The sequence below is a fragment of the Paenarthrobacter sp. RAF54_2 genome (genome assembly GCF_052113945.1).
In the GTDB taxonomy this organism is placed as follows: domain Bacteria; phylum Actinomycetota; class Actinomycetes; order Actinomycetales; family Micrococcaceae; genus Arthrobacter.
The window spans coordinates 1-57,671 of sequence record NZ_JBFRDV010000026.1; the positions used below are offsets into that span (position 1 = coordinate 1).

At 62.6% G+C, this 57,671-nt stretch carries 49 protein-coding genes (1 of these 49 running past the window's edge); 31 read left to right on the plus strand and 18 right to left on the minus strand.

The window, feature by feature from the left end; all coding sequences use genetic code 11:
- Positions 1-143 precede the first annotated feature (143 nt).
- Together AB4Y87_RS21320 and AB4Y87_RS21325 are read left to right on the plus strand one after the other, a co-directional pair.
- Positions 144-590 carry a hypothetical protein gene (locus tag AB4Y87_RS21320; protein ID WP_442006257.1) on the plus strand — a complete coding sequence of 149 codons (447 nt, stop codon included), beginning with the start codon at positions 144-146 and terminating at the stop codon, positions 588-590.
- A complete protein-coding gene (locus AB4Y87_RS21325; protein ID WP_442006258.1) occupies positions 554-1,597 on the plus strand; it encodes an IS3 family transposase in 1,044 nt (347 codons plus the stop codon). The genes AB4Y87_RS21320 and AB4Y87_RS21325 overlap by 37 nt, the downstream gene beginning before the upstream one ends.
- Here the strand turns inward: AB4Y87_RS21325 and AB4Y87_RS21330 are convergent.
- Positions 1,557-2,984 carry an NAD(P)H-quinone dehydrogenase gene (locus AB4Y87_RS21330; protein ID WP_442006259.1) on the minus strand — a complete coding sequence of 476 codons (1,428 nt, stop codon included), beginning with the start codon at positions 2,982-2,984 and terminating at the stop codon, positions 1,557-1,559. The two genes, AB4Y87_RS21325 and AB4Y87_RS21330, sit on opposite strands and share 41 nt — an antisense overlap.
- A 131-nt stretch (positions 2,985-3,115) precedes the next feature.
- Between AB4Y87_RS21330 and AB4Y87_RS21335 the strand changes: the two genes are divergently transcribed.
- The 4 genes from AB4Y87_RS21335 (at position 3,116) to AB4Y87_RS21350 (ending at position 9,564) form a co-directional block, all read left to right on the plus strand.
- Positions 3,116-3,916 (plus strand): purine-nucleoside phosphorylase, encoded by an 801-nt coding sequence (locus AB4Y87_RS21335; protein ID WP_416418752.1) that lies wholly within the window; start codon positions 3,116-3,118, stop codon positions 3,914-3,916.
- Between the two features lie 451 nt (positions 3,917-4,367).
- Positions 4,368-5,969 (plus strand): glycoside hydrolase family 68 protein, encoded by a 1,602-nt coding sequence (locus AB4Y87_RS21340; protein WP_442006260.1) that lies wholly within the window; start codon positions 4,368-4,370, stop codon positions 5,967-5,969.
- 93 nt (positions 5,970-6,062) lie between these two features.
- Positions 6,063-7,718, plus strand: a complete 1,656-nt coding sequence (locus AB4Y87_RS21345; protein WP_442006261.1) for a glycoside hydrolase family 32 protein — start codon at positions 6,063-6,065, stop codon at positions 7,716-7,718.
- A 100-nt stretch (positions 7,719-7,818) separates the two neighbouring features.
- The gene (locus AB4Y87_RS21350) at positions 7,819-9,564 is read left to right on the plus strand and encodes a phospho-sugar mutase (protein WP_442006262.1); all 1,746 of its coding nucleotides are present in this window, start codon (positions 7,819-7,821) and stop codon (positions 9,562-9,564) included.
- A 21-nt stretch (positions 9,565-9,585) separates the two neighbouring features.
- Here the strand turns inward: AB4Y87_RS21350 and nirD are convergent, their stop codons facing one another.
- Positions 9,586-9,954 (minus strand): nitrite reductase small subunit NirD, encoded by a 369-nt coding sequence (gene nirD, locus AB4Y87_RS21355; RefSeq protein ID WP_442006263.1) that lies wholly within the window; start codon positions 9,952-9,954, stop codon positions 9,586-9,588.
- A gap of 282 nt (positions 9,955-10,236) precedes the next feature.
- Between nirD and nirB the strand changes: the two genes are divergently transcribed.
- The 8 genes from nirB to AB4Y87_RS21395 all read left to right on the plus strand — a co-directional run bounded on the left by nirB (position 10,237) and on the right by AB4Y87_RS21395 (position 21,193).
- Positions 10,237-12,882: a nitrite reductase large subunit NirB gene (nirB, locus tag AB4Y87_RS21360; protein ID WP_442006264.1), complete on the plus strand. Its 2,646-nt coding sequence runs from the start codon at positions 10,237-10,239 to the stop codon at positions 12,880-12,882.
- Positions 12,883-12,890: 8 nt separating this feature from the next.
- Complete coding sequence (cobA, locus tag AB4Y87_RS21365) at positions 12,891-13,925, plus strand: uroporphyrinogen-III C-methyltransferase (protein WP_442006265.1); 1,035 nt, start codon at positions 12,891-12,893, stop codon at positions 13,923-13,925.
- Between the two features lie 10 nt (positions 13,926-13,935).
- The gene (locus AB4Y87_RS21370; protein ID WP_442006266.1) at positions 13,936-15,093 is read left to right on the plus strand and encodes a uroporphyrinogen-III synthase; all 1,158 of its coding nucleotides are present in this window, start codon (positions 13,936-13,938) and stop codon (positions 15,091-15,093) included.
- 124 nt (positions 15,094-15,217) lie between these two features.
- Entirely contained in the window at positions 15,218-16,249 is a 1,032-nt protein-coding gene (locus AB4Y87_RS21375; protein ID WP_442006267.1) for a LacI family DNA-binding transcriptional regulator, read from the plus strand.
- A gap of 140 nt (positions 16,250-16,389) precedes the next feature.
- On the plus strand, positions 16,390-17,685 hold the full coding sequence (locus AB4Y87_RS21380) for a sugar ABC transporter substrate-binding protein (RefSeq protein ID WP_442006268.1): 1,296 nt from the start codon (positions 16,390-16,392) through the stop codon (positions 17,683-17,685).
- A gap of 87 nt (positions 17,686-17,772) precedes the next feature.
- Complete coding sequence (locus AB4Y87_RS21385) at positions 17,773-18,735, plus strand: carbohydrate ABC transporter permease (RefSeq protein ID WP_442006269.1); 963 nt, start codon at positions 17,773-17,775, stop codon at positions 18,733-18,735.
- Position 18,736: 1 nt separating this feature from the next.
- On the plus strand, positions 18,737-19,624 hold the full coding sequence (locus AB4Y87_RS21390) for a carbohydrate ABC transporter permease (protein ID WP_442006270.1): 888 nt from the start codon (positions 18,737-18,739) through the stop codon (positions 19,622-19,624).
- Positions 19,625-19,660: 36 nt separating this feature from the next.
- Positions 19,661-21,193 (plus strand): glycoside hydrolase family 32 protein, encoded by a 1,533-nt coding sequence (locus AB4Y87_RS21395; protein ID WP_442006271.1) that lies wholly within the window; start codon positions 19,661-19,663, stop codon positions 21,191-21,193.
- Between the two features lie 76 nt (positions 21,194-21,269).
- Here AB4Y87_RS21395 and AB4Y87_RS21400 read toward each other — a convergent pair whose 3' ends face one another.
- Positions 21,270-22,718, minus strand: coding sequence for a sugar porter family MFS transporter (locus AB4Y87_RS21400; protein WP_442006272.1), 1,449 nt, complete (start codon positions 22,716-22,718; stop codon positions 21,270-21,272).
- A 135-nt stretch (positions 22,719-22,853) separates the two neighbouring features.
- Between AB4Y87_RS21400 and AB4Y87_RS21405 the strand changes: the two genes are divergently transcribed.
- Positions 22,854-23,870, plus strand: coding sequence for a LacI family DNA-binding transcriptional regulator (locus AB4Y87_RS21405; protein WP_442006273.1), 1,017 nt, complete (start codon positions 22,854-22,856; stop codon positions 23,868-23,870).
- 51 nt (positions 23,871-23,921) lie between these two features.
- On the opposite strand, the gene AB4Y87_RS21410 is transcribed toward AB4Y87_RS21405, so the two are convergent.
- The 5 genes from AB4Y87_RS21410 to AB4Y87_RS21430 are packed head-to-tail and all read right to left on the minus strand — an operon-like array spanning position 23,922 to position 27,400.
- Positions 23,922-24,242 (minus strand): carboxymuconolactone decarboxylase family protein, encoded by a 321-nt coding sequence (locus AB4Y87_RS21410; RefSeq protein WP_442006274.1) that lies wholly within the window; start codon positions 24,240-24,242, stop codon positions 23,922-23,924.
- The gene (locus tag AB4Y87_RS21415; RefSeq protein ID WP_442006275.1) at positions 24,239-24,829 is read right to left on the minus strand and encodes a flavodoxin; all 591 of its coding nucleotides are present in this window, start codon (positions 24,827-24,829) and stop codon (positions 24,239-24,241) included. The genes AB4Y87_RS21410 and AB4Y87_RS21415 overlap by 4 nt, the downstream gene beginning before the upstream one ends.
- Positions 24,735-25,592, minus strand: coding sequence for an aldo/keto reductase (locus tag AB4Y87_RS21420; RefSeq protein ID WP_442006276.1), 858 nt, complete (start codon positions 25,590-25,592; stop codon positions 24,735-24,737). The genes AB4Y87_RS21415 and AB4Y87_RS21420 overlap by 95 nt, the downstream gene beginning before the upstream one ends.
- A gap of 27 nt (positions 25,593-25,619) precedes the next feature.
- Positions 25,620-26,030, minus strand: coding sequence for a (R)-mandelonitrile lyase (locus tag AB4Y87_RS21425; protein WP_442006277.1), 411 nt, complete (start codon positions 26,028-26,030; stop codon positions 25,620-25,622).
- Positions 26,027-27,400, minus strand: a complete 1,374-nt coding sequence (locus AB4Y87_RS21430; protein WP_442006278.1) for an MFS transporter — start codon at positions 27,398-27,400, stop codon at positions 26,027-26,029. The genes AB4Y87_RS21425 and AB4Y87_RS21430 overlap by 4 nt, the downstream gene beginning before the upstream one ends.
- A 129-nt stretch (positions 27,401-27,529) precedes the next feature.
- Between AB4Y87_RS21430 and AB4Y87_RS21435 the strand changes: the two genes are divergently transcribed.
- Positions 27,530-28,429, plus strand: coding sequence for a helix-turn-helix transcriptional regulator (locus tag AB4Y87_RS21435; protein WP_442006279.1), 900 nt, complete (start codon positions 27,530-27,532; stop codon positions 28,427-28,429).
- A gap of 27 nt (positions 28,430-28,456) precedes the next feature.
- A complete protein-coding gene (locus tag AB4Y87_RS21440) occupies positions 28,457-29,656 on the plus strand; it encodes an MFS transporter (protein ID WP_442006280.1) in 1,200 nt (399 codons plus the stop codon).
- Between the two features lie 159 nt (positions 29,657-29,815).
- On the opposite strand, the gene AB4Y87_RS21445 is transcribed toward AB4Y87_RS21440, so the two are convergent.
- Positions 29,816-30,412: a dihydrofolate reductase family protein gene (locus AB4Y87_RS21445; protein ID WP_442006281.1), complete on the minus strand. Its 597-nt coding sequence runs from the start codon at positions 30,410-30,412 to the stop codon at positions 29,816-29,818.
- 101 nt (positions 30,413-30,513) lie between these two features.
- Here AB4Y87_RS21445 and AB4Y87_RS21450 point away from each other — a divergent pair, with 101 nt between their 5' ends.
- The 11 genes from AB4Y87_RS21450 to AB4Y87_RS21500 all read left to right on the plus strand — a co-directional run bounded on the left by AB4Y87_RS21450 (position 30,514) and on the right by AB4Y87_RS21500 (position 42,322).
- Positions 30,514-30,939, plus strand: a complete 426-nt coding sequence (locus AB4Y87_RS21450) for a hypothetical protein (protein ID WP_442006282.1) — start codon at positions 30,514-30,516, stop codon at positions 30,937-30,939.
- A 148-nt stretch (positions 30,940-31,087) separates the two neighbouring features.
- Positions 31,088-33,784, plus strand: coding sequence for a GMC oxidoreductase (locus AB4Y87_RS21455; protein ID WP_442006283.1), 2,697 nt, complete (start codon positions 31,088-31,090; stop codon positions 33,782-33,784).
- Positions 33,781-35,802 (plus strand): hypothetical protein, encoded by a 2,022-nt coding sequence (locus AB4Y87_RS21460; RefSeq protein WP_442006284.1) that lies wholly within the window; start codon positions 33,781-33,783, stop codon positions 35,800-35,802. Before AB4Y87_RS21455 ends, AB4Y87_RS21460 begins: the two co-directional genes overlap by 4 nt.
- A complete protein-coding gene (locus tag AB4Y87_RS21465) occupies positions 35,799-36,887 on the plus strand; it encodes an esterase (RefSeq protein WP_442006285.1) in 1,089 nt (362 codons plus the stop codon). The genes AB4Y87_RS21460 and AB4Y87_RS21465 overlap by 4 nt, the downstream gene beginning before the upstream one ends.
- On the plus strand, positions 36,884-37,885 hold the full coding sequence (locus AB4Y87_RS21470; protein ID WP_442006286.1) for an acetoacetate decarboxylase family protein: 1,002 nt from the start codon (positions 36,884-36,886) through the stop codon (positions 37,883-37,885). The genes AB4Y87_RS21465 and AB4Y87_RS21470 overlap by 4 nt, the downstream gene beginning before the upstream one ends.
- Positions 37,882-38,364 carry a hypothetical protein gene (locus AB4Y87_RS21475; protein ID WP_431119171.1) on the plus strand — a complete coding sequence of 161 codons (483 nt, stop codon included), beginning with the start codon at positions 37,882-37,884 and terminating at the stop codon, positions 38,362-38,364. The genes AB4Y87_RS21470 and AB4Y87_RS21475 overlap by 4 nt, the downstream gene beginning before the upstream one ends.
- Entirely contained in the window at positions 38,361-38,843 is a 483-nt protein-coding gene (locus AB4Y87_RS21480; protein WP_442006287.1) for a hypothetical protein, read from the plus strand. Before AB4Y87_RS21475 ends, AB4Y87_RS21480 begins: the two co-directional genes overlap by 4 nt.
- On the plus strand, positions 38,840-40,201 hold the full coding sequence (locus tag AB4Y87_RS21485; RefSeq protein ID WP_442006288.1) for a patatin-like phospholipase family protein: 1,362 nt from the start codon (positions 38,840-38,842) through the stop codon (positions 40,199-40,201). Before AB4Y87_RS21480 ends, AB4Y87_RS21485 begins: the two co-directional genes overlap by 4 nt.
- A gap of 160 nt (positions 40,202-40,361) precedes the next feature.
- Positions 40,362-41,222, plus strand: a complete 861-nt coding sequence (locus AB4Y87_RS21490; protein WP_442006289.1) for an FAD-dependent oxidoreductase — start codon at positions 40,362-40,364, stop codon at positions 41,220-41,222.
- A gap of 127 nt (positions 41,223-41,349) precedes the next feature.
- The gene (gene deoC / locus AB4Y87_RS21495; protein ID WP_442006290.1) at positions 41,350-42,042 is read left to right on the plus strand and encodes a deoxyribose-phosphate aldolase; all 693 of its coding nucleotides are present in this window, start codon (positions 41,350-41,352) and stop codon (positions 42,040-42,042) included.
- A 52-nt stretch (positions 42,043-42,094) separates the two neighbouring features.
- Entirely contained in the window at positions 42,095-42,322 is a 228-nt protein-coding gene (locus AB4Y87_RS21500) for a hypothetical protein (RefSeq protein WP_442006291.1), read from the plus strand.
- Between the two features lie 61 nt (positions 42,323-42,383).
- On the opposite strand, the gene AB4Y87_RS21505 is transcribed toward AB4Y87_RS21500, so the two are convergent.
- The 7 genes from AB4Y87_RS21505 to mfd all read right to left on the minus strand — a co-directional run bounded on the left by AB4Y87_RS21505 (position 42,384) and on the right by mfd (position 54,131).
- Complete coding sequence (locus AB4Y87_RS21505; protein ID WP_442006292.1) at positions 42,384-43,193, minus strand: PIG-L deacetylase family protein; 810 nt, start codon at positions 43,191-43,193, stop codon at positions 42,384-42,386.
- Positions 43,183-44,325, minus strand: coding sequence for a glycosyltransferase family 4 protein (locus tag AB4Y87_RS21510; RefSeq protein WP_442006293.1), 1,143 nt, complete (start codon positions 44,323-44,325; stop codon positions 43,183-43,185). The genes AB4Y87_RS21505 and AB4Y87_RS21510 overlap by 11 nt, the downstream gene beginning before the upstream one ends.
- A gap of 5 nt (positions 44,326-44,330) precedes the next feature.
- Complete coding sequence (locus AB4Y87_RS21515; protein WP_442006294.1) at positions 44,331-47,315, minus strand: hypothetical protein; 2,985 nt, start codon at positions 47,313-47,315, stop codon at positions 44,331-44,333.
- Between the two features lie 35 nt (positions 47,316-47,350).
- Positions 47,351-48,763 (minus strand): glycosyltransferase family 4 protein, encoded by a 1,413-nt coding sequence (locus AB4Y87_RS21520; RefSeq protein WP_442006295.1) that lies wholly within the window; start codon positions 48,761-48,763, stop codon positions 47,351-47,353.
- A gap of 14 nt (positions 48,764-48,777) precedes the next feature.
- Positions 48,778-49,590 carry a glycosyltransferase gene (locus AB4Y87_RS21525; protein ID WP_442006296.1) on the minus strand — a complete coding sequence of 271 codons (813 nt, stop codon included), beginning with the start codon at positions 49,588-49,590 and terminating at the stop codon, positions 48,778-48,780.
- 94 nt (positions 49,591-49,684) lie between these two features.
- The gene (locus AB4Y87_RS21530) at positions 49,685-50,494 is read right to left on the minus strand and encodes a metal-dependent hydrolase (RefSeq protein WP_442006297.1); all 810 of its coding nucleotides are present in this window, start codon (positions 50,492-50,494) and stop codon (positions 49,685-49,687) included.
- Positions 50,495-50,498: 4 nt separating this feature from the next.
- Positions 50,499-54,131 carry a transcription-repair coupling factor gene (gene mfd, locus AB4Y87_RS21535; protein WP_442006298.1) on the minus strand — a complete coding sequence of 1,211 codons (3,633 nt, stop codon included), beginning with the start codon at positions 54,129-54,131 and terminating at the stop codon, positions 50,499-50,501.
- A 194-nt stretch (positions 54,132-54,325) separates the two neighbouring features.
- Here mfd and AB4Y87_RS21540 point away from each other — a divergent pair, with 194 nt between their 5' ends.
- The 3 genes from AB4Y87_RS21540 (at position 54,326) to nhaA (ending at position 56,503) form a co-directional block, all read left to right on the plus strand.
- Positions 54,326-54,823: a DUF2505 domain-containing protein gene (locus AB4Y87_RS21540; protein ID WP_431119148.1), complete on the plus strand. Its 498-nt coding sequence runs from the start codon at positions 54,326-54,328 to the stop codon at positions 54,821-54,823.
- A gap of 1 nt (position 54,824) precedes the next feature.
- Entirely contained in the window at positions 54,825-55,046 is a 222-nt protein-coding gene (locus tag AB4Y87_RS21545; protein ID WP_442006299.1) for an SCO4848 family membrane protein, read from the plus strand.
- Between the two features lie 158 nt (positions 55,047-55,204).
- Complete coding sequence (gene nhaA, locus AB4Y87_RS21550; RefSeq protein ID WP_442006300.1) at positions 55,205-56,503, plus strand: Na+/H+ antiporter NhaA; 1,299 nt, start codon at positions 55,205-55,207, stop codon at positions 56,501-56,503.
- Positions 56,504-56,535: 32 nt separating this feature from the next.
- Here nhaA and sufU read toward each other — a convergent pair whose 3' ends face one another.
- Entirely contained in the window at positions 56,536-56,988 is a 453-nt protein-coding gene (gene sufU, locus AB4Y87_RS21555) for a Fe-S cluster assembly sulfur transfer protein SufU (RefSeq protein WP_442006301.1), read from the minus strand.
- Positions 56,989-57,047: 59 nt separating this feature from the next.
- A protein-coding gene (locus tag AB4Y87_RS21560; protein ID WP_442006302.1) for a cysteine desulfurase crosses the window boundary here: on the minus strand, positions 57,048-57,671 show its final stretch. Its footprint extends 705 nt past the window's final position; the window shows 624 of its 1,329 coding nt (coding positions 706-1,329); the start codon falls outside the window, past its right edge — the gene reads right to left on this strand; it ends in the stop codon at positions 57,048-57,050.

Here is a 57,671-nt window from a genome sequence, read left to right on the forward strand (position 1 = left end):
CCGTGTGTGTCAGGCTGTTGTGTGACAGGTTTGCTGTTCCCACCAGGTGATACACGCGGCAGGGAAAGCCGTGTGTGTCAGGCTGTTGTGTGACAGGTTTGCTGTTCCCACCAGGTGATACACGCGGCAGGGAAAGGTCCGTCATGGATTTTATTGTTCCTCCCCGTCGTTCGAAGCGGAGCCACTTCACTCTCGATCAAAAGCACGCGATTCTGGATGAGTACGACAAGTGCCTCGAGCGTGGTTCCCGGATTGCGTTCTGCCGGGCCGTGGGCATCGGTGATAACACCATTCGCCTCTGGGTCCAACAGCGCGAGACTGGGGAGCTCAGATCCCGCAGCAAGCAAGGCAGAGAGGATCATCGATTGCGCGAACACGATAAGAGACTGCTCAAACAGGTCCTGAAAGAGAACGAGGTCCTCAAAGCCAAGCTGGCCCGATCCGAGGCCGCGGTGGACATCCTGGGAAAAGCTTCCGCGCTCTTGGACGCCATGGCCAAGAGCGCAGCGGCAACGGATCCGGAACTGAAGGAACCCGAGCCCCAGCGCCCGGAATGGTTGACGTCAAAGCCTGGAAAGACGTCACCCTGAGCTTCGCCGGGAAGCTCGTGGCTGCTGGCTGGTCAGCGGTGAAGGCCTGCGCTTTAGTGGGTCTGCACCGCACCACCTGGTACCGGCACCTGAACCCGCCGGTCCGGGCAGGGATCAGTGTCCCTCAAGCCGACCGGGCCTACCCAAACCGGATCACACCGGCCGAATCCGAGGAGTTCATGGAACTGCTCAACTCCCAGGACTACGGGAACCTGTCAGTCACCCAGGCCTACTACCGGATGCTCGATAAAGGCCACTGTTCATTCTCGATCGCCGCAGCCCACCGGATCGTGGCCAGCCATGGACAAAACGGAGACCGCCGCGCCCAACGCGGCGGAACCGGCCCCGCCCGGGTCAAGCCAGTCCTTGAAGCCACGGCTCCCAACCAACTCTGGAGCTGGGACATCACGATGCTCCACGGCCCCGGAAAACACACCTACAAGCTCTACACAATCATGGACGTATTCTCGCGCAGGGTCGTCGGCCATCGCGTCGAGTACACCGAATCCGCAGCCCTGGCCGCAACGTTAATCCGGAAAGCGGTGGCCGATAACGAGCGCTGCCCTGCAGTGCTCCACGCCGACAACGGCGGCCCCATGCGGGCAGGAACCACCCTGGACCTCGCAAGGGCCCTGGGCATCACCCTGTCCTACTCCCGGCCACGGGTCTCCGACGACAACCCCTACTCGGAATCCCTGTTCAAGACCGTCAAATACTGCCTGGACTTTCCACAACGCTTCCAGGACCTCCAGCACGCACGCGACTACATGGCGGCGTTCTTCACGGACTACAACACCAACCACCGCCACAGCGGCCTGAACTACTACACCCCAGACACCGTCCACTACGGACTGGTCGAGCAAGCACGCCGGCAACGGCAAACAACACTCGATGCCTGCTACGCCCGCAACCCACACCGCTACCGCCGCAGGCCCACCGCACCCGGAGTCCCTCCCCGGGCCGGCATCAACCACAAACAACCCACCCCGCTGTCACAAACAGCTTGATATATACCGTCCAGATGGACCCAGTCAGTGACGGGTACACCGTGAAAGCACTGGCGACGTCGTCAACGTGCAGTTTCTGCGTGACGGCCACGGAGATCGGGAAGATGAGTTCGGAAGCGTTCGGTCCGACCACCACGCCCCCAATCACGGTGCCGGATCCCTTGCGGGCGATGATCTTGACGAAGCCATCCTTGGTGTTGCGCATCTTGGCGCGGGCATTGCTCAGCAGCGAGAGCATCACGACGTCGCCCTGGTACTTGCCGGAGGCGAGATCGGCCTCGGAAACACCCACGGAGGCGATTTCCGGGGACGTGAAGATGTTCGACGCCACCTGGTTGAGCTTGAGCGGCTTCACGCCATCACCCATGAAGTGTGCAACCGCGATGCGGCCCTGCATGGCGGCCACGGACGCCAGCGCGAACACTCCCGTGCAGTCGCCGGCTGCGTAAATGTTGGGGGCAGTTGTGCGCGAAACACCATCCACCTTGATGTGTCCGGACTCCGTCAAGGTCACTCCGGCTTCCTCAAGCCCGATTCCGGCCGTGTTGGGGATGGAACCAACGCACACCAGGCAATGCGAGCCGGTGACCACCGATCCATCGCCCAAGGTGACCTTCACGCCGTCGTCCGTCCGCTCAACCGCGTTGGCCCGCGACCGGGACAACACGCGCACGCCGCGGCGCTCGAACACGCCTTCCAGCAGTTTGGCGGCGTCCGTGTCCTCACCGGGGAGGACCTGGTCGCGGCTGGAAATCAGGGTGACCTTGGAGCCGAGGCCGTTGTAAGCGGAGGCGAATTCGGCACCGGTGACGCCGGAACCCACAACGATCAGTTCTTCGGGCAGCTCGTCCAGGTTGTAGATCTGGGCCCAGTTGAGGATGCGTTCGCCGTCGGGCTTGGCAGTGGGGAGCTCGCGCGGGTGCGCGCCCACCGCCAGCAGGATGGCATCGGCGTCGATGGTGCGGACGCCTTCAAGGGTCAGCACCTCAATCGTGTTGTTGTCCAGCAATTTGCCGGAACCGATCACGATCTCCACGCCGAGGCGCTCCAGCCCCGCGCGGATGTCGTGCGACTGTCCACGGGCCAGATCCAGGACGCGGTTGTTGATGTGCTTCAGGTCGGCGCGGGGCTTGGAGCCGCCGCCGTCGCCGTCGAACTTGACGCCCAACTCGTCCGCCTCACCAACGCGGGTCATGAGGTCGGCGGTGGCAATAAGGGTTTTGGAAGGCACGACGTCGGTCAGCACGGCAGAGCCGCCAAGGCCGGCCCGCTCGATGATGGTGACTTTTGCGCCGAGGGAAGCGGCCACCATGGCGGCTTCATATCCTCCGGGACCACCCCCCAGAATCGCGATACGGGGGGAACTGAAGTCAACTTGGGTGGTCACAATCCTCAATTCTCGCTCATTGCACGGCAGGCTGCCAGTCAGCCAAGCCTCACCCCCGGGTGTCGAAAAGGCGTCCCTATCAAATTGCCGCACACGCAAGGTAGCTTGTACCAGTGAGTAACACTGAGCTGATGAACACAGACCCTTTCGAAGCTGCCCGGGCCGCCGCGGACTTCATTGCCGCAGAGACTGGCGTTGAGTCCCACGATGTAGCCCTGGTGCTCGGTTCCGGTTGGGCCGAAGCTGCGGATCTCATTGGTGAAACTACGGCCACGCTGAATGCCTCCGAGGTTCCCGGCTTCCACCAACCTTCAGTTGTGGGCCATGTGGGAACCATTCGCTCCGTCCTGACCAAGGAAGGCAAGCGCGCCCTGGTCCTGGGAGCCAGGACACACTACTACGAAGGCAAGGGTGTCCGCTCCGTCGTCCACGGCGTTCGCACCGCCGCTGCCGCAGGTTGCAAGACGCTGGTCCTCACCAATGGCTGCGGTGGCCTTAATGAGGATTGGACCCCGGGCACGCCTGTACTCATCAGCGACCACATCAACCTGACCGCCACGTCCCCGCTTGAGGGCGCAACGTTCGTGGACCTCACGGACCTCTACTCCTCACGTGTCCGGCAACTGGCCCGCGAAGTGGACCCGTCACTGCAGGAAGGTGTCTACGCCCAGTTCAGCGGTCCTCACTACGAGACACCGGCCGAGGTCCAGTACGCCAAGCGGATCGGTGCGGACCTCGTGGGAATGTCTACGGCGTTGGAAGCCATCGCCGGACGCCATGCAGGCATGGAGGTCTTCGGCATTTCGTTGGTCACCAACCTCGCGGCGGGTATCAGCCCGGTTCCACTGAGCCACGCCGAAGTCCTCGAGGCCGGCCAAGCGGCAGGCAAGCGTATCTCCACGCTGTTGGCGGAAATCATCGCGAAGCTCTGAAGGCCAACCTCCAACAATCCCCTCCATTACCGCCAGTAGGCCTCCATCGTCTGTGTGACTTGAACCAATTCAAAAGTAAACACACAGCAAATTCTCAGATTAAATCTGATTTATAACGAAACATTTGATTCCGTCGCGGAGTTGTGGCACGCGCACGCGTTGAGAAATGTAAGCGCTTGCACACAGATGTCTGACAACCCGTTTTGGCCTTCGAAACGTGCTTTGATTTGTCGCGCGAAGCCCGTCTAGCGTGGGAGTCGTTCCGGTAAGTCGACGTATCGGAGCCGCCGCGGCGAGAACTCCACAAGGGATCGCCGCACCTCGAAACGATGGCGTCCCTCGAAGACGCCTTCAGCGGATCGAGAGGACGCCGAAGTGGCGAGCCCCTTCACAGGGGACCAGGGCATGCGCCCCACTCCACGAAGTCCAACACTCCGCGAGAAGAGCAAGCATGAACACGCACTCAACCCTTCAACGGCCACGCCGCCGTCTGCGACAGGCAGCCGCCCTCGCAGCCGCAGCCAGCGTGGCCGGCAGCATCCTGCTGGTGACGCCGGCTGCGCAGGCCAACCTGCCGGCTGACCCGCCGTCGAGCACCATGCCGGCACCCACGCCCGGCTTCCCACTGCCCTCTGTCCACACGCAGGAGGCGTACGACCCCGCCGCCGACTTCACGTCCAAATGGACCCGTGCGGACGCCAAGCAGATCATGGCACAGAGCAACACCAACGTTGCTCCGGGCCAGAACTCAATGAGCCCCGACGTCACCATGCCGGAAATCCCCAAGGACTTCCCCGCCATGAACGACGACGTCTGGGTTTGGGACACCTGGTCCCTGACGGACGAGAACGCGAACCAGATCAGCTACAAGGGCTGGGACGTCATCTTCTCCCTGGTAGCTGACCGGCACGCCGGCTACGGTTTCGACCAGCGCCACTGGAACGCCCGGATCGGGTACTTCTTCCGCAAGACCAACGCTGATCCTGCCAAGGACAAGTGGAACTACGGCGGACACCTGTTCCTGGACAACACGTCCATCGGCAACACCGAGTGGTCCGGCTCCACCCGCCTCATGCAGGGCAACAAGATCAACGTCTTCTACACGGCCACCACGTTCTACGACGTTGCTGAGCGCAACGCAGGCGGCGGCGGCATCGCTCCGGATGCTGTCATCGCCAAGGCACTGGGCAACATCCACGCCAACCAGGACGGCGTGACCTTCGACGGCTTCGAGCACACCAAACTGCTGGAGCCGGACGGAAAGATGTACCAGAACAAGGCCCAGAACCCGGGCTTCGCATTCCGTGACCCGTACACCTTCGCGGACCCCGCCCACCCGGGCAAGACCTTCATGGTCTTCGAAGGCAACACCGGCGGCACGCGCGGCGATTACAAGTGCAAGCAGGAAGACCTCGGCTACCAAGCGGGCGATCCCCACGCCGAGAGCCTGAACCAGGTCAACACCACCACAGGTGCCTGGTACCAGACCGCCAACGTGGGCCTGGCTGTGGCCGACAACAAGGACCTCACCAAGTGGAGCTTCCTGCCCCCGATCCTGTCCGCCAACTGCGTCAACGACCAAACTGAGCGTCCGCAGATCTTCATCCAGAACGAAAACGGCAAGAACAAGTACTACCTGTTCACCATCAGCCACCAGTTCACCTACGCCGATGGCATGCGTGGCCCGGACGGCGTCTACGGCTTCGTGGGCAACGGCGTTCGCTCCGACTTCCAGCCGGTGAACAACAGCGGCCTGGCCCTTGGCTCCCCCACGGACCTGAACATGCCGGCCAACGCGCCGGAGGGTCCGGACCCGCGCCAGAACGGCCGTCAGTTCCAGGCTTACTCGCACTACGTACAGCCCGGTGGCCTCGTCCAGTCGTTTATCGACAACGTGGGCGGCGTCCGCGGCGGCTCCCTGTCCCCCACCGTGAAGATGAACTTCCAGGGTGGCGTGACGCAGGTTGACCGCAGCTTCGGCAAGAACGGCCTTGGTCCGTTCGGCTACCTGCCCACCAACGTCCGCGTTGGCGGCGAAGGACTCTACAAGTAGGCCGCAACACCCCCGGCCGTTAGGCCACGGCAGGGGTGCAGGCTCCACAAGGGCCGGCACCCCTGCCACTCCCCAACCCCAGGATCTCTCCCCATGACTTACCCCAATCCCCGCCTGTCCCGCCGTAACCTGCTGGCCGCAAGTGCCGCCGTCGTGGTCGCCTTTTCCGCCGCCGCCTGCACTGCTCCGGCAACGGAAAGCCCTGGCCTGGCAACGGAAAGCCCGACGTCGGTCCCCACCCCGGGCGGGCACCGGCCATCCGCTTCGGATCCGTGGCGGCCTGCAGCCCACCTGACTGCTGAAAAGAACTGGCTCAACGATCCCAACGGCCTCGTCTACCACGACGGGACCTACCACGCCTTCTACCAGTACAACCCGCGCGGGAACTCGTGGGGCAATATGTCCTGGGGCCACTCCACCAGCAAGGACCTGGTGCACTGGGAACAGCAGCCTGTTGCCATGGAGGCCAGCCCGCAGGAGGAAATCTTCTCCGGTTCGATCGTGCTGGATAAGAACAACGCGTCCGGACTGGGGTCCGCGCAGAACCCGCCCATGGTGGCCCTCTACACCAGCGCCTACGGAAAGAACGGCGCGCTCCCACAAGGTGCGCAGGCCCAATCCATAGCCTTCAGCCTGGACAACGGAAGCACCTGGCAGAAGTACAAGGGCAACCCTGTCCTGAACCTGGCGCCGACCAACAACAACTTCCGCGACCCCAAGATCACTTGGTACGAGCCCGGCCGATACTGGGTGATGACCACTGTCGTGGCGGACGCGCAGGTAGTGAAGATGTTCAAATCCACGGACCTTCTCCACTGGGACTTCCTCAGTGATTTCTCCGGAGTCGGCGCCCAGGGCGGACTCTGGGAGGTGCCGGAACTCATCCAGATGGACGTAGAGGACTCCACCGCGAAGAAGTGGGTCATGCTGCTGAGCATCAACCCCGGTGGCATCGCGGGTGGCTCGGGCATGCAGTACTTCGTCGGCGAATTCGACGGCACCCGTTTCACGGCCGAGAACGCCGCGCCCGCGGATGCACCGCTCACGGAATCCCAGTGGCTGGACCATGGCGCCGACTACTATGCGGCAAACTCCATCTCGGGAGCGCCCGGCGGCAAGCCCGTGCTCCTTGGCTGGATGGGCAATTGGGACTACGCCCAACACGTTCCCACCACGCCCTGGCGCGGATCCATGGCAATCCCCCGCGAACTCACCCTGGTCCGGGGCCAGAAGCGGCTCGAACTGCGATCGGCCATTGCCGGCGTGGCGAGGGAATCACTCGAACACGCCGGAGGTGAGGTGAAGAGCAAAAACCTCACCGTCGGGCCGGACGTGCAGGATCTTGGCAGTGATTTCGCCAGTCGTACGCAGCTCATTGAGCTCGAAATGGACCTTACCTCTGCGCGGGAAGCAGGGATTCTCCTTCGTCGATCCGCTGACGGCAGCGCTAATCTGCGTATCTCCTACAACAAGGAAAAGCGCACCGTAAGGGTTGACCGTTCGAAGGCCGGGACCAGCAACTTCTCCGAGAAATTCAGCCCCTATCACGAGGTTTCGCTGCCCTCCTCCGGCAGCGACAGCAAGGTCCGCCTCCGCATCCTCCTGGATTCCTCGTCCGTGGAGGTCTTCGCCCAGGATGGGGCGGCAGTCATTTCGGACATCTTCTTCCCGGACTGGGACAACACGGGGTCTTCTGTGTTCAGCATGGATGGGAACACGGACTTCACCGTCCGATCCCGCCCCCTCTAAAGCAACGCGGGGTCAGATGTGGCCCATTGCGACTGGATTTATGGGCCATATCTGACCCCGCGTTGCCTTTGACGTGGGCAATGAGGATAGTTTTGTCCCTATGACATCAAGCGATGCCGCCCTTAACCAGCTGCTCACCGACGCCCGCGAATGGGCTTCCCACGATCCGGACCCCACGACGTCGGCCGCTCTYCTTGAGCTCACCGACCTCGCCAGCGGCGGTGATGCAGGAGCAGTCCAGGAATTGGGCGACAGCTTTAACGGCACCCTGCAGTTTGGCACCGCCGGCCTTCGAGCGGCTCTCGGCCCGGGCCCCAACCGGATGAACAGGGTGGTGGTGCGCCGTGCAGCGGCCGGCTTGGCTGCTTTCCTGACCGAAGTGGTCGCTGCAGCTGCGCCGGGTACCCGGCCCCGCGCCGTCGTCGGCTTTGACGCCAGGTATAACTCGGACATTTTCGCGGAAGAGACGGCTGCGATCTTCACGGCGGCGGGGATCGAAACCTTCCTGATGCCGGCAGCGCTCCCGACGCCGTTGCTCGCCTATGCGGTCAGGGCGCTGGATTGCGATGGCGGCGTGATGGTCACCGCGAGCCACAATCCGCCGCAGGACAACGGCTACAAGGTTTATCTTGGCCGGCACGCCGTGACTGAGAGCGGCAGGGGTTCACAGATCGTTGCCCCGTACGATGCCCGGATTGCGGAAAAGATTGAGGCYGTGGGCACCCTGGCGTCGATCGACCTGGCCGCGGCTGGCTGGACAGTACTTCCCAGCTCCATTGCCACGGACTACCAAGCGGCGATGGCAGGTCTGGTGGATGCAGAGCACTTCCCCTCGCGGGACCTGAAGATCGTCCTCACCCCCATGCATGGTGTGGGCGGCGAAACGGCCGTATCCGTGCTGAACGCAGCGGGCTTCACGGACGTCACCCTCGTCGCTGAGCAGGCAGAACCTGACCCCGATTTCCCCACCGTCGCATTTCCCAATCCGGAAGAGCCCGGCGCCTTGGACCTGGCACTTGCGGCCGCGGCGGACCTGGGTGCCGACATCGTCCTGGCCAACGATCCCGACGCCGATCGGGCTGCAGTTGCTGCTGTTGACCCCGCAACCGGAGCCTGGCGGATGCTTCGCGGGGACGAAGTTGGTGCGCTGCTGGGCGCACACATCGTTGCGCGCATGGCTGCCGGCGCCGGTGAAGAACCCCGGGCAGGCGTCTTCGCCAACTCGATCGTGTCCTCACGGCTGTTGTCACGCATTGCGGCTGCAGCAGGCTACGCACATGAGGAAACACTCACGGGCTTCAAGTGGATTTCGCGCGTTCCGGGACTCACCTATGGGTACGAGGAAGCGCTGGGATACTGCGTGGCGCCGGATCTGGTCCGGGACAAGGATGGCATCTCAGCGGCAGTTCTGATCGCGGAATTAACGGCAACCGCAAAGGCCGAGGGCAAGACGATCTTCGACACCTTGGATGAGTTGTACCTGGTGCACGGGCTTCACGCGAGTGACCAGTTGAGCATCCGAGTGGCTGACCTGGGGCTCCTGGACGCCATGATGAACCGCTTGCGGGTCAACCCGCCGGAAGCCTTCGGAGGCTCCGCCGTCGAGATTTTCACCGATCTTGCCGAAGGCAGCGAATCCTTGCCGCCCACGGACGGGCTTTTGTACCTCACGCGGGATCAGAGTCGCGTGATCATCCGTCCCAGCGGCACGGAACCAAAGCTCAAGTGTTACCTGGAGGTCATCCAGGCTGTGGAGTCGGCAGCAGAGCTTCCCGCTGCACGCCAAGCAGCGCGGACATCCCTGGACGATGTCCTTCGGGATGTCCGCGAAGCGTTGGGCTTGTAGCCGCCGGAGTGTGGCGGGTTCTTAGAGTTCGACCTCGATGTAGCCATCCACAAGGCGGGTGGCAAAGGTTGCGAGCTTGAGGTCCGGATCGGTGAAGCACTCCCCGGTTTCGAGGTCGTAAACCTCTTTGTGCAGCGGCGACGCAATGGTCGGCCGGCTGCCGCGGGACCCGATAATGCCGCGGGCCATAACGTTGGCCAGGGTGGCCGGGTCCTGCTGTGCGACGGCGAAGACTTCGCCGGGTGCGATGCGGAACAACGCTACCTGCCGGCCCTCGATGAGTGCCGCTTCGCCCCAGGCCACTTCGAGTTCGTCCACCAGGCACACACGGTGCCATTCGCCAACGGCGGTAGTAGTCAGTTCGTCGGCACGGTCCAGAATTACGGTCATTTCAGCCCCTCTCACTGTGTCCGGGCGCTGGCAATTTCCACCTTCACTCCCCCGGACCGGGCCACGCTTGCGGCCACTCTTCAAAGCTAGGGCGCGGGTGTTTCATCGGGGGTCCGCATTTGTGTCCGGTGCGTAAAAGAGACCTCACACCCCGCGAAATGCGTTCGTGATGCAGAAGTTAAGATCACGAAACAAAGGGGAAACTGAAGCGAAACTGCCCGTCCCTAGGCTGGAAGCACAAGTTGCGGAGATCCGTCTGCAACATCTGCGAAAGGCCCACCAGTGACCGGACACACTTCAAGTACAGAGAACCCGCGCCGCATCGTTGTCGTCGGAGGCGGCCCTGCGGCCCACCGTTTCGCCGACGCAATGTACAACCGCGGTCTTGAAGGCTGGCAGGTTACGGTGCTCACCGAAGAAGCCCACCTCCCCTACGACCGCGTTGCGTTGAGCAAGGCATTGACGGAAATGGACGTTGACCTCACGTTGGGCGAGGCGTCCATGTGGGACCACGAGGCATTGACGCTGAAAACCGGCGAGCGCGCCGTCAAGATCGATGTCGCCGCCAAGAGCGTCATCACGGCCGCAGGGAACAAGTACGAATACGACCACCTGGTGGTCGCTTCTGGTTCAAACGCTGCCCGCCTGCCCATTCCCGGCAACGAGCTCACTCACGTTTACCGCACGCTCGAGGACGTCTGGGCCATTAACAAGGCCATCGCCGAGCTCACGGAAAAGCTTGGCCGCAAGGTCAACGCGGTCACGATTGGTGGAGGCCTCCTCGGCCTTGAGTCCGCGGCCGGCACGGAGCAGCTGGGCGCCAACCCGATCGTCATCGACGGCTCGCAGTGGCTTATGGCCACCCAGCTGGATGAAGGCGCCGGCCAGGCGATGGGCCGCCTGATTAAGGCCAAGGGCTTCGAAGTGCACAGCGGCGTCTTCCCTTCCGAGGTGTTGTCCGACGACGACGGCCAGGTCACCGGAGTCCTCATGGCCGACGGCCGCACCATCGAGGCAGATATGGTGATCGTCGCCATCGGCGTACGGCCCCGGGATGAACTCTTCCGCGCCGCAGAGGGTGAAGAGCAGCTCTTCTCGCTTGGCCAGCGTGGCGGCGTGGTGATCAACGATTTCTGTGCCACCGAGGTGGACGGTATTTGGGCCATCGGTGAAGTGGCCAACTTCGAGGGGATGTGCCTGGGCCTCGTTGCCCCGGCAAACACCATGGCCGAGATCGTGGCGGACCGCCTGCATGGCGGCGAGGCCACGTTCCCGGGATTCGATACGGCCACCAAGCTGAAGTTGTCCGGCGTGGATGTTGCGAGCTTCGGTGACGCCTTCGCCCGCACCGAGCACTCGCTCGAAATCGTCTATGCGGACCCCGCCCGCGGCGTCTACCAGAAGATCGTCACCACTGACGATGCCAAGACCCTCCTGGGCGGCATCTTCGTCGGCGACGCTTCCCCTTACATGAGCCTGCGCCCGCTGCTGGGACGCGAACTGCCCGCCGAACCCGGCGCCTTCCTGAGCGCTGCCGGTGGCGGCGAGGCACCGGAAACCGAACTTCCGGATGATGCAATCCTGTGCTCCTGCAACAACGTGTCCGCCGGAACCATTCGCGACACCGTCAACGGTTGCGGTGCCTGCGAGGGCAACGCTCCGGTCCAGGAACTCGGCGAGCTAAAGGGCTGCACGCGTGCCGGCACCCAGTGTGGTTCCTGTGTCCCCATGTTGAAGAAGCTCCTCGAAGGCGAACTGAAGAAGTCCGGCATCGAGGTTTCCAAGGCCCTCTGCGAGCACATCAGCCTGTCCCGCCAGGAGTTGTTCGATGCCATCCGCGTCCTGGAACTGACCTCCTTCGAGGAGATCATGGCCAAGTACGGCACTGGTGCCGGTTGCGATATCTGCAAGCCGACCATCGCCTCCATCCTGGCCAGCCAGCATTCCGCTTACGTGCTGGATGCGGGCCGTGGTTCCCTGCAGGACACCAACGACCGCGCTTTGGCGAACATGCAGAAGGACGGCACGTACTCGGTGGTTCCGCGTATTGCCGGTGGTGAAATCACCCCGAAGGGACTCGGTGTCATTGCAGCGGTCGCCGAAAAGTACAACCTTTACACCAAGATCACCGGTGGCCAGCGCATCGATATGTTCGGTGCCCGCCTGGAGCAGCTGCCGGACATCTGGAAGGAACTGGTTGACGCCGGCTTCGAGTCCGGCCAGGCGTACGGCAAGAGCCTGCGCACGGTGAAGTCCTGCGTCGGGTCCACGTGGTGCCGTTTCGGCGTCCAGGATTCCGTGGCCATGGCCATCGCCCTGGAACTGCGTTACCGGGGCCTGCGCAGCCCGCACAAGCTGAAGATGGGTGTCTCTGGTTGCGCCCGCGAGTGTGCCGAGGCCCGAGGCAAGGACGTTGGCGTCATTGCCACCGCTGATGGCTGGAACCTGTACGTGGGCGGCAACGGTGGAGCCACACCGGCACACGCCCAGTTGCTCGCCAAGGACCTGGATGACGAAACACTGCTGAAGTACATCGACCGCTACCTCATGTACTACATCCGCACCGCCGACCGCCTGCAGCGCACTGCGCGGTGGCAGGAAGAGCTCGACGGCGGCATCAAGCACGTTGAGGAAGTAGTGGTACACGACTCCCTGGGTATCGCCGAAGAGCTTGAAGCCGCCATGGCCAAGCACATCGACACCTACGAGGACGAGTGGGCTGAGACCTTGAAGGACCCGGAGCGCCTCCGCCGTTTCCGTTCCTTCGTCAACGCCCCCAACCAGAAGGACGAGTCCATCTCCTTCGTTCCGGAGCGCGGCCAGATCCGTCCCGCGACGAACGAGGAAAAGGGCGGCGTGCTCATCGCCTCCACCATCCCGGTCCGCCGCGAAACTGTCGGCGCAGAACGCGTCGGCGCAGAGAACTAGGGGTACCCATGCAGCTCACCATTGATCTCACAGGCCGCGAGGTCCTCGTCACGGGATCCGAAAAGGCCGCCCGCCAAGCGGTTCGCCGCTACCAGGCTGCCGGGGCCAAGGTGTTCCGTCTCAGCACGCCTGCCGGCGCACCCGGCGACGGTCCGCTGCCGGAGCGTCCGTTCCTGGTAGCAGTGGTGGACGACGGCGACACGGGCTGGGAGCCGTTGGTGGAACGCTGCGGCGGCGCCGGGATTCCGGTTGCCTTCGAGCCCGCACCAGGCAACGAGGGTCATGTAACCCTGGTGGGAGGCGGACCTGGCGCCTTGGATCTCCTCACGGTTGGTGCGGTGGACGCCCTGCGCGATGCCGACGTCGTCTTTTACGATCGCCTGGCCCCGTACCAGGAGCTGGCCGACTTGACTTCCGGCGAGTTGGTGGACGTCGGAAAGCAGCCCGGGCACCACAAAGTCACCCAGCGTGACATTGAGAAACTCATGGTGGAAGCCGCCCTCCTGGGCAAGAATGTGGTCCGGCTCAAGGGCGGCGATCCATACGTCTTCGGCCGCGGCGGCGAAGAAGTGGCCGCCTGTGTTGCCGCCGGCGTTCCGGTCCGCGTGATTTCCGGCGTCACCAGCGCTATCTCCGTTCCGGCCGCAGCCGGGATTCCGGTAACGCACCGCGAGGTCAGTCACATGTTCACCGTGGTTTCCGGACACGCTCCCCTGACGGAGAAGGAACACACGCACCTGGCAGGACTCGGCGGAACGATCGTTGTCCTCATGGGCATCGGAACCCTCCCGCAGCTTGCCGCCGGCCTGCGCCGCGCGGGCATGGAATCCGACATGCCGATGGCCGTGGTGGAACGCGGGTACCGCCCGGGCCAGCGCACCACCATCGCCGATCTGGGTACGATCGAAACGGCAGCCACCGGCTGCAGCAACCCGGCCGTGCTGGTCATAGGCGAGGTGGTCCGGGTGGCTGAAGCCAACCGTAATCATGCCGAAGCATCCGCTGAACTGAGCCGACTCGCGGCTTCTCTCCTTGAAGCCTGAAAGTAAATCAATGACTGTTGCACGTGCCTTTGAAATCCAAGACGTCACAACCGCCACGGACGTTTCAGAAGCTACCGAAGCGCCGCTGGACGGGTTCCGCATAGGCGTCACCTCGCATCGCCGTTCCAGGGACCTCATCGAGGCCCTGGAACGCCGTGGTGCGAGCGTGCTCCATGCTCCGGCCTTGAAGATCGCGCCCGTGCAGGAGGACATGGTCCTCATCGAGGACACCCGCACCATCATTGCCGCCAAGCCTGATATCTGCATCGCCACCACGGCCTACGGCATGCGCCGCTGGTGCGAAGCAGCGGACTCCTTCGGCATCGGCGAGCAACTCCTGGAAACACTCTCGGCCTGCCGCATGTTCGTTCGGGGACCCAAAGCCCGCGGTGCCGTCCGCGCGGCCGGACTTGCCGACGTCGGAATCAGCAGTGACGAAACCACAGCGACACTCGTGGACATGCTCCTGGTGGAAGGCGTCCGGGGCAAGACCGTTGCTGTGCAGCTGCACGGCTACACCGACGTGCGCCAGCTGGAGCGGCTGCGGATGTCCGGCGCCAGGGTCCTGACGGTGACGCCCTACCGTTGGGTCAAGCCCGACGGCGAGGACAAACTGCCGCGCCTGATCGAGGCCGTGTGCAACGGCAACCTTGATGTCCTGACCTTCACCAGCGCCCCGGCAGTGGACGCAATGTGGAGCACCGCGCACGAGATGGGTCTGTACCGCCAGCTCATCGAAGCGCTCAAAGGTCCCGTGACGGTTGCCGCCGTCGGGCCCGTCACCGCACAGCCACTGGTCGACGCCGGCCTGACGCCACTCATTCCCGACCGTTACCGCATGGGTGCACTGATTCGCTTGGTGACCGAGCACCTGTCCCTGAACCATGTGCGCCGCCTGGAAACCAAGAGCGCCACCATCGAACTCCGCGGGCGCTGCCTGCGGATCAACGGCGAAGTAGTAGAACTCGCTCCGGCGCCCTTGCTCTTGCTCCGGGCCCTGCTCGGCGCCGGTGGTGCGGTGCTGTCCCGTGAAGCGCTCTCGGACCTCCTGGACCTCCGCGGTTCCGTGCATGCCCTGGACATGACCGTCAGCCGGCTGCGTTCCTCGCTTCCGGACGGCAAGCTCGTGGAAACCGTCGTGAAGCGCGGGTACCGGCTGCGGGCTTAGGTTCGTCCCCCAAAAAAGCACCGCGACGTCCAGGACGTTGCGGTGCTTTTTTGCTTGACAGTTGCAAAACGTTTTAGGTAATGTGATCCAAACAACATCCAAAACGTTTTGCAAAGGACTGTCGATGACGACGAGGGTAGGTATCCGCGAAGTGGCGAAGGCTGCCGGCGTTTCAATCACCACGGTGTCCCATGCACTCAACGACGCCACCAGCGATCGCGTGAACCGCAAAACGCAAGAACACGTACGGGCAGTGGCCAAGGACCTGGGCTACGCCCCCAATCGCCTGGCGAGCGGACTGCGGAACCAGCGTTCGCAGATCATCGGCCTCGTCAGTGATCAAATCACCACCACACCCTTTGCCGGGGCCATGATCCGCGGCGCCCAGGAAACCGCCTATCAGCGGGGCTACCTGCTGATGGTGCTCAATTCGGGGCTCGACAACGATCTTGAGAAACACGAGATCCAAACCCTCCAGCAGCACCAGGTGGACGGGATCATTTACGCCCGTATGTACCACCAGGGCGTCACGGTTCCGGAAGAACTCTACGAAGTCCCTACCGTGCTGYTGGACGCGGCCTCCGCTGACAGTTCAATCTCCTCAGTGGTCCCGGATGAAATCGCCGCCGCAGAAAGTGCAGTGGAAATCCTTGCTGCTGCAGGGCATACGAGGATCGGGATGATCAACAATATCGACGACATCCCGGCCACGCACGGACGGCTGGAGGGCTACCGAAACGCCCTCATTCGCAACGGGCTGCCGGAAGATCCCCGACTCGTCGCCTCTGCGCTCTCGGACACTGTGGGCGGCAGGCAAGCAGCGGCACAACTGCTGTCCTTACCTGATCGCCCCACTGCCCTGTTCTGCTTCAACGACCGCATGGCCATGGGCGCCTACCAATCAGCTTCCGCAGCAGGCCTCCGCATCCCGGAAGACCTCTCTGTGGTGGGAATGGACAACCTCGAACTCATCGCAGACTCGTTGTGGCCGGGGCTGACCACGGTTGCCCTTCCGCACTACGAGATGGGGTGCTGGGCCGTTACCCGGCTTCTGGACGACATTGAAAAGCCCGGCACGCCGCCGGGGCAGAAAAAACTCATCTGCCCTGTCATAGAGCGGGGCTCGGTGGCACCACCCACTGACATAAGCCACTAACCCACGCGAAAGACCACGTCAAAACACGACGTCACAACACCGGATTCCACAAAGAAAGGGACGCAGCCGTTGCAGCGGCTGCGCCCCGAAGGACCCGGGTCAATCATCCACACCCCAAAACAGCAGAAAGATTGAGAATCATGAACACACGATTCACACGGATCCTGGCAACCAGCATAGCTGCGGCGGCCCTCGTCGGCAGCCTGGGCGCCTGCAGCAAGGGCAGCTCCTCGTCCACAAGCGACAGCCCCAAAGAGATCACCATGTGGACGCACGCCGCCGGAAACCCGGAGGAACTGGCGGCAACCCAGGCGATCGTGGACTCCTATAACAAAAGCAGCGGCGCGAAGGCGCAAATCAAGGTGCAGGCTTTCCCGCAGGAGTCCTACAACGATTCCGTCGTTGGGGCCGCGTCAGCCGGAAAACTTCCCTGCATCGTGGACATTGACGGACCCAACGTTCCCAACTGGGCATGGGCCAAGTACCTGGCGCCGCTGAAGCTGTCCGCGGACCTTTCCAAGAACCTCCCCAGCACCGTTGCCAAGTGGCAGGGCGATACCTATGCGGTTGGGTACGGCGACGTCGCCTTGTCCATGTTTGCCCGCAAATCCGATCTCGCTGCGGCGGGCGTCCGGGTCGCCACCCTTGAGAAGCCATGGACAAAGGACGAGTTCCAGGACGCGTTGACCAAACTCAAGGCACTGGGTAAATGGGATTACCCGTTGGACATGGGTACTGCCGGAACGGGCGAATGGCTGCCCTATGCGTACTCGCCGTTCCTGCAGTCCTTCGGCGGAGACCTGATCAACCGCCAGGATTACCAGTCGGCTGACGGAGCCCTTAATGGCGACAAAGCTGTGGAATGGGCCAAATGGTTCCGCGGACTGGCGGATCAGGGCTTCATGGCGACGAAGAGCGGGAAAGACTCCACCCAGGACTTCCTGAACAACAAGAGCGGCCTCCTCTACACCGGTTCCTGGGCTGGGGACAAGGCCCGGGCCGCCCTCGGAGATGAGCTCGTCGTCATGCCCAGCGTGGACCTGGGCAACGGTCCCAAGATCGGCGGAGCTTCCTGGCAGTGGGGCGTCACCAGCGGCTGCAACAACATGGATGCCGCGATGGACTACCTGTCCTATTCCTTGAAGCCGGAAAACGTGGCTTCCGTCATCAAGGCAACGGGAGGCATCCCCGCCACCAATGAAGCCGCCGCCCTGATTCCAGCGTTCGCCGAGGGCGGTGCCAACCGTATCTTCATGGAGTTCTCCCGCGAGTACGCGGTATTGCGGCCTGAAACCCCGGCTTACCCGTTCATCGCCACCGAATACGGCAAGGCTGTCCAGGACATTCTGGCCGGTGCGGATCCCAAGGCGGCCCTGGACAAGGCGGTCAAGGCGATCGACGCCAACATCAAGTCCAACGGCGGCTACAAGAACTAGCCGGCGAGCCGAACGGAACGGCGACGGCGGCACTCACCTGCCGTCGTCGTCGGACCTCCCGGCCCCAGCTGTCAACGGAGAACCCCCATGACAACCACCCGAATTCCCCCTACTTCTGGCCGCCGCTTGGCGGCCCCCGCCCCCGCCGCACCGCCCAGCAAACCCCATCGCCGCCCGCGCTACGTGCGCGAGCAGATCGCCGGCTGGGGAATGATCGCCCCCGCCGCAGCCCTACTCCTGCTCTTTGTCTTCCTCCCGGCGATCCTGGGCTTCGGCCTGGCATTCACCAACGCCCGCCTTGTGTCACCGCGGCCTGTTGAGTTTGTGGGTGCGGACAATTTCGTCCGGCTCTTCACAGATCCCACGTTCTGGCGGGCACTGCTGAACGTCAGCTACTTCGCGGTTGTGGTGGTGCCCGTCCAGGCCGGCCTTGCCCTGGCGATGGCGCTGCTGATCAACAAGAAGTTCCGCGGGGTGAACTTCTTCCGCACCCTGTACTTCCTTCCTGTGGTGACGTCCATGGTGGTGGTGTCCCTGCTGTGGCTGTTCATGTACCGCAAGGACGGCCTGATCAATGAGTTCCTGTCCGCGGCCAGCTTCGGCCTGATCGATGGCCCGGACTGGCTCAATGATCCGGCCACGTCCATGCCGGCCATCATCATCCTGTCGATCTGGCAGGCCGCCGGCTTCCACATGATCATCTGGCTCGCCGGCCTCCAGAGCATCTCCGGGGAACTGTACGAGGCAGCCCAGCTTGACGGGGCAAGCCGCTGGCACCAGTTCCGCTACGTGACCTGGCCGGGCCTCAAGCACACCCGCACCCTGATCCTGGTGACCATCACCATCCAGGCACTCGGGCTCTTCGACCAGGTCAGCGTCATGACCCAGGGCGGCCCGCTCGATTCCACCACCACCATCATTTTCGAGGCGGTGCGCTCGGGCTTCAAGCAGCAGGAAACATCCTATGCCTCGGCCATCTCCCTCGTATTCTTCGTCCTGGTGCTGCTGATCTCCGCAGTGCAGCGCTACCTGACCCGAGAGAAGGACTGACATGAAAGAGACACTCACATCCAAGGGTCTCAGCAGTGCAGGGACCATGGTCGTACGGATCCTGTTTGGCGTGGTCGCCGCCTTCCCCCTCCTGTTCATGGTGGTGTCTTCGCTCAAGCCGGACCAGCAGATCTTCGGGGACATGTCCTCGGTGGCAGCCTTCCTGCCCATCGGCAATGTCTCGTTTGACAACTACGCCGCTGTGTTTGACCGTGTGCCGGCCGCCCGCTTCCTGATCAACTCCATCGGGGTTTCTGCAGTCACGGTGGTGTTGGGGATCTTCATCAACAGCCTCTGCGCCTTCGCCTTGTCCCGGATGCAGGTCCGCGGCAAGCGCATAGTGTTCACGGCGATCCTGGCCACGCTGATCGTGCCCTTCCAGACGCTGGCGCTGCCGCTGGTGTGGTGGGTGAACCAGTTGCCGTTCTTTGAGCTCAACGGGTTCAGCCTTGAGATCTCCAAGGGCTGGCTGGACACTTACCAGGTCCAGATCATCCCCTTCATCGCCAATGCGTTCTCCATCTACCTGTATCACCAGTACTTTGAGTCGATCCCGAAGGAGCTCGATGAGGCCGCAAGGATTGACGGCGCTGGCTGGTTCAAGATCTACCGCCTGGTGGTGATGCCCCTGGCAGGCCCGGCGACAGCCACGGTGGCGATCTTGACGTTCCTGCCCGCATGGAACTCCTATCTGTGGCCGCTCATGGTGGTCCAGTCCGAGGAGCTCCGACCCGTCATGATCGGCATCCAGTACTTCTTCCAGCTCAACGTCTCTTGGGGCGAAGTCATGGCTTATGCGTCCCTCATCACGGTCCCGGTGGTGGTGCTCTTCATCGCCTTCCAGCGCTCCTTCATCAACAGCATCGCCTCCAGCGGCGTCAAGGGCTGACGCGGCTTGCCCCTCATGCGAAAGGGAAATGCTCCCATGAATACAACCGCCGACCTCGACTGCCGCTACCGGCCCAAGTGGCACTATTCCGCGCAGCGCAACTGGCTCAACGACCCCAACGGGCTCCTCTACTCCAATGGCGTCTACCACCTCTTCTACCAGCACAACCCGGAGGGCGATACGTGGGGCAACATGTCCTGGGGCCACGCCACCTCGGTGGACCTGCTGCATTGGGAAGAGCAGCCCGTGGCCATCCCCTGCGACGACGAAGAAGCCATCTATTCCGGCTCCGCTGTGGTGGATGTCCGTAACACGAGCGGTTTCGGCACCCTCGACAACCCGCCCCTCGTGGCCATCTATACGAGTGCTTACACCTCCGGCTCGCCCATGGCCGGCCTCCAGGCGCAGTCCCTGGCCTACAGCACGGACGACGGCACCACTTGGACCAAGTATTCGGGGAACCCAGTGCTGGACAGGGTCTCCCCGGACTTCCGGGATCCGAAGGTCTTTTGGTACGACGGCGACGCCGGCAGCTACTGGGTTATGGTCGCCGTCGAAGCAGCCCGACGCGAAGTCGTGCTGTACAGCTCACCGGACCTGCTGTCCTGGGAATACCTCAGCACCTTCGGCCCGGCGAACGCCACCGGAGGCGTGTGGGAATGCCCGGACCTGTTTGAACTTCCGGTGGACGGCGACGTCTCCAACACCCGGTGGGTTCTGGTGGTGAACCTCAGCCCGGGCGGTATCGCCGGCGGCTCCGGCGGTCAATACTTCGTTGGAAAGTTCGACGGCGTGACGTTCCATTCCGAAACTACCGTCACCGAAGGCCTCCAGTACGATGACACCCGGATGGCCGAGTACGGCTGGCTCGACTTGGGCCGGGACTACTACGCCGCTGTATCCTTCAGCAACGTACCCGACGGACGCCGGCTCATGATCGGCTGGATGAACAACTGGCAGTACGCGGCTGCCACACCCTCCGACGGCTGGCGCAGCGCCATGTCGCTCGTTCGCGAAGTGAAGCTGGTTTCCCACGGCGGGCGTCCCGTGTTGATACAGGATGCCATTGACCCTTTCGAAGGCCATGGAACGGAGATGGCACTGGGCCGGCAACGCCTGGAACCCGGACTGACGTGGCTTCCCCAAGACGTATCCGGGGAAGTGCTGAGGATCGATGCCGAGTTCGAGCCCGGGCATGCCGGAAGGGTGGGCATCGTGCTGCGGGCCGACCCGCAGCGAGGGGCTGCGCCGGGTGTCTTTTCCACAGGCGCAGAGCGCACAGTCCTGGCCTATGACCCGGCAACGTCGGAACTCAGCCTGGACCGCACAGAATCCGGCAACGTCGGATTCCACGAGGCGTTTCCGTCAGTGGATCGCGTTACTGTGCCGTTGGAAGATGGCCGGATACGGCTTCGGATCTTCCTTGACCGCTGTTCCGTCGAGGTCTTCGCTCAGGATGGCACGGCAACCATCACCGATCAGATCTTTCCGGCGGACTCGAGTACCGCCCTTGCCCTCTTCGCAGAAGGTGAGGGGGCCACGCTGGTGAGCTTCGCCGTCGTGCACTAACTAGACGTTCGCAAAAACCGCCAGAAGGGAGCGACGCCTTGAGCGCCGCTCCCTTCTGAGGGTTTTGGGATAGTGACTAGTTCTTGTGCACCAGGTAGATGGCGCCGGTGGTCACGTCCTCTTCGAGAGCCTCCAGCGTACGTCCACGGGTTTCGGGGACCTGGGTGTAGATAAACACCAAGGCGAAGATGCCCACAACACCAAAGAGGAAGAACGTTCCCGTGATCCCCATCCCGGCAACAAGTGTGGGGAAGAAGAGACCCAGCAGGGCGTTGGCGATCCACAGGCAGAACACGGACAGGCCAATGGCGAAGCCGCGGACGTGCAGCGGGAAGATCTCGGACAGCATCACCCACACAGCAATGTTCAGGAATGTCTGCATCGATCCCACGAACGCCACCACCAGGAACAGGATCACGAAAGGCCTGGCCGCATTGCCCACCGGAAGGGCGATCGACGCGATACCGATGAGGAAGTGGCAAACCGTAGTCAGGGTGAAACCCAGGAGCAGCGTTGTGCGGCGGTTGACGCGCTGCATCAGCGTCAGCGCAATGACACCGCCGACGACGGCGATCACACCGGGCGCGATGTTGGCGACGAGCGCGGCATTGGAAGTGAATCCCGCCTCAACGAGTACGGACTGGCCGTAATACATGATCGAGTTGATGCCCGTCAGCTGCTGGGCAACGCCCAGCCCAATGCCTACAAGAATGATGCGCAGGATCCACTTGTCCTTCAGCGCGCCCCATGAGGTAGCCCTCGACGCCCTTTCTTCGTCCGCCAGGTGCTTCACGTCTGCCATTTCTGCCTCGGCGCGGTCCTCCGAGCGAATGGTCTTGAGCACTGCCAAGGCTTCCGGGTTCCTACCCTTGGAGATGAGCCAGCGTGGAGATTCCGGCATCCGCAGCATGCCAAAGAACAGTGCGATGGCGGGCAGTGCGGCAACAGCGAGCATGATGCGCCAGACTCCGCCGACTTCGCCCCAGACATTGCCGATGATGGCGTTGACAACGAACGCAGCCAACTGGCCGATGACAATCATGAGTTCGTTCCGCCCAGCCAGGGAACCACGGATTTCGTAGGGGGCCAGCTCGGCCAGGAAGACGGGCACCACAGTGGAAGCACCGCCAACGGCCAGGCCCAGGATGACGCGCCCGATGACCATTACCTCAAAGCTTGGCGCCGAGACACAGGCCAGCGTACCCATGAGGAACAGCACGGCCAGGAGGATGATCGTCTTCCTGCGGCCCCAGCTATCCGAGAGGCGCCCGCCGCCGACTGCTCCGGCAGCTGCCCCAAACAACAGTGAACTGGTGACGATCCCTTCCGTCAGCGGTGTCAGTCCGAGGTCGGCTGTCATTGGCCTCAGCGCGCCATTGATGACACCAGTGTCGTAGCCGAACAGCAGGCCCCCGAACGTAGCGACCAGGGCAACAAGGCCCAGTCGCTTACGATGCGGGCCATTGGTTAGCGGAGGAAGGGCAGCATTGCCGGTTCCTTTGCTCTGCGTTTGCGTAGCAGACATCAGGACTCCTTTGTCGGTGTGTTGCAGGCCATAGTGGCCTGTCCTGAAGTACAGACTAACGCGCGAAAGGCTTAAATGTAAGGTCAAACTAACAAATGACAAATTTTCATTCTTTTCCCCGTGGGAGGATGAACTATGGCTCCTGATTCTCAGCACCGCCCCGCCACGCAAAGCGACGTCGCGCGCGAAGTGGGCGTTTCCCGGACCTTGGTGTCTTTCGCCTTCCGCGGCGCACCAGGTGTCAGCCACGATACGAAGCAGGCCATCTTCGAGGCCGCCAAGCGTCTCGGGTACCGGCCCAATGCGGTAGCGGCCGACCTTGCACGCAAGCACCGTTCCGCCGTCGGGCTTTATCTGCTGGACATCCGCAACGAGATTTACGCTGACGTCCTTAGCGGCGTCCGCACCGCGCTACCACAAGACAGTAACCGGCTCATCTTAAGCGTTTCGCGGTCCGTGGACGGCGTGGATCCGGGCGCACTGGAGTCCCTGATTGAGGCCCGTGTTGGAATTATCATCGCGGCTACGCTGCTGGACTCAGACGAACGGGTGCAAGAAATGGCCCGGATCGTCCCCCTGGTGAGTGTGACCCGGCCGGTGCACGGCGTGGACAGCGTGTACTCGGATGACCTTGCGGGCGCACGGGCGGCAACCCAGCATCTCCTCGGCCTCGGGCATACGCGCATCGCCCATCTTTCTGGCCCGGTCTACGACGGCCACGTCGTCCGCCGCCAGAGTTACGAGCAGACAATGCGCGACGCCGGGCTCTCACCCCAGACGGTCGCAGCCGAGGACTTCACACCGGATGCAGGACAGCGCGCCGCCGCACAGATACTGAACCATTCCGACCGGCCGACTGCGATTTTCACCCACAACGACCAGTTGGCGCTTGGCGTTCGCGAAGCCGCCTACGCACGGGGCCTCTCCATTCCCGAAGATTTATCCCTTGTGGGCTACGACAATACAAGGACCGCCCACCTGCACGGCATTGACCTCACGTCCGTGGACTTGCATGCTGTTGAATTGGGTCGGACCGCCGGCACAGTAGCCCTGGAACGGCTCAATAATCCGGATGCCCCCATCGCCGACGAACGCCTCATGCCGCAATTGGTGGTGCGCAACTCAACCGCGAGGGTGCTCCGCGCGAAGTGAATCGCGAACCATGTCGGTAACTAGCGTTATTCATTTTGGCGCGGTCCGGCTTCAGGAATTAAAGATTTCCTTGGCTACTGTGATGGCTGACATCGCTTTGGGCCATCCTGCGTAGAAGGCCAGATGGATGATGGCTTCTTTGAGCTCGGTTTCGGTCAGGCCGTTGTCTTTGGCCCGGGCGAGGTGTCCGCGGAGTTGGGCGGTGCTGCTGCTGGTGACGAGGCTTGCTACTGTGACCAGGCTGCGGTCACGCGGGGACAGTTCGGCACGCTCCCACACATCTCCGAAGAGGACGTTGTCAGTGAGGTCGACGAGTTTGGGAGCGAAGTCACCGATGAGTTGCTGCGCACGGGTTTGGGCTGGTTCGTTCATTGGTCGGGTCCTTCGGATTGGTTCGTTGGGAATGAGCGGGGCCTGTCAGGATGCTGTTTTTCGAGGAGTCCGATGTCTTGGAGCCAGGATTGGATGCCCGGACCGGCGGCGGTGACTTCCTCTCCTTTCACGGCCAGTCCTTGGCCGATGACCCCATCTGGGCAGGATGTTGCGTAGTCGCGTTTGGCGTTCCCTAGCCCGCTCATTGCGTGGGTGGTGACTGGATGGATCGTTTTGCCGGTGAAGTTGAAGCTCTCGGTAAATGTGGTCATGATCATGGGTGCTCGGACATTCCAGACGCCGCTGGCCAACAGAACGGTGTCGTACTGGTCGATGTCCAGCAAGGGGTTGGCGATGGCGGGGCGGGCGTTGTCGTTTTGTTCACGGACGTTGCGGTCGACCGTTGCATCGTAGCTCTCGGGATAGGGGTCTGCGGCTTCGATGCGGTGAACATCGCAGGTGATGAGTTTGACATGTTCATGGGTGACCGGGTTAGTTGTACCGGCGTCCGCCCAGCCAGCCCACCATCGCAGGATCGCGATGGTCGAAGAACTGGCTGTCGCCGGTGTCGAGTCCAGCGATGGCACCCATTTGTTCCTCGGTCAGGGTGAAGTCGAAGACGTCGAGGTTTTGTGCCATGCGCTCGGGTCGTACGGACTTGGGGATCACGACGATGTTGCGCTGGATGAGCCAGCGCAGGACGACCTGAGCGACGGATTTGCCGTGGGATTTCCCGATCGCGGCGAGGGTTTCGTTGGTGAAGAGGCCGTTCTTGCCTTCGGCGAAGGGACCCCACGACTCGATCTGCACGCCTCGCTCGATCATGAGCGCTTGGTCCTCTGCCCGCTGGTGGAAGGGGTGCGTTTCGATCTGGTTCACGGCCGGGACGATCTCGTTGTGGTCGATGAGGTCCACGAGACGGTCCTGGTGGAAGTTTGAGACACCGATGGCACGGGCGCGGCCTTCTTTGTTGATGTCCTGCATGGCCCGCCATTCGCTGTAGTAGTCACCGAGAGGCTGGTGGATCAGGTACAGGTCAACGTAGTCCAGGCCGAGGCGGGTCAGCGAGTTCTCGAAGGCACGCTTGCTGTCGTCCTGGACGTTGCCGGTGGGTGCGTGCTGGATCCAGAGCTTGGTGGTGACGAAAAGGTCCTCGCGGGCCACGCCACTTGCCTTGATTGCTGCACCTACAGCCTCTTCGTTGCCGTAGGACGCTGCCGTATCCAAGTGACGGTAGCCGGCTGCGATGGCAGCTTCGACCGCGGCTTGGGTTTCATTGTCCGGAATCTGGAAGACGCCGAAGCCGAGGATCGGCATCTCCACGCCGTTGTTAAGGGTCACGTTGTGCATTGTTTTTCCTTTGCGTTGCTGTGGTTATCAGTTATGTTCGCGGCTTTGGGCGGTCTGATAGTCGGCATCATCGACGGGTTCAAGCCAGATGGCGCTTTCCCCGTTGAGGCGTTCGACCACGGCCAGGTGGCACATCATGCTCTCCGATGTGGCTCCGTGCCAGTGTTCTTCACCTGGCGGGGTGTGGACTGTGTCTCCCGGGCGCATGAAGATCACAGTCCCGTCCCGTGTCACCACGAGCCCCGCGCCCTCGGTGCAGTGCAGGGTCTGCCCGACGGGGTGGGAATGCCAGTTGGTGCGGGCACCGGGTGTGAAGTGCACCAAGGCGGCTGTCAGTTGCGACGGTGCCTCGCCGGTGTGGAGCGGGCTGAGGTAGACGTCGCCGGTGAATCTATCCTGGGGTGCTTTGACCGTCGGTGCGGGGTTGATGAGTTTCATGCGGTTCTCCTTTGTCCGTGGCGCAGCGTCAGGGAGGCTATGACGAGAATGACGAGGACGACGGCGGTCCAGCCGAGGCTGGTGCGCAGCCCGTCCATGAAACCACCACTTGCGAGGACGGCACCGAATATCGCGACGCCGAGAGAGCCACCCACTTGCCGTGCTGTGTTGACCACCCCGCTGGCCGTGCCCGCGCGTTGTGCGGGTACGTTGTCCATGACGATCGCGATGATCGGCGGCACGGTGAAGGATCCGCCGACACCGACGGGCACCATAACAAGTGCGACCAACAGCGTCGGTGAGTCCGAGGGCAGGAAGCAAAGCCCGGCAAGTCCGATCGCCATGATGATTTGTCCGGCTGCGATGATGGCGACCTGCCCGTGGCGGGCCATGAGCCGGGCCACCAAGGGGTTGAGCGAGGCAACGAGCGCGGTCATCGGCAGGAACAACAGCCCGGTCTCCAGTGCTGTGGCACCGCGTTGCTGTTGGAAGTACAGACTCTGCAGGAAGACGACGCCGTAGAAGGCCGCCATGGTGACCAGCGCTATGGCCAAGGTGGTGGAGACCGTTCGGGAGCTGAACAGATCAAGGGGGATCATTGGTGTCCGCCCCCTGGCCTGGACGATCAGGAACCCCGTGAGTGATAAAGCAAAGACCGCGAAAACCGTGAGTATCCCGGGGCTTCTGTACCCTGCGGAGGCTCCCTCGATGATGCCGTAAGTGAGGCTTGCCAATGCCAGGACAGCGGCAATTTGCCCGGCCCAATCGAACGGAGAGGGCCGGCGCGGTGAGGTGGCGACCAGCGAGAGCACCAGAAGAGCTGCTGCCCCCACGGGGAGGTTGACGAAGAAAATCAGCCGCCAGTCAATCCCGGTGAGGAGACCCCCAAGCACGGGTCCGGCCGCTGCAGCAACGGAGCCTCCGAGGCCCCAGTACACGATGGCCCGGCCACGTTGAACTGCGTCGTGGTACGCCTCCCGGATCAGGGCAAGGGAGGCCGGAGTGATCATCGCTGCTCCGATGCCCTGAAGGATCCGGCTGACGATCAACGCGACCAGGGTGGGGCTGAGCGCACACGTGGCCGATGCGACAGTGAACAGGACCATCCCCATCCCGTAGGACCGTCGGGCCCCGATCCTGTCAGAGAATGTGCCGGCAAATAGCTGCAGCGCCGAGAACATGAGCGTGTAGCCGGTAATGACCCACTGCAGCCCTGACAGACCACCGCCGAGGTCGTTCCGGATCGCGGGCAGTGCCACATTCACGATCTGCGCATCCAGGGCCACGACAAAGAAGCCAAGCATAGCCACCATCAGCGAAGCCCTCGGCCGCGCCGCTGTTTTCGCAGCACTCACAGCAGACAGGGACATGGGATCCTTTCAAGGGGGAAGCGGAACTTTCATCAAGCAAACCAGCCCCTTCACATACGTGGGAGTACCTGCTGTGCGGTGTACTGGCAGTTCCTGTTAGGCAGACTTGGCCCCACGTAGCCTTTAGCCATGGACAACAACAAGGACGTCCGCGAGTTCCTCATGACGCGGCGGGCACGTATCACCCCGGCCCAAGCCGGCTTAGCCGCCTACAGCGGGACACGACGGGTTACCGGGCTCAAGCGTGAGGAAGTGGCCATGCTGGCCGGCGTCAGCACGGAATACTATGCCCGCCTGGAACGCGGGAATCTGAGGGGCGTTTCCGAGTCCGTCTTGGACTCTCTGGCCCGTGCCCTTCAGCTGGACGAGGCAGAACGCTCCCACTTACTGGACCTCGCCAAGGCGGCCATCCCAACGCAGCCGTCGGGCCACCGCGTTCCACGGACCGAGGTCCGTCCCAGCATCGAACGGATCCTCTCCGGCATGACGGGCACTCCGGCCTACGTCCGAAATGCCAAGATGGATATTGTCGCCGCCAACAGCCTCTGCTTCGCCCTCTACAACGGCATTCTTGCCCCGGCAACCCTGCCGCTGAATCTTGCCCGGTTCATGTTCCTGGACTCCCGTTCCAAGGACTTTTTCGTCGAGTGGGAGACTATCGCCGATGATTTTGCGGCTGCTCTCCGCGTGGAGTCCGGTCGTCGTCCCCGCGACCGCTACTTGAATGGCCTCATCGGCGATCTCGCAGCTGGGAGCACTGAATTTTCCACGCGCTGGGCGCGACACAATGTGCGCTTCCACAGGTCCGCCCGCAAGAGGATGAGAAACCCACTGGTTGGTGAAATCGAGCTGACAGGTGACGCTCTGGAGCTGCCCGGCGATGGACTGACCTTGATCGTCTACACGGCTGAGCCCGGTAGCCAAGCCGAAGAACAACTGGCCTTTCTGGCCAGCTGGAGCAGCACAGGAAACCCGCTGAATGCCGCAGACGTCTGCACTCTACCGGCTCCACCGCCTTCGGCCGGCTAGGCGATGATGCCTCGGAAGGTCCTGCCCGTGAAGCATTTACTGACCTCATCAATGGCTTTACTGTGGGGCCTGCAATTCGCTTTCCTCACTCCAGCGCTGGCATTGATTCTGGTCGAGTTGTTCGATGCCACTCCGGCGGATGTCGGCTGGGTTCTGGCTGTCTACAACACTGGAGGGTTCCTTGCCGCGCTTGTGATACCCGCCTACGCGGACCGGAAGAACGACTATCTGCGGCCTATGCTGTTTTGTGGTTTTTTAGCGCTGGCCCTTCCGGCGGTGTTGGCTCTCACTACGACACTGCCCCTTGCGGTGACTGCCCTGGTTGCATTGGGTGGCCCCTCCGGCGTTGGTATGTCGCTCCTCTTTGCACACCTGAAACACTCGGGGGCAAGCCCAAACGATGTCGTCAACACCCGGGCAATTGTGTCCTTCGCGTGGGTAGGGGGCCCGCCGCTGGCCGCCTACATCGTCGGTGTTTTCGGGAGCCGGGCGGTTCTACTCGCGTTGGCCGCGATTGCGCTCCTCAATCTCACGGCAACCGGCGCCTCGGCCTTTCAGCGTAAGGTTGCCCCAGCGACGGGCGCAGTACTCCAGGAAAGGGTGGCAAAGGATGTGCCTGTGCCGGCGAAGTTAGCCGTGATTGGTGCAGTGATCGGCTTCATTGCGCTTCAGGCCACAGATAGTGCGGCCGTAACCATCATGGCCTTGTTCGTGAATGAGCGCATTGGGGAAGGACTCATCTGGGCTGGTATCGCTTTGGGTGCTTCAGCAGCCCTTGAGATCCCCGCGTTGCTCTACATTGGGCGTTTAAGTCGGAAGTATTCAGGGAAAGCCCTCATCGCCTCGGGATGCTTGGCCGGGCTCGCCTACTACGCAGGAATGACTTTTGTGGCCGACCCCGCCACGCTCATCGCTCTTCAGGTTCTCCACGCGTGGTTCTTCGGGGTCGTGGCAGGCGTGGGACTGACGCTGTTCCAACAAATCATCCCTTTTCCGGGTCTGGCCTCCGGCCTGTTTACCAACACCCGTCGTCTTGGCGCAATCGCGTCCGGTCCGATTATCGCCGTCGGATCTCTGTCATCTCTTGGTTATCAGGGCGTCTTTGCCGCCTGTGCGATTCTCACCCTGGTGGCCTGGGCAATCATCGAGATGACCGCGCGGGGCCGTAAGCAAGCGCCGCCCCCCGAACAAAGTCGGGTCCATGTTGAGCAGGCGGAGATATCTTGAGTTCCACGCGCATCCCGTGGAACTGCCCCGAGGGTCTGCCAAATCCCCATTTAGGCACGGGGATCATCAGCACACGCCCGTGCTGCTAACGCCTGACCAAGTGTTCACGGAGATTGATCCGGCCAGTACCGCCCCTTCAGGGCTGCCAGGAGGAGGTCCTTAACGTGGCAGGCGGTACCGAACGTGGGTGACGAGTTTGGTGCCGGCCACTTCCGTAGGCTCAAGCTTGAGATTACCCACGCCGTCCAGCAACCGCTCGCCACCACCAAGAGTCATGGGCGAAATGTGGAGCCGTAGCTCGTCCATCAACCCCGCTTGGATGTACTGCCGGGCCGTCTGGGCTCCGCCAGCGATGGCCACGTCTTTGCTGCCTGCGGCCTCGCGCGCCTGTGCAAGCGCGGATTCGATCCCGTCGTTCACGAAATGGAACGTGGTGCCGCCCTGCATCTCCAGCGGCTCATGCTGATGGTGTGTCAGGACGAAAACCGGCGCGTGATATGGCGGTTCTTCACCCCACCACCCACGCCATTCCTTGTCCCACATGTCTGGGCCCGGTCCCGCAAACATATTCCGCCCCATGATGAAGGCGCCGGCGGCGAGGATTTCCTCAACCTGGGCCGCGTTGGCTTCGGGCTCTTCAAACATCCATCGGTGCAGAAGCTCTCCGCCGTCGCCCAAGGGCTCCGACATCCGCTGGTTGGGACCGGCAACGAAGCCGTCCAGGGAGATGGTCAAATCGCACGTCACTTGGCTCATTCGCCCATCATGCCACTGGGCAACCTTCGCCAACCAGGGCAGCCCTCGCCAAATCGGCCACCTACGGCGGAAACTGGGGCTACACATCTCAGGAGGACCACATGACATCCGAACTGCTGGAGCGACTCAACATCCTGGTCGGCGAATGGGAGACCACTGCCCCCGGCATGGACGCCGCCGGCCGGACAACGTTCGAATGGTTGCAAGGCGGCGGTTTCCTTATCCAGCGCTCCACTGTTGAGAGGCCGGAATTCCCGAATGCCATCTGCACCATCGGCGCTACTGGATCCGACGGCGCACTTCAGCAGCATTACTTCGATTCCCGGGGCGTCGCCCGCATCCTGGACATGACCCTGGACGAGAACGTGTGGACCCTTTTCCGAGATGGACCCGATTGGCCGCAACGCTACATCGGACGCATCAGCGAGGACGGGAACACCATCACGGGCCGATGGGAGCGGGGAACCTACCCAGGCGGACCGCTTGAGCACGACTTCGACCTCGTGTACACACGGATCATCGCGTGACATCCAACCAGTCACGCCGGATCAACGGGATAACTCCACCTCATGGACAGATCCCCGGCCCGGTGGGAACATAAGGGCGATAGTCCGGAGGCACCGCCGGTCACGCCGGGGCTGCCTTCAGGTCAGCTTTCCTCTGAGAGGAACGGCCATGGGTCGTCTGGGGACCGGGAACAGTGGCAATACGGGTGCGGAACCAGCACCTGATCCGGCGCGCCACAGTGCAGGCATCGAAAAGGTTGACGCCGTGGTGGTCGGTTCCGGATTCGGCGGTTCGGTGGCTGCCCTCCGATTGGCCGAGGCCGGACAATCCGTGGTGCTCATGGAACGTGGCAAGCCCTATCCGCCCGGTAGCTTCGCGCGCTCGCCAGCCGAGATGGGCAAGAACTTCTGGGACCCGGACCGCGGCCTTTATGGGCTTTTTGATGCCTGGACATTCCGGGGCACGGAGGGGTTGGTATCCAGCGGTCTGGGCGGCGGCTCACTGATCTACGCCAACGTCCTCCTTCGCAAGGACGAAAAATGGTTCGTCAACGAGTCCCCCATTCCCGGCGGCGGTTACGAGAATTGGCCTTTCACACGGGCGGACCTTGATCCTTACTACGAGACCGCAGAAGAAATGCTCCAACCCGTCCGTTATCCGTATGACGACACGCCTAAAACCATGGCCATGGAGAAGACCGCCGCAACCCTCGGTCTATCCATCAGCAGGCCGCCCATCGCAGTCACCTTTTCCACGGACCCCACCAAGGAACCACAGACAAACAGGCCACTCCCCCTTCCCGCCTACGGCAGCATCCACGGACCAAACACCGTCCGCACCACATGCACGCTCAGCGGTGAATGCGATATCGGCTGCAATGCCGGCGCCAAGAACACCCTGGACCACAACTACATTTCGGCGGCCGCTCATCAGGGGGCGGACATCCGCACGTTCCACGATGTCCGCGGGATCAGGCCACTTGCCAGGGGAGGTTACGAGGTCCGCTACGTGGTCCACGATCCCGAACGCCAAGGCGAGCTCCTCAAGGAGCGGATCATTCACTGCCGCCGGCTCATCCTTGGCGCCGGCACCTTCGGCACCAACTTCCTGCTCCTGCGCAATCGAAGCTCCCTGCCCGCCCTTAGCGACGCCATAGGCACCCGTTTCAGCGGCAACGGCGATCTCCTGACGTTCATCATGGACGCCAAGACACCGGCCGCCAACGGATCCCCACCCGGAGTGCGAACACTCACCGGCAGCCGCGGACCAGTCATCACCACCGCGATCAGGATCCCGGACTCCAACGACGACGACGGCGATGGTCGCGGCTACTACGTGGAGGACGCCGGGTATCCAGCCTTCATGAACTGGCTCATGGAGACCGCCCAACTCAGCACCACCGTGAAACGGACAGCCAAAGTTGCCCGCCAACTGCTGATGGACAGGCTGTTCGACGCCGGGCGCTCGAACGTCTCCGCCGACCTCGCCGCTGCGCTGGGTGACGGCCGCCTCTCCTCCAGTTCGGTGCCGCTGCTGGGAATGGGCCGGGATATCCCCGACGGCGTCATGACCCTTCGCGACGGAAGGCTCGCCATTGCATGGACCATGGCCACGTCCAAGGAATACTTCGGACGCGTCCGCGGAACAATGTCCGAGATTGCCAAGGACCTCGACGGGGACTTCGTCGATAATCCCCTCTGGTGGGCCAAACGCGTCATCACGGTCCACCCCATCGGCGGCGCACCGTCGGGCCGCCACCCGGGCGAGGCGGTGTGTGACTCCTACGGCGAAGTGTTCGGTTATCCCGGCCTGTTCGTGATGGATGGGGCAGCCATGCCTGGCCCCGTGGGCGCCAACCCTTCGCTGACCATTTCTGCTTTTGCCGAACGCGCGTGCCACCACATCCTGGAGAACTCACACAGTGCCGGACACAGGGGAATTGCCCCCGCTGATGCTGCCGCGAGTGCGGACTTTACTGGAGCTGACGACCCGGCCAACGACGTCGACGCATCGGCTCCGCGCGAATTGGCGCCGGACGCTACCAAGGGCAAGGGCGCGCCCGAGGAGCGGCCCGCGAGCGCGGTCGCAGACGGCGCAACCGCCACGACGGCAGCAAGGAGCCGTGGTTTGGGGCTGCCGCGACCCCAAGACCAGCAACCAGCGGCGACAGACGCCACCACCTCTGTGCGTTTCACGGAGCAGATGCACGGCTGGTTCAGTCCCGGTCTCAGTGATCCGGAGAAGGGGCGAAGCCTGGGCAGGGACCGGAGCCGCAGGATCATGTTCGAGCTGACGATTACCGCCGAGGACATGCACGCGTTCGTTGAGGATCCGAGCCACCCTGCCAAGGCCGAGGGCTATATCCTCGCAGACTACTTCGGCGGCCGAATGCCGGTGGAACGTGGTTGGTTCAACCTCTTTGTGGAGGACGTTTCCGACGACGGCAGGCCGGCCAGGCGCATGCTGTACCGGTTGTGGCTGCGGGACCCGGGCGGAACGCCGTTCACGTTCACCGGGTACAAGCTGATCCATAACGAGGCCGGGCTGGATATTTGGCAGGACACGACCACGCTGTCCGCCACGATCCTGCGCGGCCATGTTCCGCCGTCGGAAGCGGTTGACGTTGAGGAGCCAGGCGGGCAGGAGCCAGGCCAGGAGGATGTCTTCGGTGCCGGCATTCTGTACATCCGCCCCTTGGACTTCGCCAAGCAACTGACCACGTTCCGTGCCAAGGGCCCGGCGCCGGCCGCGGGTTTGGCGTCCTTCATGAAATTGTTCGCCGGTGAGTTGTGGGAGGTCTACGGGCGGGGCCTCAAACGGGTCCCGTTTCCGGTCCGGAGACCACTGCGACGGCCACGCAGATGAAGAGCTGGGAGCTTGCGAAGCACCGTACTGTCCTGGGCTTCACTCCCCAGGCAGCGGTTCGCTGGCTCTCGCCGATGTCGCTGGCACGGACGGCATTGAAAGTCATGGCAGCCACTGTGTTCGCAGACTTCGGTGACAAGAGGGAACTTGAGGGGAGCTTCCCTGCCGATCAATTGCGCCTGGATAAACTCCCGGTCCCCGGCCAACCAGCCCAGCCGCCGGTCACGAGCCGCGGGCTTCCAAACCCCGGAGAGCTTGAGGCATCCCGCACCACAAAGCCCGACGAGCCCTTGAGCCCCGCTGATCTGTGGCTCGATTACACCGCAGATCTTGGCGACGGCTTCGACGCGACCTACTCCGTCGCAATGCTGCTCGCCCAGGACAAGGTAACCGTTCAGGGCCATGAGCTCCCCCGCGGAAGCGTGCTGGTCCTCGGGGGTGATGAGGTCTACCCCGTCGCCTCACCAGCTGCCTACGAGAATCGGATGGCAGGACCGTACCGGATGGCGCTGCCCACCAAGCACAATCCCACACCCATCATGCTCGCACTCCCCGGCAACCACGACTGGTACGACGGCCTGACCTCGTTCATCCGGATGTTCACCCGGCAACGAAGCATCGGGGGCTGGCGGACCATCCAGACGCGCAGCTACTTTGCGGTCCGGCTCACAGGGCAATCCCCTACGCAGGTTTCCGGCGAACAGCAGCAGGGTACGCCCGGCTGGTGGCTCCTGGGCCTGGACAGCCAGTTGGGGCAGTACATCGACGAACCACAACTGGACTACTTCTACCGGAATGTCACGCTCCAGCTCCAACCCGGAGATGCCATCATCCTGTGCGTAGCGGCTCCCTTTTGGGTTGACGCCGAGCACCCTGGGCCGAACGAGTTCAGGCAGGTCAACTTTTTCGAACAGGATTACCTTCGCCRTCGGTTCAATCCCGAGACCGGCCTGTTCGAGGCCACGGGCGCAAACGTCCGGCTGTGGCTCACAGGCGATCTGCACCACTATTCCCGCTACGAGGAGCAAACGTCTCCTGACGAACTGGGCACGGATGAATCAGGCGCCCAAAACCTCCCACCGGACCCAACAAGAACGCAAATGATCACCTGCGGCCTGGGCGGTGCGTACCTTTCAGATGCCCATTGGCTCCCGGAACACCTCGCCCTTCCGGGCGACGCGAACGCACCTGGCCTGTCCTCCAGCGTCACCCAAACCGCAAACCCTCATGGCGACCACGAAGAAGAAACAACCCGCCACTTCACCCGCATGCCCACCCTCTACCCGGATCAGGCCGATTCCCAGTTGCTCGGTCCGAGGCTTGCGAACCCCTTCTCGCAATACTGGCTTCCCATCCGCAACCCTGGCTTCGGTTTGTCCCTGGGCATTGTCCACGTCATCGCTGCACTAACGCTCTGGACAGTCTTCAGCGCATTCCGCGGGGAATCGTTCGTGGACAGCCTCCGCAGCCTGACCCACGGAAACACCCTGCTCCTCGTCGTTGTCCTGATCCTTGCGGTGCCGCTCCTGCTCGCAGTCGTGTCACTGCTTGCACGATCCCTCGGGCGGGCGAAGGCAGGAATCGTGGTCTTCACCCGTGGCGCGCTCTACCAGCTGTCCGCCCTTGCGGTGAGTGCCGCCGTCGTGATCCTGCTTCCCTGGCCCAACGGCTGGCCCGACGTCGTGATTCTGCTGCTGGCGCTCGCGCTGGTGTACCTGGGTGGTTGGGCGCTTGGCAGTGAAGCCTTCGCGCTGTTCATCCTGGCGACGCCCAGCGGCGAGGTCTCTACCTGGAAAATGTCCGGCCAATCCATCGAAGACCACAAAGGATTCCTGCGCCTCCACCTCGCCGCCGACGGCAGTCTCACTGTCTACCCGCTGGTGGTGGATACAGTCTGCCGCGATTGGCAGCTGGCAACGAACGACGACGGCGCGCGGCTGGTTCCGCAATCCGACTTACCCGCCGTGCGGCTGCTTGAAGAACCCATCACCATCACGCGGAAAGGAACCGCACCATGATCATCACCCGTGCCGAGCACCGGACCGAGGTCATCCCGTTCCGGGCCCGGGACAACACCCCTTTGAGCCTGGTCCACGTGACATCGCCCGTGGAGGTGAGCAAAGGCCCCGTCATGCTGGTCCATGGTTCGGGCGTCCGAGCGGAGCTGTTCAGGCCTCCGGTCCGGACCACCATCGTGGACGTCCTGCTGGAGGACGGATGGGACGTGTGGATGCTGAACTGGAGGGCGTCCATCGACCTCGATCCCCTGTCCTGGACGCTCGCCGACGCCGCCGTGTACGACCACCCTGCCGCCGTCGAGCATGTGCTGAACGCTACCGGCGCGGCAACGATGAAGGCCGTGATCCACTGCCAGGGATCGACGTCGTTCACCATGTCCGCCGTGGCCGGTCTCCTGCCCCAGGTGGACACCATTGTCTCCAACGCGGTGTCCCTGCATCCCGTGGTGCCTGCGTTCTCGCGGCTCAAGATCGACTACCTCACGCCCGTGGTCAAGGTCTTCACTCCCTACCTGTCCCCCGCATGGGGCTACAAATCGCAGGGCTACTTCACGCGGGCCATCCGAGGCCTGGTCAAAGCCACCCACCGCGAGTGCGACAACATCGTCTGCAAAATGGTCAGCTTCACCTACGGCAGTGGCCGCCCGGCGCTCTGGGCCCACGAAAACCTCGACGACGCCACTCACCAATGGCTCAGCGGCGAGTTCGCCGAGGTCCCGGTGACGTTCTTCGAGGAGATGGGCCGCAGCATCAAAGCCGGGCACATGGTAGCTGCCGGAAACCATCCGGAACTGCCTGAGAACTTTGTGGCCGAGGCTCCCCAAACCGATGCACGGTTCGCGTTCATCGCCGGGCTGGACAACCTCTGTTTCCTTCCCGAAAGCCAGCAACGCACGTTCGACTTCTTCCAAAAGCACCGGCCCGGGAAGGACTCGCTCCACCTCATCCCCGGCTACGGACATCTGGACGTCTTCTTCGGTCAGCATGCCTGGCAGGACACCTTCCCGGTCATCGTGGAGGAGCTCAACAAGGCCCCTTCCAATCCAGCCCAAGAGCCCAATCCAGCCCAGGAGCCACTGTCATGAAAACACTTACCGAACTGGTTACTCCCTTGCTCAAGCTCATGCCGTCGCCGGTTCCCCGACGCCAGGAACGCCTCCGCGGCCAGCACGCACTGGCCGATGGCATCAAGTACGTCATGCCGGTCAATTCCGACGACTCCCCGGTGCTCATGGCGGCCTTCCCCATCAACAAGAAAGCCGCAGCGGCCGCACTCCCCGGCACCGAGATGCGGCCCTTCAGCCTGGGCGGCAAAGGGCTGCTGGTAGTCACGGTGGTCAATTACAAGTCCACGGACATCGGCAAGTACATCGAATACTCACTGGCCATCGCCATCACCCACGGCAGCAGGCCAGCCCCGCCCATCCTCCCGCTGATCTTCCAGAAAACCTTCAAGCTGGGGCAGTTCGTGGTGGACCTGCCGGTCAGTTCGGAGGTTTCCGTCAAGGGTGGAAAGGGAATCTGGGGCATGCCGAAGCACCAGGCCAACCTGGACTTCGTCGTCACTGACTCCACAGTGTCAGCACAGTACGACAAAGATGGCCAACTCGGTTGCTACATCGAGATCGAACGTCCCGACCCACTTGGCCTGCCACTGAAGCTCGCTGCGTCGAACTACTGCGTCTTCCGGAACATGCTCTGGAAATCGGACATCTACTTCGAAGCTACCGGAGACATCGCCCTCGGAGCACAGGCCAAGGCACGCCTCATCCTCGGTGACGCGCCCGGCGTCGAGCCTTTGAAGAACCTGCAGGTGGAAAGCAAACCCGTGTTCACCGCTTGGCTGCCGCAAGCCCACGGTGTCCTGGACGACCACTACGAAGCCTGGTTCCTCACCGCACCTACAGAATCCGCCGCAGCAGCCATTCGCGGAGGCGACATGCTGGACAGCATCGTGAACCTGGGCCAGAGCCAGGAATGGCTGACCCCGCCGGACCGGAGCAGGATCGCAGGGACGGCGCCAATGGGCACAGCACGAGACTCCGGCGCCGTACCTCGCGCCACTCCGGGAAGCCTCCAATGAACTGGCTACTGCTCATCAACGCGCTCTACTTCCTGTTCGGCGCCACGATGTACGTGGGCACCATGTGGGTCCTCAAATTCTTCCTGTACCCCACATGGCGTTCGCTGGCCCGCGAGAACGTCGACATGCACTTCGGCATCCCCACCCGCGCAGCCACCAAGTTCTTCACGGTCGTGGTGCCCATCATGTTCATCTCAGGCGGCATCCTGGTGTGGTCCGAGTGGGGCACCATCCGTGTCATCCCAGCCATCATCTGCCTGCTGGGAATCATCGTCCTGACCTGGGTGGGCCAAGGCATCATCATCCCCATCAACAAGCGCATCCGCGGCGGCGACTTCGCGGACGACGCCGAACTCCGCACCCTGCTGAAACGCTGGATGATGCTCAACGACATCCGCTTCTACGTCTCCACGCTGACGTGGGCGGCCATGGTGTGGCTGCTCGTGGACCGTGGACGCCTGCTGGAGTCCTTCGCATGAGCGCCCAGCAGCCGGCACAGCCCACGCCCCATAACCAAACTCACCATCAAGCGCGACGCCCCGGCGTGTTGGCTTGGACCACCGCCGATCCACTGCGCGCCATCCTGGCAGCGATCGCGATCATCACGGTGCTGACCGGTGCCGTGCAGGTCCCGTTTGGCGGACAAATATTGCCCTTGATCGGCGCCGACCCCACTCCTGGAATGCGGCAACTGTTCGGCACAGTGGGCATGTTCATGGTGGTGGTTGGCGGACTACTCCTGCACACCCTGCTGAACCCCGCACCCTCCCCCGAGGTGGTGCTCTGGTCCGGACTGCAAAAAGCCGGGGCGTTCGGCGCCGTCGGCATCGGGGTACTGAACGGAGTCTTCTCACCCATCGCGCTGCTGGTGGCCTTCTTTGACCTCGCGACGGCGGTACTCCTGTTCGTCTATTGGCGCAGGATCAGTGGGGGCATGACCGGAGGAACCGGACTGTGAAAAGGTCATTGGTGCTCGCCGGTGGCGGCATGCGCGTGGCCTGGCAGGCCGGCGTCATGCGGGCGCTCGCCGAAGAAGGCCTGGAGTTCCAGCATGTTGACGGCAGCTCCGGCGGGATCCTGACGGCGGGGATGCTGCTGTCCGGGGTGTCGCCGGAAGAAATGTGCACCCGCTGGTCCAGCGTGAACGTGAAGGACTTCGGCTCGGCGCTGCCGATCGRTGACTACCTCAAGGGCCCGTGGGCGCTGCCAGCTATTGGGGACGCGGACGGCATCCTGAACAAGGTCTTTCCCGCACTCGGGATCAATGATGCGACTATCCGGGGCCGCGCTGCGGAACCGGGCGCCGTCGAAGGTTCCTTCAACGTCGTGGAATTCACCGAAAAGCGCTGCCACGCCATCGATGCCACCGCCATTGACGCGGAGCTTATGGCCGCGGGAATGTCACTGCCCATCTTCCTGACACCGCTGCACCGGGACGGGAAGATCTGGACGGACGCCGTCTGGATGCGCGACGCCAATGTAGCCGAAGCCCTGCGTCGGGGAGCGGAGGAAGTATGGCTGATTTGGTGCATCGGCAACTCGCCCTATTGGGGTGACGGGCCCTTGGAGCAGTACGTGCACATGATCGAAATGAGCGCCATGGGAGCCCTCCTTGCTGATTTCGAGGCTGCGAGCGCGGCTGGACGCGAGTTTGTGCTGCACGTGGTGCGTCCTGAGCATCCGCTGCCGCTGGATCCCGAGTTCTATCTGGGAAGGATCGACGCCGATACCCTGATCGGCATGGGATACCGGGACGCCCGGGCGTACCTGGACACGATGACGACGGCCGGCGTCCCGAAAGATGCCAGTTGCACCGCCATGACAGAACCGGCTGCGGGTGTCCGTTTCAACGACACCTTACGCGGAGAACTGGGGGGCTCACCCCTGACGTTCAAAGCCACCGTCATGCTGCCCACGGCGGGGTCCACTGTGCCCCCACAGTTCACCGGATTCCTGGAGCACCCGCTCTTCGGCGGCCGCGTCTTTTTCTCGGATGGACGCGTTGAAACAGAAGGCCACGACGTCACGTCCCGTGCCCGGATCAGGCTCGACGGCGGGTGGCAGGACGTGTCCCTGACCCGCACCTTGCGGGACGATCCCGGTCCGGATGCCTGGACCGACTCGCGCCAGGCAGTATTGCAAGTGGACGGGTTGCCGGCGGGAAGCCTGACCGCCGAGCTGACCATGAACCTGGCCGACGCGGCTGGGCTTCTGGCCTCTGTGGAGCCAGTGGGTGCGCACGGCTTCGTTGACCGGGCGGAGGCCGTCGCTTCCTTCGCCGCCAACGGTTTGCGGGAGTTGCTGTCACGGTACTGAACTCCACTGTGATCGCTAACTCCGCTGTGATCCACGTTATTACCGGCTGGTAAACAGCGCGCTACCGATCTGCAAAAGATGGCAACAAGGGGGAAACACCCGCGAAAAACCGGCACCCTACGCTGATGATCAACAGGTCACGCCAGCGAAAGGGCCAAACATGTCCTCCACACCCGTTCACATCGTCATTGCAGGCGCAGGTCCCGCAGCCCAGGCTTTGGTGCGGCGGCTGGCCGGCAGCGGTTCAGGTTCCCGGCAACGCCCCTTCGATGGCACCGTCACCGTGCTCAGCAATCGCGACGAATGCCCCGAGGCGCTCCTGAAACTGGCAGAACTGCCGCAGGTCTCGGTCCGGTTCGGGCAGCCGGCAAGCTTCATCGACGCCGCAGCAAAGATCGTCACCACCGTGGACGGCATGGAGTTCTCCTACGACCAACTCGTGATCGCCACGGGTTCAGCTCCAAGCCTTCCGCCGGTCGCCGGGGCCGAAGACGGTCTGAGCTACTCCACCATCGACGACGCCGCGGACATCGGTGAAGCAATCAAGGACGTCACCAGGATCGTCGGCCGGCGCCCGCTGGGAATCCTCGTGGGCAATGGTCCCGCAGCGGGCCAGGCAGAAGCCGTGCTCCGGGCCCGCGGTGTCCGTCCCGTCCGCACCACCCTCCGGCCAGCCGCCGTCGTTCGTTCCACCTCAGGTTCCACGTCGGCGGCGACCGGCATCCTGTTCGAAGACGGCAGCAGCATGAACGGCGACCTCGTGGTCCTCGCCGAGGAACGTATCGCGCGCAGCGAGCTTGCCGAAAGCGCAGGTCTCCTGATTGCCTCCGACGGCGGGATCGCAGTAGGGCGCGATCTCACCACCTCCGTCCCCGGCATTTGGGCGATTGGCGACGCGGCTTCCTGCGACGGCCTCCGACTGGGTCTTCTCCTTTCTGCCGAATCCTCCGCGATGCTGTGCGCCTCGGGGATGCTGTTAGGCGCATGGGGCAGCGACCAGAGTGCCGCGCTGGCGGCCTGACTGCGGCTTCTGTTGCCATTGTGGACAACCCCAACCGGCATCCGGACCATATGGCAAGATGGTCCTTTGACGGGCAGTGACAACCCTGCGGCCATCGGGCCGGCCACGCCCGGCACGGAAGGATCCCATGAGCAACGAAGCCGTCGCGCCTGCAAGCATCGCCTCGTACATCGACCACACACTGTTGAAGCCGGAGGCCAGCGAGGCCGAGGTTTTGAAGGTTTGCGCCGAGGCCGTCGAGTACAAATTCAAGTCCGTCTGCGTCAATCCGATTTGGGTCAAGACCGTCACCAAGGCCCTCAAAGGATCCGGAGTCTTGACCTGCTCCGTTATTGGGTTCCCGCTGGGCGCCACACCCAGTGACGTCAAGGCATTCGAAGCCCGCGGTGCAGTGTTGGATGGCGCCGATGAGATCGACATGGTGATCAACATGGCGGCCGCCCGCGCGAATGACAAGGGTGCCTTGGTGGATGACATCACCGCCGTCGCCGAAGCTGTCCACGCCGGCGAAGCGATCCTTAAGGTCATCATCGAGACGTCCATGCTGACCGATGAACAGAAGGTCATTGCCTGCGAAGCCGCCGTGGAGGCAGGGGCTGACTTCGTCAAGACCTCCACTGGTTTCAACGGCGGCGGAGCAACCCTTGAAGACGTTGTCTTGATGCGCAAGACCGTCGGACCTGATGTTGGGGTCAAAGCGTCAGGCGGAGTGCGGTCCCTGGCTGACGCACAGGCTATGATTGCTGCTGGTGCAACACGTATCGGAGCGAGTTCCGGAATAGCCATTGTCAAAGGTGAACAGGGTTCATCGGATTACTGAGGCATCCGCAACCGCCACAGATTTTGAGCCCTGCGGGGCCGAGGAGGAATGAATGTCCAAGAACGCAACAAGCGCTCCCATTGAAAAAGAGAACAACCTCGGCACAAGCATTGTCCTGTTCGTGGTCATGATCGTGCTCTTCCTGGGGGCTATCTACTCCCTGTCCTTCCTCAGCCTGGATAACCCGTGGCCGATGGCCGTCTGCCTGGGCCTGTTCGCCCTCGCATTCTGGATTCCCCAGACCATCCTTGGCCGCTCGGACTCAGCTGGCGAAAGCTAAACGTTCACGCAGTTTTTCAATGGCCCGGGCTAACGCCTGGGCCATTGCTTTTGGGGCGGGCTTAACTGCTTGAGCTTCGGGAAGGATGCGGGACAAAGTAGGTTTCCGCTTTGATGGGAATTACACCGCTGGGGAACAACCCATCCGCTTGTGTGGAGTACTGCCTGATCCGCGGGTGCTTGGATGACAAGCCTTCTTCCCAAATCCACGGTTGGTACCCAAGGCGCGCTAACCCTGCCGTATCCGGCGGCGAGACCAAATCGTAGGGAAAGTCCGAATAAAGGACCAGGTTTTCAGGGTGGCCTTCCCCGGCCTTGCGGGTGATGAGGTGGTCAACATGGCTACCCACACCTACAGGAACGAAGAGCAGTTCGGCCTTGGTCACGGCCATTAGCTCGGCAACATCGTCCTGGAGTTGCCGGATGAGCGTTTTATCTCCCCGTGCTATCCGTCCGAGCGCGATGTCGAATCGATACGTCGAGTAGCGGTGTGTCAGTTCCGGCAGGAGCTTGTTCCACGCGCCTTTGGCGAGCCGCGGTAACTGGCGACGACGGAACAAGGCATCCACGGCACCCAGATGTATGAGCTGTACGCCCATGGCAGCAAGGACAGCCTTGTCCTCTGCTTTGCGGGCCTCGAATAGTTGCACCCCATCCTCAAGCATGGACTGACGCACGAAAGAGCGGGCGGCCCGGGTGTGCGGTGCAGGGGAGGCTTCCGTGAACACAGTTGCCACGATGATCTCCCGTTCCTGCGCCTGCGCCTCGATAAGCGCACCACAGGACAAAACCGCGTCATCAAGGTGGGGCGACAGGAACAGCCAGGGAGCGTCGCCTGCCAAGGATCGTTCGATTTTTGATTCAATTGCCATGCGGAGGCCCTTCCTGTGGATGAGGCCCGGTTGGAGCTGCTTCAGCAACTGCATTACGAAAGGATGTGGCCTGCATTTCGGCGAGCCGGTCCCAATTGAAGCCTGAAGCAAACGCCCTGCCTTGGGCCCCCACCTCCATCAGTCCATCCTGCGGGTATCTGCGCGTTATCTCGGCAGCAAGGGCGTCGACGTCGAACGCCGGAACCAACCAGCCGGCGGCGTCGGGGACAATCTCCCTCAAGCACGGGATATCGAAGGCAATGACCGGAGTTCCAACAGCCAATGACTCGATGGCCACCAACCCAAAGGTCTCCTGCCTGGAGGGAACAACCACAAGCCGCGCATCACTCATTGCTTGAAATTTCTGCTCCCCGGAGAGCCACCCAAGGAGCCGTACCCGGCTGGAAAGGCCCCTCTCTTCAATGACGGCGCGCAGCTTTCCTTCATCAGGGCCAGCACCTGCAATCAGGAGCTGGCCATCCACGCGGCCCGCACATTCTTCCCATGCTGCCAGCAGCAAATCGAGACCTTTGCCACCGAACTCCAAACGCCCAATGCATAGGATGTCCTGTCCGGGTTTGGGTTCGGGTTTCCAGGCTGCGGGATCCACACCATTACCGATCACCTCCACACGAACGTGGGGGTTCATGGCCGTCAAGCGGTCAGCGATGCCCTGCGACACTGCGATCATCCGCCGGTAACGCCTAACACCCCACTGTTCCACCCAATGCAAGGGCAACCCATATTCACGTGCTTTCTCTCGCGCATGCAGCCACTGGACCAGGCCAACTGTGGGGCGCTTTGTCCAGAGCGGCGCAGCCATGCTGGAAAACGGCGCGAAAAAGTCCTCCACCACCAGATCAGCGGCTCCGCGACGCCGTCGAACCTCAAAGGGCAGCATCAGCACGTAGCCCAGGAGCCGGGCTAATCTGTTCCGCCCCTGGCCTATTCCGATCGGCACGTAGTGAACGCCGTCCTGCACACGTACAGACCACCCGGGGTATCTGGTGGTCAGGACCGTCATTCGGAAGCCGTTGGCAACCAGCCGACGATCGACCTCGTGTGTCCTCACTGATCCCCCACCGGCGCCGGGCATGCCTGGGTCTTCGAACCCGAGATGTAAAACCCTCATGATCTTTACCGTTCTGTGCCATGGTCTTTGGACGGGAACCCGATATTCGCCGATGCCGCAACGTCCAGATCCGCTTCCCGCACGAACCAGAGCGTCGTATCACCATTGGTGGGTCCCTCGGAAGTGAAAACAGGAGTTGCGTGCTCCTTTAGCCAGGCGAGCATCGTGGGATTCGCGTAGCCGTATCCCTGGCTGATGGGCAGCGACTGGGTCAGGATGTAATTGACGCCATGCTCTTTCATCAAGGGTGCTGATGGCCAGATTCCGAACCTGGCGTCGTCCCTGAATACCAACTCCCCGGTGCTGTTGGTGACGCTGACGCGCGCATCAGCGGGCAGGTTCGCTGTGACCCACTGCCTCGCACTGGCAAAGCCATTGTCCACAGTGAGTGCCGTGCGCACCCCAAGGAGCACCGCCAAAGCAATGAAGCAGATGGACATCGCCGCGAGGGCCCTTCGACCCTTCGGATATCTCTCAATGAGCTCCACCACGGCCAGCACTGAGCACAGGACCCCTGCCACCATGACGCCATACCCATATTGCTCTTCGAAGGTGCCGAAGATGGCGCTGTAGGCGCCCGCGACACCCAGAGCCAGCCCCGCCAGTCCAACAAACCGCCGCCCTGCATGAAGGCTGAAGCACAAGAGGAGGCTCACTACGGGACACAGTGCCAGGAGAATATAACTGGTGCCAAAGTGACCGCTCTGCTCGATCAACCGGGACACGATGCTCGGCGAGCCTTCCGCCGTGAAACCCGTGTTCTTCTCAACCCCGGACATCCGAAGCAGCCCATTGCTTTTGGCCCACACCCAATCCGGCATTTGTCCCCGCAGCGCTACCACGGCGAGGTAAGCGGCATAGGGAATGGCAGCCACCGCCGCCACCACCGCAGCTTTTCGCCAGGGCAGGGTCTGCTTCCACAACACAGCAACCAGCACCGGAACGAAGGTGCAGATGATGAAGAAGTCCTTGCACAGAACTCCGTATCCCAGAAGCAATCCCGCTACAGCCAATCGCAGGAAAGGGACAGCTTCCTTTGCTCGCTTCGGCGTTCGCAGCAATATCAAAAACCCTGCAAGCACAGCCGCCATGGCCGAGGTCTCGAGGAAGGCATGGCTGTTGTTACGCAGAATGAAAGGCTCGAACGCAAGTAGCACAGCGCAGAGCCACGCGGGCGCGGCACTGGTGAGCCTTTTGACAAGGAGGAACCCCAAACCCACTGTCAGTGCTCCGAGCGCGGCGTTGAGCCATCGCAAGTGCAGTACGACATCCACAATTTCGCCGGAGACGTTAAACAGCCTGATGATGCCGGCTTCAAGGATGAAATAGCCGGGCGGGTGGAGGAAGAAGGGCCCGTCAGGGAGCGTGGGAAAGTGGCCGGTACTGACAGACTCGCCTAAACGCACGTACAGCAACTCATCCACCCAGAGCTCGAAGCCCCGTTCAAGACCAAGGGCACGAACGCAGAAGGCTCCGGCAACAACGGCGAAGAACGGCATCCAGATGCCCGTGAGTCTCTGAACGCGCCGCGCAACCTTGCTCCAGCCGGGCAACAGACCGCGCTGATGCGCCAGTATGGCAGAGCCTGCGCCGGACGCCAGGAGCAACCACAGCAATGGTTGAAACTGGCTGGCCACGCCCAGCACGACAGCCAGTCCGGCTGGGTAGGCAAACCACCGCCAGGCCACGCCTCCCGGACGCTTGGCGGCGGCAAGAACGGGACGAGCTATAAGGGCCAGAACCACGGAGGCCAGCACGGAACCCGCCGCTGAGCCCACTGCCATGCCGGCAACAGCATTCAGACACCAGCCAGCCCACAACCCACCCACCACCAGAAGGCAAGCGACGGCAAGGCCTACCTGGCATCGCCGGTACGCCCTCACCGCGAGAAGGATGGTGGACAGTACCATCAGCACCGCGTAGCCAAGGCCAGCTACCGCCAACCATGGCAGCAGCTCCAGGGAGCCGTGATACTTCTGGGGCACAATCAGCCCGGCCAGCGCGTGCGGTGCCGTCGCGATAATGACGAAGGCCACTACCGCCAATTGCCCAAAGGAGGTGAAGGCGGCTCCAAGGATCTTGCGCACGTCCGCGCCTGGGGTGCGTAGCAAGGGGAAAACCACCAAGGCAGTACCAGCCGCTACATACACCGGCCCCTTGGCAACTGACGCCAAAGCTTGGAATCCGGCTGCAGCGGAGGATCCTTCGTCCAGAAATCCAACCACCACAACATCCAGGCCAACCAGTACCGAAACTACGCACAGCACCGATGCGATCTCGATGGTCTCCGCCCACCGCCATTTGTCCAGAAGCACACGCGGACGCCAATGCAGGTCCCGGTAGAAGGAAAGTGGCACGGCAAGTGGAGCTACTGAACCCACAGCAAATCCGAGGACCGCTCCCCCGGCACCCCAGGCCAGGAAGATCACCAACACACTGAACCCGAGCCTGAGGACAACTTCGCCGATGTTTGTCAGGGCAACCCAAGTGAAACGCAATTCACCCTGCAACCAGCCCGAGGGTGCCGTCACGATGAAGATGGCCAGCGAACCCAGCGCTACAGCTCCAGCCAGCGCTGGTGTGGCAAAGGCCAGAGTCACCATTCCTGTCACTACGGCTGCCGCTGCTCCCGCCAGGCATGACACAAAAACCGAGAAGGCCAGGCCATCCTTGCGTTCCTCGGAGCCTTCAGGATTGACCGCGACTACATGGGACAAGGGAAGAGGTACCAGCGCTGATGCGACAATCCCCACGATTCCCATCAGCATCGCGGCCGACGCAAAATGCGTGTAGTCGATGGTTGGCAGCATGTTGGCCATGAGTAAACTGCAGGCGTAACTGACTGCACCCACTACACCGGCCGACATCGCCAGGAAGACGCTGTTCTCCCCTACTTTGCTGTTCTCACCTACTTTGTTTCTCCGTCCCGGCAGACTTTCCACACCACCGGGCTTGGTTTCCTGATCCGTTTGAAGCAAAGTGTCAGCCATGTCCACACTCCTGGCCGATTCCGGCCGTATGCGCCCTACAGGCCATCAACGGCGTGGGCAGGCGAAGCAGCGCTTGCGGGTCCGGCCAGCAGGACGCTTCGTCCGGCCGGTTGCAACTCTGCCGAGTCAACTCCGATCTGCTTCAAAACCGCGAAGGCTTCGAACTCATCGCGGCCTTTCATCAGTACCGAGGCTTGGCCGTCGCCCTCCCACACTTCATCGGTGGGACGCAGTATGGCCCGGAGATCGGTGCCTGGCGGTAGTTCGAAACGAACCAGTGTGGACATATCGGAGCGGGAACTGCGTCCACCGGTGGCTTCCAGGCTTTGCGTCTCTTCAAGGACAACACCAGCCAGAAGCGCCGAACTCCGCTCCCACGTAAAGCAACGTGCCCACTCCTGGCATTGTGCAGAGAACTCCTGCGATGCCTCATGGGCAGCCAACGCCTCCAAGGCGGCAACCATGGCGCTCCCGAATTCCTTGGCTGTATCCACCAACCATCCTGTGCTGCCGTCCACTACGGAATCGCGGATGCCTGGAACACGCAATGCAAGGCAGGGAACGCCCCAAGCCGCTGCCTCGATGACTGAACATCCCCAGCCCTCGGACGCCGACGTGGAAGTAGTAAGCCATGCCCGGTTCAGCAGCCTGTTGCGGACCTCGTTGGGCTGATAGCCGTGGAAAGTCACAACGTGGCTCAGCCCCAGGTCCATCGCGAGTTGCTGAAGGCGGCCCCTTTCGGGCCCATCGCCCACGATTTCCAGGCGCAGATTAGGGATACGGGAGGCTGCAACGGCAATCTGGCCCAGCAGCAAGTCCAGTCGTTTGTGCGGCACCAAGCGGCTGACCACCGTAATGGTGGGCTCAGGCGCCCTGGGCCCAACCTCGGCCGGGACGTCGATGGTGCCATTGGGTACTACGTGTATAGGACCGGAAAACCCGAGCCTGCGAAGTTCCAACCGTGTGGAGGGTGATACGGCAACAATGGCACGCTGGCCATAGACAGCTTTTGCGCCGCGGCTTTCCAGGAAACGACCGAGGGCAGCCAAGGGCGGAGAGAACCTGCTGCTGAATTGCTCTTGGTGAACGTGATGGATCAGTTGAATGATCGGCGTCCTGCCCGGCATGAAGAGCGGCGAGAAGAACGGGATTCCGTTCTGGCAATCCACCACAGCATCGTAAAGACTGCCTGTTCGCACGAGCTTGAGCGCGGCGTGGGCATAGATTGCCAAGGGACCGCCAGCGCGAAGTATCCGGATGCCGTCGATGACGTCCTCCGCAGCCTGGTTCGCTTCACGTCCGGTAAACCACGTGACTTCAGCCCCGGCCTCTATCCACCTGCGGGAAATCTCGTGCATATATTGCTCGGCGCCCCCGGCCTGTGAATGGCCGACGTCACGCCAGTTCAGGATAAGTACGTGCTTTCCAGCAAGATGTGTCGGCGACATTGGGAAAGCACTGGTCATAGGATCGATTTCTCTAGTTGAAGCACGGAGGCAAAACTGGCGATTCCGTCGTGGAATGGCCGGAAGGTTGACGATTCTCCGTCAGTCCAGGCGACAGGCAGTTCGATGATTCGGGCCCCTTGGTGTTGCAGCCTCAGAAGCAGCTCCACATCAAAGGCGAATCCCGTCGCGCGGCATTGGACCATGGCAGCCGTCAGCGAGGACCGCTCAAAAAATTTGAAGCCGCACTGGGTATCGAAGATGCCCTTCACTTTGGACTTAGTTAGTGCGCGGAAAGCAGTACCGCCGACGCGGCGTCCCAGTTGTTGCGGACGAACCAGGGTGGAACCCGGCGCGTGGCGCGAGGCAATAACTGCTGCAGCACCCTCTTCGAGGTGGGACATGGCAGCAGTCAGCGTATCCAAGGGTGTGGCCAGATCGGCATCAAAGAATCCGGTGAAACGTGACGTACCGCTGAGGAGGCCCCGGCGGACAGCTGCCCCCTTGCCGCGACGCGAACACCCGATCACGGAAATCGGGACGGTGCTCCCGGTCTCACGGCTTCCTGTCTCGCGCGAAATACGGCGGACTACAGCCCCGGTCTCGTCAACGCTGGCGTTATCCACCACCACGATTCGAGACGACCAGGGCTGACTTGCCAGGAAATCGACGGCTTGCAGCAGGGTATTGGGAATCCGTCCGGCCTCATTGTAGGCCGGAATTATGACTTCAAGATCAACCAGGGAGCGACGCAGAGAATCCACATGTCGCAGTGCCCGAAGGCTTCCCCTGCTGCCGACGTGCATACTGCGTGAGTGGAGCACAGCCATCTGAACCTCCGTATACGTGAAAACGCAAAAGTTCGTTTTCTCGTAAAGGGAGTGGGCACAGGCCGCGAGACATGACGCCAACTTGGCATCCCGATCAAGGGGCCTGGATCACACCGCCGAATGCCGCAAGCACTCCGGGCCAATGTTGCTGGGCCAGAGCCCAACCCGCTGCCCCCATTCCCACCATGGCGTATCCACTGACGGGTATCAGGACCAGCCACTCCCGCCGGGAGCCTGCCTTGCCCAGCAAGGGAATGGAGAAAGCACCGTTGGCCCGCCAGATGCCACTGATCAGCGATTTCCGCAGGAATTTAGGTGGCTTGATCACGATTGGCCACAGCAAAGGCACACCGCCGACCGTAATCATGTCCCCCACAATGTGGACCACGACGCCCGTCAGCATTGACAGCGGCAACCAACCCCATTGATCCGGTGCAAACCAGGTAACCAGGCCAGCCATCAGCACAGCGAACAGCCAGTTGGTGATCCAGCCGGACTTCGGAAACAGGTTCAAAGCCTTAGCTGCCAGGTTGATCATGAACATACACAGCAAACCAGCGCCAACAGAGAGCTTCCCTGCCGGTGTGATCATCTGAAATTGAGCTGCCATGGCTGCCAGCACTACAAAGGCCGAGGCTCCCAACAGCGAGTGTGTGCCTTGCCGGTGCCCTCCGCTGGCTTTCTCGATTCCCACTGCAATGACATTCGAAAGCGGCGGCAGCGAATTCGCAATGGTGCTGTGCCGGTGGTCCCAGTCGCACACCAAGGCGGTGCCCGCCGTCGCCATGGCTCCGATCAGGATGCCGGTGGAGTCCAGCGGATACCAGCCCAAGGCGTAGGGGCCGGTCGAGGCAATGGCAATCCACGCCGCGGCTCCCGACGCGGCGTGGTGTCCTCCCATCATTCGCTTAGCCTGCCTTTACGGGTACATCTGAGAAGATCGCTTCGATCACGTTGTTGGCCCACTGGAGGATCTCGGCGTCCTGCAGATCACGGCCACCGATCCTGGCCGTTTTGGGCTTGGGGATCAGCACAGCATCCAACGCAGGCTTGACCTGGGAACCGGGGTACATGCGGTTCAGGCGCATGGTTTTGGACTCGGGCAATTGCGCCGGCGAGAAGCGGATGAAGTTGCCTTGGAGCGCGACGTCGGACAGGCCGGCCTCGCGGGCCCCCACCCGGAAGCGGGCCACGGCGATGAGGTTCTGCGCGGGCAGCGGCGGCTCACCGTAGCGGTCCACGAGTTCGGCGAGGACCTCATCAATGGCCTCGGTGGTCACCGCCGCGGCCAGCTTCCGGTAGGCCTCCAGGCGCAACCTCTCACCCGGCACATAATCATGCGGCAAGTGGGCGTTGACGGGCAGCTCGATCTTCATCTCGGCTGCCTTTTCCTCGGCCTCGCCGCGGTACTCGGCAACAGCCTCGCCCACGAGCCGGATGTAAAGGTCGAAGCCCACTCCCTGGATATGTCCGGATTGCTCACCGCCCAGCAGGTTGCCGGCACCACGGATTTCGAGGTCTTTCATAGCCAACTGCATGCCGGCGCCGAGCTCGTTGTGCGCCGCCACAGCTTTGAGCCGCTCCAGGGCCACCTCGCCCAAGGGCTTTTCCGAAGGATAGAGGAAGTAGGCGTAGGCACGTTCACGGCCACGACCAACGCGGCCGCGGAGCTGGTGGAGCTGCGAAAGTCCGTACTTGTCGGCGCCGTCCACAATCAGGGTGTTGGCGTTGGAGATGTCCAGCCCGGTTTCAATGATGGTGGTGCAGACCAGGACGTCGAACCGTTTCTCCCAGAAGTCCACAATGATCTTCTCAAGGCGGCTCTCGGACATCTGGCCGTGCGCCACTTCCACCCTGGCCTCGGGGACCAGCTCGCGGATCTGTGCGGCAATTCGTTCAATCGAGGACACGCGGTTGTGCACGAAGAACACCTGCCCTTCGCGCATCAGCTCACGACGAATGGCCGCTGACGTCTGCTTGTTGGTGAAGGGACCCACATAGGTGAGTACCGGGTGGCGTTCCTCCGGCGGGGTTGCCAGCGTGGACGTCTCGCGGATACCCGTCAGGGACATTTCCAAGGTACGCGGAATCGGCGTGGCGCTCATAGCCAGCACGTCCACGTTGGTGCGCATCTTCTTCAGTGCTTCCTTGTGTTCCACACCGAAGCGCTGCTCTTCATCCACGATCACCAACCCCAGGTCCTTGAACTCAAAGTCCTTGGACAGAAGCCGGTGAGTACCGATCACAACATCGACCGCGCCGCTTTTAACGCCCTCGGCGGTTTCTTTTGCTTCCTTGCCGCTTTGGAACCGCGAAAGGGGTTTCACCCGCAGCGGGAATCCGGAGAAACGCTCGGTGAAGGTCTCGTAGTGCTGCTGGGCCAACAGCGTGGTGGGCACCAGGACCGCTACCTGCTTGCCGTCCTGGACAGCTTTGAAGGCCGCTCGGACTGCAATCTCGGTCTTGCCGTAGCCGACGTCGCCGGAAACGAGGCGGTCCATCGGGATTTCCCGCTCCATGTCCGCTTTGACTTCGTTGATGGTGGTCAATTGGTCGGGGGTCTCCACATACGGGAAGGCTTCCTCGAGCTCACGCTGCCACGGAGTGTCCGGTGCGAAGGCGTGGCCGCGGGAGGCCATCCGGGCGGAGTACAGCCGGATCAGCTCTCCGGCGATCTCCTTGACGGCCTTGCGTGCCTTGGACTTGGTGCTGGCCCAGTCGGCACCGCCCATCTTGCTCAACGCAGGGGCATCCCCGCCAACGTAGCGTGTGACCTGATCCAGCTGGTCCGTGGGGACAAACAAGCGGTCGCCCGGAGCACCGCGCTTGGATGCTGCGTACTCCAGCACCAAGTATTCACGCAGCCCCGCGTCGGAGGACGACGTACCGGTCACCTTGCGCTGAATGAGCTCCACGAACCGCCCGATTCCGTGCTGCTCATGAACCACAAAGTCACCTGCGTGCAATTGCAAGGGGTCCACGGCATTCCGCCGCTTGGACGGCATGCGCCGCATGTCCTTGGTGGAACTGGCGGTGGCGCGGCCCAGCAGGTCCGCTTCAGTCAAAAGGCCGAGTTTGAGGCCGTCAAGGACAAAACCACGCCCGACGGCGGCGGTGGTCACCTCGATGATGCCCGGCTGCGGATCCTTATCCAGCGAGTCCACGCGTGCACAGGGGATGTCGGCGTCGTGGAACAGCTCAACCAGGCGCTGGGCCGGTCCCGGTCCGTCCGTAACAACAACCAAGCGCCACTGCTCCCGGACACGGGAGCCAATGAAGTCCAACATTTCCGCGACCTCGCCTTGGTAACCCCGCGGCTCCCGGGCATGGAGGTTCAGGACGTCGATGTCCAACACCAAGTCCTCGTCCGTTGCGAGCGAGGTGATGGACCACCAGGACACTCCGTGTTCCAACGCGGCGGATCGGGTGTCTGTCAGGGAACGGAAGCTCGCGGCGTGCAAGTCAGTGGATGCCTGGGACGACAGATCAAGGGGCGCGGAACCGCCGTCGGACGCCGTTGACCAAGCAGCTTCCAGGAACTCTTCGTTGGTAGCAGCGAGGTCGTGCGCGCGGGTGCGCACCTTTTCCGGTTCGATGACCACGCTCAAGGACCCGGCCGGAAGCTGGTCCACGAACGGGACCATGGCATCCACCAGGACCGGAGCCAAGGACTCCATACCTTCAACGGCGATGCCACCCGCGATCTTCTCCAGCATGTCAGCCGCCGCCGGCATATCGGCTTTGAGCTTGGCAGCACGGGACATGACGGAGGGCGTGATCAGGATTTCACGGCACGGCGGGGCGTGCAGTTCCGTGGGGTGGTGGATCCCGGGAGCGGACAGCGAACGCTGGTCGGCCACAGCGAACCACCGCATTTGGTCAACTTCATCGCCGAAGAACTCCACACGGATGGGATGGTCCTCCGTGGGAGGGAAAACATCCAGGATGCCGCCGCGAACCGCGAATTCACCTCGGTGCGTCACCATGTCAACCCGGGCATAGGCGGCGTCGGAGAGGGCCCGGACAACATCGGTGAACGAGCGTTCCTGCCCTACCTGCAGCGTTACGGGAACGAGGTCGCCCAAACCGGCAACAATCGGCTGGACAACGGCGCGAACCGGAGCAACCACCACACGCAAGGGTGCCGCCGTCGAGGTTTCAGGGTGGGTCAGGCGGCGCAGGACGGAGAGCCTGCGACCTACGGTGTCCGAACGCGGCGAGAGCCGCTCGTGCGGGAGGGTTTCCCAACTGGGGAAAGTAGCCACCGAGTCCGCGGGGAGATAGGAGGCGAGTGCCGCTGTCAGGTCCTCGGCCTCACGCCCGGTGGCGGTGACTGCCAGCACAACAGGGGCGTTCGCGGCGTCGGCTCCTTGGGCAGCAAGGCCATCGGCCATTTCTGCAAGGAGAACTGCCCGCATACCGGTAGGGGCGCTGATCTGGTAGTCGGTGCTCCGGGCCGAAAAGGCCCGCTGAGCCTCAGTTCGGACGCGCGCAAAAGTCTTGTCCTCCGCCAGTGCGCGGCGCAGACCGTTGAGGCTCATGGCTGAAACTCCTAGGGTGGGTCCAAGGGCAGGCAACACAAATGCCCGGAAATTCGAACGAATGCCGGGTCATTCCAGCCTACCCCTCCCTCAGGGCCCGTTGATGGCTGGGACATTTCCGCTGTGGCCACGGACACCCCGTAGGATGTTGGGAGCTAGAAGAGCTTCACCACCAACATATCCACGGAGGACCCATGGCCCTGAGTGCATCCACCACCCTGCCGCACAGCGTTGACCGAGTAGCGGCCGTCTTTGTCGACGAAGACTTTCTGCGTCACACGAGCGAACTGGTGGGCGGCTCCCTGGAATCGTTCACGATCGACGGCGACCCTGCTGGCGCTTTCAGCACCACCACGGTTCGTACTCTGCCCACTACCCGTCTGCCGGATATTGCCCGCAAGTTCGTGGGCGAGCGCCTGACCGTTACGCAGACCGAGCAGTGGGAGGCGCCCGCAGCAGACGGCTCCCGCGCCAGCAAGATTGCCTTGAAGGTCTCCGGCGCTCCGCTTGACGTCACGGCCGTCCAGCGCCTCGTGGCTGAAGGCGCGAACACCCGGATCGAGCTCGAGGGCAACGTTTCCTCGTCGGTTCCATTCCTCGGCGGCAAGATTGCCGATGCTGCTGAACCGATGGTTGGCAAGGCCCTGAACATCCAGTCCCAGCAGGCGCAGGCCTGGCTCGAAAGCCACTAGCATGCAGCTCCCCGCCATTCTGGGCTGGGTCCTGATCGTTGCCGGCGTATGGTCCCTGGTTGTATGGCCGCAGTTCCTGAAGCGCGTCATGAAGGACCCCCGGGCCCGCGACGCTGCCGGGAAGGCCACAAGGTTCCTGACCGTCCACGTGGTCCTGGTGTCCATTTCCATGGTGCTGGGACTAGCGACGGCGGTCATCGGGATCACGGGGCTTCTCGCCTAAGTTTCGCCCAAGTAAGTCGCAGCAGTGCGCGTTTTGAGAGCTCATAGCGCGCACTGCTGCGACTCACTTGGGTAGAATGGACTTTGGTGTGCCGGGAAGTCTGGTCGGCGGTGTCTTTGCGATGCCTGCCCTTGACTACTCGACCCACAGGAGCCACCGTGGCCAAACAACCCCTGACCACCATTGTTTTCAGCCGCTCCAGCTACCCCGAGTACCGCCGGATCCTCTCGATCCTTCGAACAGAGACCGTGGGCGGCGCTCTCCTTCTGGCCGCCACCGTCATTGCGCTGATTTGGGCAAACTCCCCCGCCGCTGACGGTTACTTCGCATTACGCGACCTCAAAATAGGCTACGAACCCTGGCACCTGCAGCTCAGCGTCGGGCATTGGGCCTCCGACGGCCTGCTGGCTGTATTCTTCTTCCTCGCAGGCCTTGAACTCAAACGGGAGTTCGTTGCCGGGGAACTCCGGAAACCGGCCCGCGCCGTTGTACCGGTGGCCGCCGCCGTTGGTGGAGTTGTTATTCCTGCCCTGATCTACGTCCTCTTCAACCTCGGCTCCGCCTCGGAGACGCTCAAAGGCTGGGCCATTCCCACGGCTACGGACATCGCATTCGCCCTGGCCGTGCTTGCCGTTATCAACACACACCTTCCCGCCGCGCTCCGGACTTTCCTGCTGACTCTCGCGGTAGTGGACGACCTCATCGCCATCGGCATCATCGCTTTCTTCTACTCCACCGGGATCCAGCCCCTCATGCTCCTGGCCGCGCTGGTGCCGCTGGCCCTTTTCACGTTCCTGGTCCAGAAGCGGATCCGCAGTTGGTACATCCTGCTCCCCTTGGCCCTGGCCACATGGGGCTTCGTCCATGCCTCCGGCATCCATGCCACCGTGGCCGGGGTGCTGCTGGGCTTTGCGGTTCCGGTCTTCAACAGCGGGAAAAAGGGTGAGCCGGAGGAAGGGCTCGCTGAGCACTTCGAGCACCGGCTGCGCCCATTCTCCGCGGGATTCGCCGTGCCTGTCTTCGCGTTTTTCTCCGCAGGGGTGGCGCTGGGCGGGTTCGACGGCATGCGGGCCGCGCTCAGTGATCCGGTGGCCGTGGGAATTGTTGCGGCGTTGGTAATAGGCAAGGCCGTAGGCGTCTTCGGTACCACGTTCCTGGTGACCAAAACCACCCGTGCGAGCCTGGATTCCAGCATTGCGTGGATCGACCTCTTTGGGTTGGCACTGCTTGCCGGAATCGGGTTCACCGTCTCCCTGTTGATCGGCGAGCTGAGCTTCGGCGCCGGATCTGCACACAATGACCACGCCAAGGTGGCCATCCTCTCAGGTTCCCTGATCGCGGCGCTGCTGGCCGCCGTCGTGCTCAGGGCCCGGAACCGGCGGTACCGTCTGGTTCAGGCAGAAGAACAACGGGACGACGACGGCGACGGCGTACCTGACGTCTTCAGCCGCGCCTAGCGCGGGGCTGCTCCGCCCTGCTCGATGGGCTGCTAGGCCGTCGCCTGGTTCAGCGCGTCCTCCGCAGCAACCCACGAAATCATGGCGCATTTAACCCGGGCGGCGTAGCGGGCCACACCTTCGAACGCGGCAGCGTCTCCCAGAATCTCTGGATCCGCCTGCACCTTTCCACGCGAGCGGAGGACCTCACGGAAGTTATCGATCACGGCGTGCAATTCCTCTACCGACATTCCCTCGCCGAGGTCGGTCAACACTGAAGCCGACGCCATGGAGATGGAACAGCCTTCACCGTCCCAGCTGATCTGCCTGACCGTTCCATCGGCGACAGCCAGTCGGAGCGTTACCTCGTCCCCGCAGACCGGGTTGAGTTGATGGGATTGCCCGGTTGACGTGCCCGTTGGGACTTCTGTGCCCGCGAGCCCGCTGCCGTGCCGCTGCTTGGAGTGGTCCAGGATGATCTGCTGGTACAGCTGGTCAAGACTCATGGTGCTGGTTACCCGTTCGTGGAAGTGTGTGGGGAGCGGCTGCAGTTCGGCCGCGTGGGTCAGGCCTGGAAATAGGCCCGAACGCCAGACACGGCGTCAAGGAAGGCATCGACGTCGTCCGTGGTGTTGTAAAGGTACGTACTTGCCCGGGTAGTAGCAGTCAGCCCCAAGCGGCGGTGCAGTGGCTGGGCGCAATGGTGGCCGACGCGAACGGCGATGCCGCGATCGTCAAGGAACTGGCCGACGTCGTGCGCATGGACACCGGCGACGTCGAAAGCAGCCAGTCCGATGCGTTCCGCACCAGAAGCAGGGCCCACCACGCGGATGCCGTCGATGCCCTCAAGTCCCTTGACCAGGCGCTGACCCAACGTGGCTTCCCAACCATGGATGCGGTCGATCCCGGTTTCGGACAAGTAGTTCATGGCAGTGGCAAGGGCAACCGCCTGGGAGATGCGCTGGGTTCCGGCTTCGAAGCGCTGGGGGGCAGGCAAATATTCGGCGCGCTCCATGGTGACAGTAGTGATCATGGAACCACCTGTGAGGAACGGCGGAAGGACATCCAGGAGTTCCTGCTTGCCGTACAAGACGCCGACGCCCGTGGGGGCCAACATCTTATGGCCCGAGAACACAGCGAAGTCGACGTCCAGGTCCTTGACGTCAATGGGCATGTGAGGCACTGACTG

Excerpts from the sequence above, each read along its gene's own strand:
- AB4Y87_RS21320 (WP_442006257.1), top strand. The coding sequence starts at position 144 with ATGGATTTTATTGTTCCTCCCCGTCGTTCGAAGCGGAGCCACTTCACT.
- AB4Y87_RS21325 (WP_442006258.1), top strand. The coding sequence starts at position 554 with ATGGTTGACGTCAAAGCCTGGAAAGACGTCACCCTGAGCTTCGCCGGG.
- AB4Y87_RS21335 (WP_416418752.1), top strand. The coding sequence starts at position 3,116 with ATGAACACAGACCCTTTCGAAGCTGCCCGGGCCGCCGCGGACTTCATT.
- AB4Y87_RS21340 (WP_442006260.1), top strand. The coding sequence starts at position 4,368 with ATGAACACGCACTCAACCCTTCAACGGCCACGCCGCCGTCTGCGACAG.
- AB4Y87_RS21345 (WP_442006261.1), top strand. The coding sequence starts at position 6,063 with ATGACTTACCCCAATCCCCGCCTGTCCCGCCGTAACCTGCTGGCCGCA.
- nirD (WP_442006263.1), bottom strand. The coding sequence starts at position 9,954 with ATGACCGTAATTCTGGACCGTGCCGACGAACTGACTACTACCGCCGTT.
- cobA (WP_442006265.1), top strand. The coding sequence starts at position 12,891 with ATGCAGCTCACCATTGATCTCACAGGCCGCGAGGTCCTCGTCACGGGA.
- AB4Y87_RS21370 (WP_442006266.1), top strand. The coding sequence starts at position 13,936 with ATGACTGTTGCACGTGCCTTTGAAATCCAAGACGTCACAACCGCCACG.
- AB4Y87_RS21380 (WP_442006268.1), top strand. The coding sequence starts at position 16,390 with ATGAACACACGATTCACACGGATCCTGGCAACCAGCATAGCTGCGGCG.
- AB4Y87_RS21385 (WP_442006269.1), top strand. The coding sequence starts at position 17,773 with ATGACAACCACCCGAATTCCCCCTACTTCTGGCCGCCGCTTGGCGGCC.
- AB4Y87_RS21390 (WP_442006270.1), top strand. The coding sequence starts at position 18,737 with ATGAAAGAGACACTCACATCCAAGGGTCTCAGCAGTGCAGGGACCATG.
- AB4Y87_RS21395 (WP_442006271.1), top strand. The coding sequence starts at position 19,661 with ATGAATACAACCGCCGACCTCGACTGCCGCTACCGGCCCAAGTGGCAC.
- AB4Y87_RS21400 (WP_442006272.1), bottom strand. The coding sequence starts at position 22,718 with ATGTCTGCTACGCAAACGCAGAGCAAAGGAACCGGCAATGCTGCCCTT.
- AB4Y87_RS21405 (WP_442006273.1), top strand. The coding sequence starts at position 22,854 with ATGGCTCCTGATTCTCAGCACCGCCCCGCCACGCAAAGCGACGTCGCG.
- AB4Y87_RS21410 (WP_442006274.1), bottom strand. The coding sequence starts at position 24,242 with ATGAACGAACCAGCCCAAACCCGTGCGCAGCAACTCATCGGTGACTTC.
- AB4Y87_RS21420 (WP_442006276.1), bottom strand. The coding sequence starts at position 25,592 with ATGCACAACGTGACCCTTAACAACGGCGTGGAGATGCCGATCCTCGGC.
- AB4Y87_RS21425 (WP_442006277.1), bottom strand. The coding sequence starts at position 26,030 with ATGAAACTCATCAACCCCGCACCGACGGTCAAAGCACCCCAGGATAGA.
- AB4Y87_RS21430 (WP_442006278.1), bottom strand. The coding sequence starts at position 27,400 with ATGTCCCTGTCTGCTGTGAGTGCTGCGAAAACAGCGGCGCGGCCGAGG.
- AB4Y87_RS21435 (WP_442006279.1), top strand. The coding sequence starts at position 27,530 with ATGGACAACAACAAGGACGTCCGCGAGTTCCTCATGACGCGGCGGGCA.
- AB4Y87_RS21445 (WP_442006281.1), bottom strand. The coding sequence starts at position 30,412 with ATGAGCCAAGTGACGTGCGATTTGACCATCTCCCTGGACGGCTTCGTT.
- AB4Y87_RS21450 (WP_442006282.1), top strand. The coding sequence starts at position 30,514 with ATGACATCCGAACTGCTGGAGCGACTCAACATCCTGGTCGGCGAATGG.
- AB4Y87_RS21455 (WP_442006283.1), top strand. The coding sequence starts at position 31,088 with ATGGGTCGTCTGGGGACCGGGAACAGTGGCAATACGGGTGCGGAACCA.
- AB4Y87_RS21465 (WP_442006285.1), top strand. The coding sequence starts at position 35,799 with ATGATCATCACCCGTGCCGAGCACCGGACCGAGGTCATCCCGTTCCGG.
- AB4Y87_RS21470 (WP_442006286.1), top strand. The coding sequence starts at position 36,884 with ATGAAAACACTTACCGAACTGGTTACTCCCTTGCTCAAGCTCATGCCG.
- AB4Y87_RS21475 (WP_431119171.1), top strand. The coding sequence starts at position 37,882 with ATGAACTGGCTACTGCTCATCAACGCGCTCTACTTCCTGTTCGGCGCC.
- AB4Y87_RS21480 (WP_442006287.1), top strand. The coding sequence starts at position 38,361 with ATGAGCGCCCAGCAGCCGGCACAGCCCACGCCCCATAACCAAACTCAC.
- AB4Y87_RS21490 (WP_442006289.1), top strand. The coding sequence starts at position 40,362 with ATGTCCTCCACACCCGTTCACATCGTCATTGCAGGCGCAGGTCCCGCA.
- deoC (WP_442006290.1), top strand. The coding sequence starts at position 41,350 with ATGAGCAACGAAGCCGTCGCGCCTGCAAGCATCGCCTCGTACATCGAC.
- AB4Y87_RS21500 (WP_442006291.1), top strand. The coding sequence starts at position 42,095 with ATGTCCAAGAACGCAACAAGCGCTCCCATTGAAAAAGAGAACAACCTC.
- AB4Y87_RS21505 (WP_442006292.1), bottom strand. The coding sequence starts at position 43,193 with ATGGCAATTGAATCAAAAATCGAACGATCCTTGGCAGGCGACGCTCCC.
- AB4Y87_RS21510 (WP_442006293.1), bottom strand. The coding sequence starts at position 44,325 with ATGAGGGTTTTACATCTCGGGTTCGAAGACCCAGGCATGCCCGGCGCC.
- AB4Y87_RS21515 (WP_442006294.1), bottom strand. The coding sequence starts at position 47,315 with ATGGCTGACACTTTGCTTCAAACGGATCAGGAAACCAAGCCCGGTGGT.
- AB4Y87_RS21520 (WP_442006295.1), bottom strand. The coding sequence starts at position 48,763 with ATGTCGCCGACACATCTTGCTGGAAAGCACGTACTTATCCTGAACTGG.
- AB4Y87_RS21525 (WP_442006296.1), bottom strand. The coding sequence starts at position 49,590 with ATGGCTGTGCTCCACTCACGCAGTATGCACGTCGGCAGCAGGGGAAGC.
- AB4Y87_RS21530 (WP_442006297.1), bottom strand. The coding sequence starts at position 50,494 with ATGATGGGAGGACACCACGCCGCGTCGGGAGCCGCGGCGTGGATTGCC.
- mfd (WP_442006298.1), bottom strand. The coding sequence starts at position 54,131 with ATGAGCCTCAACGGTCTGCGCCGCGCACTGGCGGAGGACAAGACTTTT.
- AB4Y87_RS21540 (WP_431119148.1), top strand. The coding sequence starts at position 54,326 with ATGGCCCTGAGTGCATCCACCACCCTGCCGCACAGCGTTGACCGAGTA.
- AB4Y87_RS21545 (WP_442006299.1), top strand. The coding sequence starts at position 54,825 with ATGCAGCTCCCCGCCATTCTGGGCTGGGTCCTGATCGTTGCCGGCGTA.
- sufU (WP_442006301.1), bottom strand. The coding sequence starts at position 56,988 with ATGAGTCTTGACCAGCTGTACCAGCAGATCATCCTGGACCACTCCAAG.